At 61.5% G+C, this 52,478-nt stretch carries 58 protein-coding genes and 4 pseudogenes; 48 read left to right on the forward strand and 14 right to left on the reverse strand.

Features of this window, described 5'->3' with window-relative positions:
- Nucleotides 1-79: 79 nt before the first annotated feature.
- The 13 genes from SB786_RS31720 to SB786_RS31780 all read left to right on the forward strand — a co-directional run bounded on the left by SB786_RS31720 (nt 80) and on the right by SB786_RS31780 (nt 13,750).
- On the forward strand, nt 80-1,000 hold the full coding sequence (locus SB786_RS31720; RefSeq protein ID WP_410730960.1) for a CpaF family protein: 921 nt from the start codon (nt 80-82) through the stop codon (nt 998-1,000).
- 17 nt (nt 1,001-1,017) lie between these two features.
- On the forward strand, nt 1,018-1,398 hold the full coding sequence (locus tag SB786_RS31725) for a TrbC/VirB2 family protein (RefSeq protein WP_176091218.1): 381 nt from the start codon (nt 1,018-1,020) through the stop codon (nt 1,396-1,398).
- Nucleotides 1,391-1,702 (forward strand): VirB3 family type IV secretion system protein, encoded by a 312-nt coding sequence (locus tag SB786_RS31730; protein WP_176091217.1) that lies wholly within the window; start codon nt 1,391-1,393, stop codon nt 1,700-1,702. Before SB786_RS31725 ends, SB786_RS31730 begins: the two co-directional genes overlap by 8 nt.
- Nucleotides 1,699-4,176 (forward strand): VirB4 family type IV secretion system protein, encoded by a 2,478-nt coding sequence (locus SB786_RS31735; protein ID WP_410730915.1) that lies wholly within the window; start codon nt 1,699-1,701, stop codon nt 4,174-4,176. Before SB786_RS31730 ends, SB786_RS31735 begins: the two co-directional genes overlap by 4 nt.
- 10 nt (nt 4,177-4,186) lie before the next feature.
- Nucleotides 4,187-4,399 (forward strand): hypothetical protein, encoded by a 213-nt coding sequence (locus SB786_RS31740; RefSeq protein ID WP_410730916.1) that lies wholly within the window; start codon nt 4,187-4,189, stop codon nt 4,397-4,399.
- 11 nt (nt 4,400-4,410) lie between these two features.
- Complete coding sequence (locus SB786_RS31745; RefSeq protein ID WP_176091214.1) at nt 4,411-5,154, forward strand: DUF4141 domain-containing protein; 744 nt, start codon at nt 4,411-4,413, stop codon at nt 5,152-5,154.
- Between the two features lie 8 nt (nt 5,155-5,162).
- Complete coding sequence (locus SB786_RS31750) at nt 5,163-6,161, forward strand: type IV secretion system protein (protein ID WP_410730917.1); 999 nt, start codon at nt 5,163-5,165, stop codon at nt 6,159-6,161.
- Nucleotides 6,161-7,555: a TraI domain-containing protein gene (locus SB786_RS31755; protein ID WP_410730918.1), complete on the forward strand. Its 1,395-nt coding sequence runs from the start codon at nt 6,161-6,163 to the stop codon at nt 7,553-7,555. Before SB786_RS31750 ends, SB786_RS31755 begins: the two co-directional genes overlap by 1 nt.
- Nucleotides 7,552-9,420: a conjugative transfer system coupling protein TraD gene (gene traD / locus SB786_RS31760; protein ID WP_410730919.1), complete on the forward strand. Its 1,869-nt coding sequence runs from the start codon at nt 7,552-7,554 to the stop codon at nt 9,418-9,420. The genes SB786_RS31755 and traD overlap by 4 nt, the downstream gene beginning before the upstream one ends.
- A 10-nt stretch (nt 9,421-9,430) precedes the next feature.
- A complete protein-coding gene (locus SB786_RS31765) occupies nt 9,431-9,946 on the forward strand; it encodes a hypothetical protein (RefSeq protein WP_229083827.1) in 516 nt (171 codons plus the stop codon).
- 209 nt (nt 9,947-10,155) lie between these two features.
- Nucleotides 10,156-10,761 (forward strand): DUF4400 domain-containing protein, encoded by a 606-nt coding sequence (locus SB786_RS31770; protein WP_410730920.1) that lies wholly within the window; start codon nt 10,156-10,158, stop codon nt 10,759-10,761.
- A 356-nt stretch (nt 10,762-11,117) separates the two neighbouring features.
- Nucleotides 11,118-12,011: an ATPase gene (locus tag SB786_RS31775; protein ID WP_410730921.1), complete on the forward strand. Its 894-nt coding sequence runs from the start codon at nt 11,118-11,120 to the stop codon at nt 12,009-12,011.
- Nucleotides 12,012-12,028: 17 nt separating this feature from the next.
- A complete protein-coding gene (locus tag SB786_RS31780) occupies nt 12,029-13,750 on the forward strand; it encodes an ATP-dependent helicase (RefSeq protein ID WP_410730922.1) in 1,722 nt (573 codons plus the stop codon).
- Nucleotides 13,751-13,781: 31 nt separating this feature from the next.
- Here the strand turns inward: SB786_RS31780 and SB786_RS31785 are convergent, their stop codons facing one another.
- The 4 genes from SB786_RS31785 to SB786_RS31800 form a co-directional block, all read right to left on the reverse strand.
- Complete coding sequence (locus SB786_RS31785; RefSeq protein WP_410730923.1) at nt 13,782-13,976, reverse strand: hypothetical protein; 195 nt, start codon at nt 13,974-13,976, stop codon at nt 13,782-13,784.
- Nucleotides 13,977-14,453 (reverse strand): hypothetical protein, encoded by a 477-nt coding sequence (locus SB786_RS31790; protein ID WP_410730924.1) that lies wholly within the window; start codon nt 14,451-14,453, stop codon nt 13,977-13,979.
- On the reverse strand, nt 14,450-14,857 hold the full coding sequence (locus SB786_RS31795) for a bactofilin family protein (protein ID WP_410730925.1): 408 nt from the start codon (nt 14,855-14,857) through the stop codon (nt 14,450-14,452). The genes SB786_RS31790 and SB786_RS31795 overlap by 4 nt, the downstream gene beginning before the upstream one ends.
- A gap of 939 nt (nt 14,858-15,796) precedes the next feature.
- Complete coding sequence (locus SB786_RS31800; protein WP_212196022.1) at nt 15,797-16,405, reverse strand: AcaB family transcriptional regulator; 609 nt, start codon at nt 16,403-16,405, stop codon at nt 15,797-15,799.
- Nucleotides 16,406-17,022: 617 nt separating this feature from the next.
- On the opposite strand from SB786_RS31800, the gene SB786_RS31805 reads away from it, so the two are divergent.
- The 13 genes from SB786_RS31805 to SB786_RS31865 all read left to right on the forward strand — a co-directional run bounded on the left by SB786_RS31805 (nt 17,023) and on the right by SB786_RS31865 (nt 26,974).
- Complete coding sequence (locus tag SB786_RS31805) at nt 17,023-17,289, forward strand: hypothetical protein (RefSeq protein ID WP_046429303.1); 267 nt, start codon at nt 17,023-17,025, stop codon at nt 17,287-17,289.
- Entirely contained in the window at nt 17,286-18,560 is a 1,275-nt protein-coding gene (locus tag SB786_RS31810; protein WP_410730926.1) for a hypothetical protein, read from the forward strand. The genes SB786_RS31805 and SB786_RS31810 overlap by 4 nt, the downstream gene beginning before the upstream one ends.
- Nucleotides 18,561-18,597: 37 nt before the next feature.
- A complete protein-coding gene (locus tag SB786_RS31815; protein WP_410730961.1) occupies nt 18,598-19,035 on the forward strand; it encodes an NADAR family protein in 438 nt (145 codons plus the stop codon).
- A 77-nt stretch (nt 19,036-19,112) separates the two neighbouring features.
- Nucleotides 19,113-20,480 carry a metallophosphoesterase family protein gene (locus SB786_RS31820; RefSeq protein WP_410730927.1) on the forward strand — a complete coding sequence of 456 codons (1,368 nt, stop codon included), beginning with the start codon at nt 19,113-19,115 and terminating at the stop codon, nt 20,478-20,480.
- A 198-nt stretch (nt 20,481-20,678) separates the two neighbouring features.
- Nucleotides 20,679-21,203: a hypothetical protein gene (locus tag SB786_RS31825; protein WP_229083837.1), complete on the forward strand. Its 525-nt coding sequence runs from the start codon at nt 20,679-20,681 to the stop codon at nt 21,201-21,203.
- Entirely contained in the window at nt 21,191-23,512 is a 2,322-nt protein-coding gene (locus SB786_RS31830) for an SMC family ATPase (protein ID WP_410730928.1), read from the forward strand. Before SB786_RS31825 ends, SB786_RS31830 begins: the two co-directional genes overlap by 13 nt.
- Nucleotides 23,513-23,591: 79 nt before the next feature.
- The gene (locus SB786_RS31835) at nt 23,592-23,768 is read left to right on the forward strand and encodes a hypothetical protein (RefSeq protein WP_176091199.1); all 177 of its coding nucleotides are present in this window, start codon (nt 23,592-23,594) and stop codon (nt 23,766-23,768) included.
- A gap of 22 nt (nt 23,769-23,790) precedes the next feature.
- Nucleotides 23,791-23,988: a hypothetical protein gene (locus SB786_RS31840; RefSeq protein WP_410730929.1), complete on the forward strand. Its 198-nt coding sequence runs from the start codon at nt 23,791-23,793 to the stop codon at nt 23,986-23,988.
- Between the two features lie 61 nt (nt 23,989-24,049).
- Nucleotides 24,050-24,457 carry a hypothetical protein gene (locus SB786_RS31845; protein ID WP_410730930.1) on the forward strand — a complete coding sequence of 136 codons (408 nt, stop codon included), beginning with the start codon at nt 24,050-24,052 and terminating at the stop codon, nt 24,455-24,457.
- 76 nt (nt 24,458-24,533) lie between these two features.
- A complete protein-coding gene (locus tag SB786_RS31850; RefSeq protein ID WP_410730931.1) occupies nt 24,534-24,905 on the forward strand; it encodes a phospholipase D-like domain-containing protein in 372 nt (123 codons plus the stop codon).
- Nucleotides 24,902-25,108, forward strand: coding sequence for a phospholipase D-like domain-containing protein (locus tag SB786_RS31855; protein WP_410730932.1), 207 nt, complete (start codon nt 24,902-24,904; stop codon nt 25,106-25,108). Before SB786_RS31850 ends, SB786_RS31855 begins: the two co-directional genes overlap by 4 nt.
- Before the next feature lie 71 nt (nt 25,109-25,179).
- Nucleotides 25,180-26,559 (forward strand): hypothetical protein, encoded by a 1,380-nt coding sequence (locus SB786_RS31860; RefSeq protein ID WP_410730933.1) that lies wholly within the window; start codon nt 25,180-25,182, stop codon nt 26,557-26,559.
- Nucleotides 26,525-26,974, forward strand: a complete 450-nt coding sequence (locus SB786_RS31865; protein ID WP_410730934.1) for a hypothetical protein — start codon at nt 26,525-26,527, stop codon at nt 26,972-26,974. The genes SB786_RS31860 and SB786_RS31865 overlap by 35 nt, the downstream gene beginning before the upstream one ends.
- Nucleotides 26,975-27,658: 684 nt before the next feature.
- On the opposite strand, the gene SB786_RS31870 is transcribed toward SB786_RS31865, so the two are convergent.
- From SB786_RS31870 to SB786_RS31885, 4 genes are all read right to left on the reverse strand, one after another.
- Entirely contained in the window at nt 27,659-27,991 is a 333-nt protein-coding gene (locus SB786_RS31870; protein WP_410730935.1) for a hypothetical protein, read from the reverse strand.
- A 612-nt stretch (nt 27,992-28,603) separates the two neighbouring features.
- Complete coding sequence (locus SB786_RS31875; RefSeq protein WP_410730936.1) at nt 28,604-29,533, reverse strand: tyrosine-type recombinase/integrase; 930 nt, start codon at nt 29,531-29,533, stop codon at nt 28,604-28,606.
- Nucleotides 29,534-29,760: 227 nt separating this feature from the next.
- Nucleotides 29,761-30,135 (reverse strand): DUF2471 family protein, encoded by a 375-nt coding sequence (locus SB786_RS31880; protein WP_410730937.1) that lies wholly within the window; start codon nt 30,133-30,135, stop codon nt 29,761-29,763.
- A 91-nt stretch (nt 30,136-30,226) separates the two neighbouring features.
- Nucleotides 30,227-30,526, reverse strand: coding sequence for an H-NS family nucleoid-associated regulatory protein (locus SB786_RS31885; RefSeq protein WP_410730938.1), 300 nt, complete (start codon nt 30,524-30,526; stop codon nt 30,227-30,229).
- Nucleotides 30,527-31,157: 631 nt separating this feature from the next.
- Here SB786_RS31885 and SB786_RS31890 point away from each other — a divergent pair.
- From SB786_RS31890 to SB786_RS31900, 3 genes are read left to right on the forward strand one after another with little or no spacing between them, the layout of a single operon-like run.
- The gene (locus SB786_RS31890; RefSeq protein WP_410730939.1) at nt 31,158-33,923 is read left to right on the forward strand and encodes a type VI secretion system Vgr family protein; all 2,766 of its coding nucleotides are present in this window, start codon (nt 31,158-31,160) and stop codon (nt 33,921-33,923) included.
- A 26-nt stretch (nt 33,924-33,949) separates the two neighbouring features.
- Nucleotides 33,950-35,245: a VRR-NUC domain-containing protein gene (locus SB786_RS31895; protein WP_410730940.1), complete on the forward strand. Its 1,296-nt coding sequence runs from the start codon at nt 33,950-33,952 to the stop codon at nt 35,243-35,245.
- Between the two features lie 39 nt (nt 35,246-35,284).
- On the forward strand, nt 35,285-36,616 hold the full coding sequence (locus SB786_RS31900) for a type VI immunity family protein (protein WP_410730962.1): 1,332 nt from the start codon (nt 35,285-35,287) through the stop codon (nt 36,614-36,616).
- Nucleotides 36,617-36,651: 35 nt separating this feature from the next.
- On the opposite strand, the pseudogene SB786_RS31905 reads toward SB786_RS31900, so the two are convergent.
- Nucleotides 36,652-39,800 (reverse strand): annotated as a pseudogene (locus SB786_RS31905) (error-prone DNA polymerase).
- Nucleotides 39,801-39,806: 6 nt separating this feature from the next.
- Nucleotides 39,807-41,239: pseudogene (locus SB786_RS31910) on the reverse strand (Y-family DNA polymerase).
- 186 nt (nt 41,240-41,425) lie between these two features.
- Here SB786_RS31910 and SB786_RS31915 point away from each other — a divergent pair.
- Nucleotides 41,426-41,794 (forward strand): annotated as a pseudogene (locus SB786_RS31915) (IS110 family transposase); the annotation flags it as partial.
- A gap of 341 nt (nt 41,795-42,135) precedes the next feature.
- On the opposite strand, the pseudogene SB786_RS31920 reads toward SB786_RS31915, so the two are convergent.
- Both SB786_RS31920 and SB786_RS31925 read right to left on the reverse strand, forming a co-directional pair.
- Nucleotides 42,136-43,046, reverse strand: a pseudogene (locus SB786_RS31920) (SOS response-associated peptidase family protein).
- Between the two features lie 127 nt (nt 43,047-43,173).
- A complete protein-coding gene (locus SB786_RS31925; protein WP_410730941.1) occupies nt 43,174-43,500 on the reverse strand; it encodes an H-NS family nucleoid-associated regulatory protein in 327 nt (108 codons plus the stop codon).
- A 163-nt stretch (nt 43,501-43,663) separates the two neighbouring features.
- Here SB786_RS31925 and SB786_RS31930 point away from each other — a divergent pair, with 163 nt between their 5' ends.
- The 8 genes from SB786_RS31930 to SB786_RS31965 all read left to right on the forward strand — a co-directional run bounded on the left by SB786_RS31930 (nt 43,664) and on the right by SB786_RS31965 (nt 48,188).
- Complete coding sequence (locus SB786_RS31930) at nt 43,664-44,344, forward strand: tyrosine-type recombinase/integrase (RefSeq protein WP_410730942.1); 681 nt, start codon at nt 43,664-43,666, stop codon at nt 44,342-44,344.
- A gap of 203 nt (nt 44,345-44,547) precedes the next feature.
- Complete coding sequence (locus SB786_RS31935; protein WP_205786389.1) at nt 44,548-44,799, forward strand: AbrB/MazE/SpoVT family DNA-binding domain-containing protein; 252 nt, start codon at nt 44,548-44,550, stop codon at nt 44,797-44,799.
- Nucleotides 44,793-45,143 carry a type II toxin-antitoxin system ChpB family toxin gene (locus tag SB786_RS31940; RefSeq protein ID WP_410730943.1) on the forward strand — a complete coding sequence of 117 codons (351 nt, stop codon included), beginning with the start codon at nt 44,793-44,795 and terminating at the stop codon, nt 45,141-45,143. Before SB786_RS31935 ends, SB786_RS31940 begins: the two co-directional genes overlap by 7 nt.
- A gap of 11 nt (nt 45,144-45,154) precedes the next feature.
- On the forward strand, nt 45,155-45,448 hold the full coding sequence (locus tag SB786_RS31945; RefSeq protein ID WP_410730944.1) for a hypothetical protein: 294 nt from the start codon (nt 45,155-45,157) through the stop codon (nt 45,446-45,448).
- 530 nt (nt 45,449-45,978) lie between these two features.
- Entirely contained in the window at nt 45,979-46,281 is a 303-nt protein-coding gene (locus SB786_RS31950) for a hypothetical protein (RefSeq protein WP_410730945.1), read from the forward strand.
- 340 nt (nt 46,282-46,621) lie between these two features.
- Entirely contained in the window at nt 46,622-47,221 is a 600-nt protein-coding gene (locus SB786_RS31955) for a hypothetical protein (RefSeq protein WP_410730946.1), read from the forward strand.
- 27 nt (nt 47,222-47,248) lie between these two features.
- The gene (locus SB786_RS31960) at nt 47,249-47,515 is read left to right on the forward strand and encodes a hypothetical protein (protein WP_410730947.1); all 267 of its coding nucleotides are present in this window, start codon (nt 47,249-47,251) and stop codon (nt 47,513-47,515) included.
- 487 nt (nt 47,516-48,002) lie between these two features.
- Complete coding sequence (locus SB786_RS31965; protein ID WP_410730948.1) at nt 48,003-48,188, forward strand: hypothetical protein; 186 nt, start codon at nt 48,003-48,005, stop codon at nt 48,186-48,188.
- Between the two features lie 166 nt (nt 48,189-48,354).
- Here the strand turns inward: SB786_RS31965 and SB786_RS31970 are convergent, their stop codons facing one another.
- Nucleotides 48,355-48,720 carry a hypothetical protein gene (locus tag SB786_RS31970; protein WP_410730949.1) on the reverse strand — a complete coding sequence of 122 codons (366 nt, stop codon included), beginning with the start codon at nt 48,718-48,720 and terminating at the stop codon, nt 48,355-48,357.
- Between the two features lie 127 nt (nt 48,721-48,847).
- Between SB786_RS31970 and SB786_RS31975 the strand changes: the two genes are divergently transcribed.
- Together SB786_RS31975 and SB786_RS31980 are read left to right on the forward strand one after the other, a co-directional pair.
- A complete protein-coding gene (locus SB786_RS31975) occupies nt 48,848-49,033 on the forward strand; it encodes a hypothetical protein (protein WP_410730963.1) in 186 nt (61 codons plus the stop codon).
- 29 nt (nt 49,034-49,062) lie between these two features.
- Complete coding sequence (locus SB786_RS31980; protein WP_410730950.1) at nt 49,063-49,368, forward strand: hypothetical protein; 306 nt, start codon at nt 49,063-49,065, stop codon at nt 49,366-49,368.
- Here the strand turns inward: SB786_RS31980 and SB786_RS31985 are convergent.
- Entirely contained in the window at nt 49,365-49,787 is a 423-nt protein-coding gene (locus SB786_RS31985) for a hypothetical protein (RefSeq protein WP_410730951.1), read from the reverse strand. The two genes, SB786_RS31980 and SB786_RS31985, sit on opposite strands and share 4 nt — an antisense overlap.
- A gap of 163 nt (nt 49,788-49,950) precedes the next feature.
- Here SB786_RS31985 and SB786_RS31990 point away from each other — a divergent pair, with 163 nt between their 5' ends.
- The 8 genes from SB786_RS31990 to SB786_RS32025 all read left to right on the forward strand — a co-directional run bounded on the left by SB786_RS31990 (nt 49,951) and on the right by SB786_RS32025 (nt 52,447).
- Nucleotides 49,951-50,127: a hypothetical protein gene (locus tag SB786_RS31990; protein ID WP_410730952.1), complete on the forward strand. Its 177-nt coding sequence runs from the start codon at nt 49,951-49,953 to the stop codon at nt 50,125-50,127.
- A 41-nt stretch (nt 50,128-50,168) separates the two neighbouring features.
- Nucleotides 50,169-50,483: an H-NS histone family protein gene (locus SB786_RS31995; RefSeq protein ID WP_410730953.1), complete on the forward strand. Its 315-nt coding sequence runs from the start codon at nt 50,169-50,171 to the stop codon at nt 50,481-50,483.
- A 59-nt stretch (nt 50,484-50,542) separates the two neighbouring features.
- Nucleotides 50,543-50,713 (forward strand): hypothetical protein, encoded by a 171-nt coding sequence (locus tag SB786_RS32000; protein WP_410730954.1) that lies wholly within the window; start codon nt 50,543-50,545, stop codon nt 50,711-50,713.
- Between the two features lie 40 nt (nt 50,714-50,753).
- The gene (locus tag SB786_RS32005; RefSeq protein WP_410730955.1) at nt 50,754-50,978 is read left to right on the forward strand and encodes a hypothetical protein; all 225 of its coding nucleotides are present in this window, start codon (nt 50,754-50,756) and stop codon (nt 50,976-50,978) included.
- Between the two features lie 231 nt (nt 50,979-51,209).
- Entirely contained in the window at nt 51,210-51,485 is a 276-nt protein-coding gene (locus SB786_RS32010; protein WP_410730964.1) for a YkgJ family cysteine cluster protein, read from the forward strand.
- 18 nt (nt 51,486-51,503) lie between these two features.
- Nucleotides 51,504-51,848 (forward strand): hypothetical protein, encoded by a 345-nt coding sequence (locus SB786_RS32015; RefSeq protein ID WP_410730957.1) that lies wholly within the window; start codon nt 51,504-51,506, stop codon nt 51,846-51,848.
- A 51-nt stretch (nt 51,849-51,899) separates the two neighbouring features.
- Nucleotides 51,900-52,106, forward strand: a complete 207-nt coding sequence (locus SB786_RS32020; protein WP_410730958.1) for a hypothetical protein — start codon at nt 51,900-51,902, stop codon at nt 52,104-52,106.
- A 170-nt stretch (nt 52,107-52,276) separates the two neighbouring features.
- Nucleotides 52,277-52,447, forward strand: a complete 171-nt coding sequence (locus SB786_RS32025) for a hypothetical protein (RefSeq protein WP_410730959.1) — start codon at nt 52,277-52,279, stop codon at nt 52,445-52,447.
- Nucleotides 52,448-52,478: the final 31 nt, after the last annotated feature.

Below are 52,478 nucleotides of genomic sequence, written 5' to 3' on the forward strand. Positions count from 1 at the left end.
CAGGCAACTCGGAAATACCGCTGACGTGCCTGCATTAACTTAAACCAACCAGCCTCCACGATTCCCGGTGCGGTTCATCATGATCAATTCGGCGAACAACATCTGGGTTGAGGAGCGGGGCGTGATGCGCCGGCTCGACATCGAGTTCAACCCGATGACACTGACGGGTGCCATCCACTCGCTCGCGGCCTCGGTTGAGAAGTCGGCGCAGGCCGGTACGGCCCAGGGGATTATCAACGGCGGCCACAAGAACCTCCGGATCGCGACGGTCATGAAGCCCACGGCGATCGACGGCGACGCGCTCGCGATCCGTCGGCACCGCGAGACCAATCTGTCGATCAATGATTACGCGCGGATGGGCGCGTTCTCCCTGGTCCACGCAAAGCGGAATGTCGATCGACCGATCTTCCCACCCGGCGTCGCGGACGAAGCGCTCGCCGAGGCGTTCACCGCGATGGTCCAACAGCGCGCCAACGTACTCGTCGCCGGCGGAACCTCAACCGGCAAGACGACGTTCCTGAACGCGCTGAATGGGCTTATTCCTCGCGAGGAGCGGGTCATCACGATCGAGGACACGATGGAGTTGAAGGTCGACCTTCCGAACCGAGTCCGATTGCTGTCGAACCCTGACAAGGGCGTGACGACGCAGATCCTAGTGGCGCTGTGCCTGCGGTTCCGCCCCGACCGAATCATCGTCGGTGAAGTGCGCGGCGGCGAAGCGTATGACTTCATCCAGGCGCTGAGCACCGGCCACGACGGCGGAATGGGTTCGATTCACTCGAATGATGCGCGCGGAGGACTGACCCGCCTTGAGAGCCTCGCGATGTTGGGTATCCCGCCCGGCAGCCGCTGGGAGCTCGCCGACATGCGCAAGGCAATCGCCGAATGCTTCCACTACGTCATCCATCTTCGACGCACGGGCGAGCTCCGTCACGTGTCGGAGGTGCTGGCGATCAAAGGGTTCAAAGACGGGGACTATGTCCTCGAACGCGTTTTCTAACCACACGGGGTTTATCGATGAAGAAGCACATTCAAACGTTCTGTTCGCTGGTCCGGAAAAAGGTTCTGGATACCAGTCACTATCTGTTCGGACGGGGCCAGCGGCTCTCGACTCTTACCGCACTACTCCTGACGTTCGCCGCGCCGGCCGCGAAGGCGGTCGATCTCGGGGATCTGGGCAACGCGTCCAACTTCATCTGTTTGATTCAGGCTTACGTCAGTGGCCCGTGGCTGTACGGAATCGGCATCGTACTGATCATCGTTGGCGCGGTCATGATCTCGAACTCTGAAAGCAACTTCGGGAAGTTCCTCTCGACCATCGTTGTTGGTTTGGGCGTCGCTTCGTGTGCGATCCCGATCGTTAAAAACCAGTTGAAGATCAACTACACCTGTGCGTGAGCCGAAAAAAGTCAGCCGGTCGCTTTCGATGCCGCGCCAGATGGGGGGCGCCGATCGCGGCCTCGCGATTGCCAACGGCACACTGACGACCCTGCTCTGCTACAGCAGCATGTCGCCGCTCTATCTGGTCATCGGCGTCGTCGTGCACTGGGTTCTGCGCTGGCTGTCTTCGAGCGATCCGTGGTGGAAGGAAGTGCTGGTCGTCTACAACCGGTATCCCGACGTGCACGAGCCGTTGCCAACCGCCGATTTCGCTGCCCGATTTCGGCGCCCGTATGGATTTGATCAGGAGCTCCCTCTGTGAGTGCGAACCCGAAACGTCGAGCGATTCAGGAGATCGCGCCGTGGGCCACGATGGTGACCCCCGAAGTCATTCTGGACAAGGACGGGTCGCTGCTAACGCTGTACACGTTCGAAGGCGTGGACGCGGATAGCCCAAACTCCGACGAAATCTCGGCGGCGCGTGACAACCTCGATCACGCCTGCAAGAATTTTGATCACCGAATCACGGCGTGGTGGCGCATGTCGCATCGACGTGTCCGGGGCGAGATCGGCGGCCAGTTCGCGTCGGCGATGGATCAGCGTGTTGACGCGATCAACCAACGGAGCGTAGGGAGCGGAAAGTACTTCCGCAACACGCACTCGCTCGCGCTCGCATATACGCCCGAGACAGGGATCAACAAGCTGTTCGAGAAGGTCGCCTATCACATCACCGTGGGTGGCAAATCGGTCCCGGTTGCGTTGCTGGAGACCATCAAGGATATGGTGTTTGCGCGCAGCGCATTCGTGTTCGACATGGAGCGAATCTCGTCGGATATCAAGCGCTTCGAAGGGATTCTGGACGCCTTCAAAGGCGGTGTAGCGCGCCTCAAGATGAAGCGGCTCCAACTGCAGAACGCGCTTGCATTCCTTCATCAGATCGCCAATCCGTCGGTTCCTCCGCGTCGCGTGCGCTACCCCGTGACGATGCTCGATACGCATCTGACGGAAAGCTTCGTGACATACGGCGCCGAGCACATCATGTTCGAATCCGCCTATGGGACACGGTACGCGAAGATCATCTCGGTGAAAGAGTGGATGGGGTTCCAGGAGGCCGCGCTCGACGTCCTCGCCGACGTCGACGCCGAGTTTGACGTATGCGTCATGTTTCGATTCCTGTCGACAAGCAAAGCGCAGGCGTACATCGAGAAGATGCGCAAGTTCTACAAAGTTGCGACGTTCAGCCCAGTCAAGATCCTGAAGAGCTTTTTCTCGAAGGACGAGAAGAAGGAAAGCATGGAGAACGAGAGAGGGCGCGAGATCCTTGCCGAAGAAGCGGAAACCGCGCTTGCTCGCCTGATCGCTGACGGGCAACAGTACGGCTTCGTCAACATCTCGGTAGTGGTCTATGGGGACACGATCGACGAGTGCGACGACAACGCACGCGAGATTGTCGGCCGCATCGGAAATGCTGGTTTCGGGGTGTTGATCGAGAAGCGGAACCTGCCGGCAGCGTGGGCCTCGACGCTGCCTGGTCGATGGGATCAGCAAAAGCGACTGCAGTTCGTTGAGACACCCGTGGTCTCGGACATTGCGCCGGTCCGCGGCGTTGCGGAAGGCAGCGACGTCAACCAATGGCTCACCCAGCAGCTCGGGCGAAAGGTCGGCCCGCTCACGCTGCTTCCCACCCGCCACCGAACGTTGCAGCGCATCACGTTGCACGATCCGAGCGGGAAATCGCATACGCTGATCGTGGGCCCGATCGGCGCCGGCAAAACAATCTTTCTCAACTTTCTCGTTTCGCAAACCGGACGCTTCGCCCCGCGTCGAATCAAGTTCGACAAGAATCGCTCGACACGCATCCCCACCGTGTTCGCCGACGGCAAGTTCGTCGATGCAACGGGTAAATTCGCTGCCGCGACGCAGGTCAATCCGCTGTCGTTGTTGGTCGACCCGCGGCACTACACCTACGTGTCGGACTGGGTCCAGATGGCAATCGAGGGCGATGGCGAGGATTTCCGATGCACCCCTCAGCAGCAGCGGACGATCTACGAACGGGTTGTCACGCTCGCGCAAGGCTATGGCCCGGAGTTTTGGACGCTCTCGTTCCTGGCTACGCTGTTGCCGATTGAACTGCGCGAGCGCCTTCAGATTTGGACGAAGGGCGAGAAGAACGGGCGATTCTTCGATCACGTCGAAGACGCGTTCTCGCTGTCCGACGACCTGGCGATCGAAATGGGCGAGCTGTTCGAAAGCTATCCGGTTGCGGCCGCACTGTTCATGGATTACGCGTTCTACCGCATCTCGCAATGGCTGGATGGCAAGCGCGTCACGATCATCGAGGTCGAGGAGTGCGGCTTCTTCTTCCGGTATCCGCGCTTCTATGCGCGCCTGGAGATGTGGGCCGTGACGATTCGCGGGCTGAACGGGACGCTCGTCATGGCGACTCAATCGCTGAGCCAGCTCGAGCGTGTGCCGAACTTCGAGATCTTGAAGGAGAACATCCAGAATTTCTTCTTCCTGCCGAACCGCGACGCGCGCAACAACAAGCGTCTCTATCGCGATGTTTTCGGGCTGACCGACGACCAGATCGACATGATCAGCGATGGCATCCCGAACCGGGATTACCTGTGGGTCACGCCCGATCATTCACGGATGCTTCAGGCGAAGTTTCCGAAAGAAGCACTCGCGATCTTGCGCGCGGATGGTGCGGCGCAGCGCACGCTCGACAAGCATCTCGCAACCGGCTCGCCGACCTGGCGCGAGGACTATCTGCAAGAAATGGCGACCGTCGACTGACAGGAACACGATGAAGATCACTTCGACCTCTACCCGGCACGCGCTGTACCGCGACCTCTTCGGCCTCACTGGGGACGAAATCGGCAGGATCGCCATCGCGACGCCTGTTCGCGTTCGCTTGCCGGCGAGCCCGGGCGAATCGGCCCGCTCGTTGTTGAGGCCGCAACAAGGCGTAACCACGACGCCGTGCGCTGACCGTACGGCACTTCGTATCCTCGACTGAAAGGCCCAACGATGAAACTCCTGACGACTCTTCGCGCCGCGGGCTTCGCGGCCTCGATGTTAGTAACGCAACACGCGTCTGCTCAGTTGACGGTGTTCGACCCGACGAATTTTGCGCAGAACGTGATCACGGCGGCCAAGGCGGTGAAGGGCGAGATCTATCAGAACACCAACATTCTCTATCAGTACCAGATGATGGTGAATGATCTGCTGCAGGCCCAGAACCTGAATCCGGCTGCGTGGAAGGCAGCGTACGACCAGATTGCGGGTGACATCAACAAGGTCAAGGGTCTCGTGGGAACCCTGCAGGGGCTCTACGGGGACCTGCAGAAGGGCGGTGAATGGGTCACGCAGGTGCAGGGGTTGATTAGCAGATCGGGCAAGTCGAACGCGCAGTGGTTCTCCGATATGAACACGTTGTTCCAGCAGAACGATAAGGTCGCGCGGAACTTGTTTCAGATGGGCTCCAACATCATGCAGCACACATCCGAGATGGCGCAACGCCGACAGGAACTGCAATCGCAGCTGTCTATGTCACCGACGCAGCAGGCGACGGCCGAGATCACGACGCACTACCTCGACATCGTGACGAGCCAGAACTCGGACATCCTCCAGCTCAACGCGGCGAAAGCCCAGAAGGACGCCCAGAAGGACGCGCAACAGGCGGAAGACGACAAGGAAAAGGCCGCGGACGCCGAGAAGTTCATTTCCAAGCAACAGGCTGAACGAGCCGCCTACGGGGTCACGACGCAATGAAGCGTGGGATGGTGCGTTCGTGGTTTGTCTGTGGTCTGCTGCTCGCCGTGCTCGTGCTGCCGACGGTAGCAAGGGCCGAGTTGCAGGATTCGCTGACTCAGCTGGGGACAACCGGCTGGAGTTCGAGCTACGTGGTGGGCGAGGTCGCGAAGGGCGCGATGGCCGCAATCGAAGAGATCACAAAGCTGATGAAGGATCTCATCGATCTCGCGGTGACGCTCAGTAAGTCGCTCGACAAGGATTCGGACAAGATGGCGGGAGGCCTCGCAGTCATCACCATTATCGTGGCCTTTCTCCGTTTCGCGGCAACGAAGGACCCGATCGCGGCCTGGGGAAGCGTGTTTGAAGACCTTGCCATTCTCGGGATCTTCGCGTCCGTCTATCTTGCCTACGCTTCGTGGGCACCGGGGTTCTACAAGTGGTTCAACGACATGGCGATCGCGGTCTCCGGCACCGACGCGCAATCTCTGCCGATGGCGATGGTGAAGTCGGCGGGGGCGATATTCGACGCAATCAACGAAGCGCTGAAGGCGGAGCACTGGTGGAACTACGTCGCCTTGGTCATCAACCTCATTCCGTTGCTGGCAGCGTGGTTCATTTTGATGGTCGCGTCGCTGGTGTTTCTGTTCTACATCTCGCTCGGCACGATTCAGATGGCAGTTGCAATTGTGATGGGGAAAATCGCGTTCGCGCTCGGCATGTCGGAGTTTACGCGGGGATATTTCAAGAGTTGGCTCGATTTCACGATCGGCGCGGGCATGTACATGGTTGTCGCCGCGATTCTCCAACGGCTGATGACCACCACGCTTGCGACGACATTCGGGAACACGATCTCGAAGGGGCTGACGACGCCGTACTCGGGCTCATTGACGCTTGATCTTTCGATCTTCGTGCTGATCCTCGCTTTCGAGATTCCGAAGTTCGCCTCGATGTTCGGTGGCGGCGCCAACGCAAGCGGTGCGGCGTTCAAGAGCCTGACGAAGCTCGCGACGAAGGGCATGGTTTGATGAGCGATGCCCGACTTTTTGCACCGGTCGATCCGGCGGAGCTTGTGATCCGCAACGAGCGCCGTATCGAGCTGATCGCGCAATGCGCGAACGAGGCGTCGCGCGCGGAGTTCGATCGGAAGTGGATAGTGCTGATCCGGCGCTGCGCGGAGTGGTTCTCATCAGTTCCGTTCGGCCCGGATCTGTACCGCGAGCCTTCTGGCGCATTCCGCTGGACGGTGGAAACGGCCTTCTATGCGATGCGACTCGCGGGCGGGCTGAAGTTCGGTACGAATCTGACGTCGGAGCGCCGCCGGCGTATCGAGCCGCAGTACAACTTCGGGGTGTTTCTTGCCGCGATCTGTTCGGGGTTGGACGAGCCATACCGGCATTTCGAGGTGAAGCGAGCGTCGGACTGCCAGATTTGGAACCCGTCTGTCCACGGCGCCGTAGGGCCGTGGCTCTCGGGCGCGAGCTATCGCGTCGCGCGGCGGGCGACGGCGCTACCGGTGGAACGGATGCGTACGGGCATGTTGGCGCATGCGTTAGTCGGCACGGAATTGCTGTCCGGTCTTGATGCCGAGGTACAGGCCGAGATTTTTGGCGCGATCAATCCGACGCAGAGCCCGATCGGCGGTGTGGAATCGCTAACGCACAAGGTCGTGCGGCAGGCCATCGCGACGGCTGCAGAGTTCGACCGGAAGGCGCAACGGGCGGTGTTTGAGCCCGTGACGTTTGCGGTCCCGTCGGCGATCCATGTCGCCGCCGAACTAGAACCGAAAGTCGAGTCGGCGCCGCCGGCGGCCGCACCTGCGCCTGCGCCGGCGCCGGTACCGGCATCGGCACCGGCATCGGCACCGGCACGGGCACCGGCACCGGCATCGGCACCGGCCGAGCGTGTGACAGCGGACCCCTCGGCGGCGGCCGCCGCTGCCAGAGGTAGTGCTCCGATCGGCCCGGCATTGCCGCTCGCGGCCGACTCGGACGGCGCGAATTTGCGCACAGCGGCGGCGCCGGCAGTTCAGGTAGCACCGAAGGGCATGGATGAGCGGCAGATGGCGCTCGAGCTTCCGCCGCTGGCAGCGCCAGTCAACCCGGCAGAGATTCGACGAGATCCGGTGGCGGCGCCTGCTACGCCCGCAGCGGATCGCTTCGAAGAGATCCTGAAAGGCGCTCCGCGGATGATTTCCGACTTCTTCGCGGCGCTGCAGCAGGACGTCGCGAGCGGAAAAGCCAAGGTTCGGTGGGCTGAAAAAGGGCTCGTGGTGTCAAAGCGCACGATCGGCAGTTATGGCGTGGCGAGCGACACGCTGATCGACCATATGCGTCGACGCAACCTGCTTCTGGCCAACGAACCTGCGGAGGTCACGCTGGCGCCGCGTATCGGAGAACTGATCCAGGAGCGTGCCGAATGAGGGGCTACATCAACCACTTTCGGCCGATCTACGAGGTCCGCGGGGCATTCGGTTGGCTGATTGCACTCGTCGCCTTGCCGCTTTCGGGCATGCCGTACGGCTGGGCCTTCACTCTGTTCGCGCTCACGCTGTTTGCCTTTCGGGCGGGGCAGGTGTGGCGTGCGCTGAAGTTTCGGATGGGACTGTCGACGAAATGGCTGACCACGCTTGCCGTGCCCACGTTGCTCGCGATCCAGAACCGCATGCGGGTCGAGGTGAATGCGATGTATCTCGGCACCGGGTTCGAATGGACGCAAAAGCACTGTCAGATGGCCCATGACATTCTGCGGATGCCGACCACCGAGATTCCCGGGCTGCCGAAGTGGTTGCCCAAGACGAAGGCCGGGCGCGCGTTCGAGGAAATGATCGAGAACCTATTTGCGCCGAAGGACAGTATCCGGGACCGGACGCCGCAGGGCGCTTCGTGGATACACGGTCTGGAGCCGGCGAAAGGCCACGTGCCGTTCCACTACAAGGCAATGGGCGGCCATACGGCAGTCGGCGGCACGACGGGCTCCGGCAAGACGCGGACGTACGAAGTGATCTCGACGCAGGTCATCCACTGCGGCGACGTGCTGATCGACATCGATCCGAAGAACGACAAGGAGTGGAAGGCCCGGGCCGAGCGCGAAGCGAAGCGTACCGGCCGGAAGTTTCTTTATTTCAATCAGGCCAAGCCGTCCGAGTCGATCCGGCTCGAACCTCTCGATAGCTGGTCTCAGCCCTCCGAGATTCCGAGCCGCATCGCGCAGCTGATGGAGGAAGGGCCATTCCGGGATTTCGCGTATCTGTTCATTAGCCGATCGGTGAACGGCGAACTGTACATCGGCGACAAGCCGAACTTGCGCTCGATCCTGAAGTACGCGCAGCTCGGGATCGATCCGCTCCTCGAGAAGGCACTCAAGCGCTTCTTCATCGAAAGCGGACTGACCGACTGGGATGAGCTGGTCACGGCCGACACGATCAAGATCGCGAACAAGCCGGGATCGACGCGCGTCGACGCGATGATCTCGCTCTACCAAGCCCGGTTCGGTGCGATCGATCGGGGCCACGAAGCAATCGACGGCCTGATTGCGACGCATGTGCACGACCGCGAGCACTACATGCGGATCATCGCGTCGGCACTCCCGCTGCTGCAAATGCTCGCGACCGGGGAAACCGGGCTGATGCTTGCGCCCAAGGTCGACGACTTCGAGGACGAACGAGAGATCTGGACGATCGAAAAGGTCATCCGCCAGAAAGCGGTCCTTCACATCGGGCTCGACTCGCTGTCCAACAGCATTGTCGCGAAGGCCATCGCATCGATGATCCTGGCTGACGTGTCGGCGGTATGTGGTTCGATCTACAACTTCTACGACACCCCGCCTGAGGTCGTGCTGATCATCGACGAGATTGCCGAGGCGATCAACGAGCAGGTGATCCAGATCCTGAACAAGGGCCGCGGCGCCGGCTTCAAGGCGTTCGTGGCGTTCCAGACGCGTGCCGACCTCGAAGCCAAGCTTGGGAATGCCGCCAAAATGCTGCAGGTTTTGGGGAACCTGAACAACCAGATCATCTTACGCTTGGAAGACACCGACACCGCTGAGTGGTTCTCGAAGAAGGTGGGGGATACCGCGATTCGCAACCTGATCGTTTCGAGCAGTACGAGCAAGGCCAGCGAAGGCCACGTCGGCGAGTTCACCGGTTCGGTGACTCGGTCGCAGCAGCTGGAGGCAGTGCCGTTGATTCCGACGCGTCTGATACAAACACTTCCGAACCTGCAGTACTTCGTGCGGATCTCGGGCGGCGCGGTGTACCAGGGACGTATTCCAATTCTTACAGGCTAAACAACCAAGCATGTCTGCCGTATTCAAAAAAATCATTCGCGAGCACAAACTTTCCGCCCACCTGACCCCCGTGTTCACCTTCGCGCCCGAGCTCGAGCTTGTGTGTACTCGAGTCGCAGAGTTCGTTGGCGAGCACTTCATCGGGAAGGCGGAGCCGCTCGTCAAGGAGATGTTCGTCGACGGTCTTGCTGCATTCAAGCGCGTGCGCAAGACCGGTGATCCGCATGTCGCGTTCATGCAAGGCCTGTTCGGGTCGGCACACATGCTGTATGCGCGGCGCTTTGTCGTGCGCGATGGTGACCGCTGCCATGTCTGGTCACCGATGTTCGAGCCGGTGACGGTGTTCGAATCCCGGTTCAAGTTGGCACCGGAGATGGTGGACGAGCGGTGTCCGGAGAACATTAGCCAGAAATCGGCCGCGTTCCAGCTGGCTGCTCGCGCGCTGACCGGTGAGACCTTCAGACTCTACTTCGAGGAATACGATGTCGCTCACACATTTTCTGATTCGGACGCTGACGCGGCTTGACGACCACACCGTTAGCCGGGTGATCTCGACCGCGGCGGCGCAAGACGAGCCGACGGCGCAGGCTCCGGAGGAATTTCGGCGCGGCAGGAACGCGATGGCATATGCGCTAGCGACCTTCATTGGTCGGAGGCCTGTCCATTTTTACGTTGGGCTGTCGGGTCTAATTGCGTTGCCTATCTACCTGGTCGGCACGCTCGTCGGGGACTTCTATGGCTGGTAGCCGGTTCGTCGGGCACATCAAGATGTGGTTCTTTTTCGTGCCCCTGCTGTCCGTAGCACTCATGCCTGCGGCATCCGACCCGTCCCTGTTCGAGATTCCTGATGCAGAGGCCGGGTCTGTCGCGAGAAGCCTCGGCGAGGTTCGGTCAGCGGACGCCATTGAGGCTACGAACCGAACGTTCAAGCACTACTTCATCCAGACCGGCCTCGTGCAGGCGTCGATGGAATCGACGGGTGAATCTCAGATTGAGGACGGTGGGGTGGCAAATTTTGCTAGCCGATGGGTCCACAATTTCTGGCGGCTTGTATACCGGATGGTCTATCGGCTCATGGTGATGAAGTACTGGCTGCTGGGTGTACTGGTGTTCGGGATCGCAATGTTCATCGACGGTACGGTGCGCCGCAAGGTCAGGGCTGCGGCGGCCGGCTACGTCAGCCCGCTGTCATTCCACCTGGCCGGCCACGGGATTTTGCTGGTGTTCGGCGTGACTTTCACGGTGCTGATCGCGCCGGTTCCTCTCCTCGCACCATATTGGCTCGCGATCGCCGCGTGCCTGGGCGTGCTGCTCTGGAAGGCGTCGTCGTCGTATCAATGACCGCGGACAGCTGCGGCTTTCCGTATAGCTTTTTGCCTTTAGCCCCGCAACCGGTTGAGCGGCGCTTCGTCTACCGAGCCGAGAAAAGCCTATCGAAACAGACGACGTTTCCACCGGTTCGGTGCGACTAGCCGGGCCACAATGAATCATGGTCTACGGTCCTCGGAAAGCTCGACTCCCCGTAGAGCTTTCAGCCTTGCCCCCTCTCCCCCGGAGGGGGCTTTTTTTCGTCTGGCGCGGGGAGGGCGCTGCGAAAGCCGAGCGAAATCGTTCATGTTTCCGGTGCGTATCGCGGCATAGGCCCGCAAGAATAGACGCAAGCCGCACGTGCGGTTAGTCAACCAGAAAGGATCCACATGAGCACGATTAACGAAGAAGCGCACGTCGGCACCGATACCGCGGACGTGGCGCCGGACCATGCAGTTGCAAGCGAAATGCCGGGCAGCGGTGTGCAGGCAGCGATCGGCGGCCTGGCCGTGAACGATGTCCGGCAGACGACGGACGGCGCGGACGATGGAGATGTCGAGCGGGAACTCGACGAGATGGCGCGATCGGCCGGTATTCTCCAGCGAGAAGGCCTGATCAGCGCCGAGGAAGCGGTAACCAAGCTGGAAGAAGTCGCGCGCACGCGGACGCTGTTCCGGGATCTGCCGCCTGAGCAGCGCGCGCGGATCGTCCAGCGCCGTCGCGAGATCGGCCGCGAACTGATGAGCAAGCAGCTGTCCGGCGCTGCTGTCGTGACCGCTCGGGTCACGATGAAGCATACGCGGCTGAAGCCGCTTTTCGAACAATGGTGGCCGTATTTGAACCGGATGACGATCAACATGCAGCGCTTCGGCCGCGCGACCTACGGCGCGAACGAGCAGGGAATCGTCAGCACGTGGTTCGAGAAGCAGCTGGACCAGCTCGAAGGGTACGTGAACGAGCAGCTCGACGTGGCAAAGGGCTTTCGGGAAAAGACGGAAACGGAGATGCGCGCGCGGGGCGAGACCGTCTTCGAGCCCACCGTGACGAAGCCCTCGCTCGATATCGAGGTCGAAGCATACTCACGGTTCTCGATGCGCCTGCTTTCCGTGATCCTGAAATTTGACCAGGTGATGGATCACTTCGACTTCCTCGTCTGGAACGGCATTCGGGACCAGTCCGACGTCGACGACGAAACCGCGCGCTTCCTGCGCAAGTTCCATCCGGTCGGCCTGCGCGGCTACACGACCCACCTGAAACTGATGAACACCGTTCGCGGTAACTGATCAGGAAGGCCGGCGCCATGCTCGACGAGTTGAATCCGCAACAGCGCGAGGTGGCACTTCTGCGCCGCCACTGCCTCGCGATCGCGTGCCCGGGCGCGGGCAAGACCAAGATGAGTGCCGCGAAGGCCGCCTGGCGGCTGCAGGACCCGACCGCGATGGTGGGTGCCGTGACCTTCAGCAAGGACGCGGCCGTCGAGCTGCGCGAGCGCATCCTTGCGCTTGCGCCGCCCGATGCCAAGCGCCGCCTGATCGCCGGCACCTTCCACTCGCTCGCATACAAACAGCTTCAGCAGCCCGGTCGCGGCCGGCCGGACATTGCTTCGGACGGGGATCGTCTGGGAATGCTCGGACGGGTCCTCGCGGAGCTGGGATACGACTGGAAGGTCGAGGAGGCTGTGCCGATCGTCGAGCGGATCAAGACGAACTTTGGCCGGGCCGATGAGGGTTCGGCCGAGGCCACGCTCTACGCCGCCTACCAGGACGCGCTGGAACGCAATGGCAAGATCGACTTCCAGGATATGTTGCGCCTCGCCGTCGAGCGGATGCAGAGCGGGGACATAAAACCCTATCGGTTCACCGACCTGCTCGTCGACGAGTTTCAGGATACAGACCCCCTGCAGTTCGGTTGGGTAGAGCTGCACGCGCGTGCTGGCACACACGTCACGGTGGTCGGTGACGACGACCAGAGCATTTACGGATTCCGGGCCGCTCTGGGTTTCCGGGGCATGGAGAGCTTCGCGAGCACGTTTGAGGCCCAACGCGTGGTGCTCGGGAGCAACTATCGCTGCCGTGCGGAGATCCTGGCGGCCGCGGATCGAGTGATCCAGAACAACATCGACCGGATGCCGAAGGTCCTCCATGCGGCGCGCGGCGCCGGCGGCGTGGTCGCGGCGCGTCGGTTCGACGACGAGTATGGCGACGCGGTGGCCGCGGTTGAAGCGCTTCAGCCGAAACTGTCTGCTGGCGCGAGCTGCGCAATTCTCGCCCGTACCAACCGGATCCTCGATCCGATCGAATCCGTGTGTCGATCACACGGCGTGCCGTACTATCGGGCGTCGGGCGGGTCCGTGCTCAACAAGCCGCAGGCCGCGCTGATGTGCAATCTGCTGCAGGTTGTTGAAGGTCACAAGCAGAACGGTATCGACGCCGTCTTGGGGTACATGGGCATGAGTTCCTACGACCTCGGCGCGTTGCACAAACGGATGGGCACGGCTTTCGTCCAGCTGCAAAAGCAGGAACTGGTCGGCCTCGGGCTGCGCGAGGAGACGGCAACTGCATACCGGGCCTTCATGAAGCGGCTGGGCGAGTGGCAGGCGCTTTGCCAGCGGTCGTTTCATTCGCTCGCTCTAGAAGGAGTCTACGAGTGGATGATGACGTATGCCAAGGGCGACGTGGCGATCCGGGCGATCCAGTGCATCTACGACGTGGTGAGCCGCCTGAACGGATCGTTTACTGAGCGCATTGAGTTTTTGAAGCGGGACAACAATAAGCCGGGCGACGGCGTCCTGGTGCTGACGACGATGCACAGCTCGAAGGGGCTGGAGTACGACCACGTCTGGATCAGCCGATCGGAGGAGGGTGTGGTGCCGGACGATAAGAGCTCGGAGTCCGAGGAGCGGCGCCTGTTCTACGTCGCTATGACGCGGGCTCGCGATAGTCTCACCATTTCGTCGATCAAGAAGAATGCGGTGTCGCGGTTTGTGATCGAGTCCGGAATTGAACAGAAATCGGCCGCGTGAGGCGGCCGAATACGGGCAGAATGGAGAACCGTCAGTCGCCCCTAAATACCGACGCCAAAACGCTGGCCAATGCACCGAGAAATGCGATGCAAGCGCCGGTATAAAAGAGGCGCGCAGGAAGAATCGAAGCCAAGTGCGAGTCACTTTGGCTGATCATCACACCGGTTACACCCAGCCCCACGGCGCACGCCAGAAGCAGAAGTGTGAGGAAAAGCGAGGGTTTCATTTAGGATTCTCTGGTAGTTCGATTTGGTTTATCGGGTCGGCTGGACGTCGTATTGGCCGTGGTCGGCGAGATCGACGTCACTTCTTGCGGACCCCGCGAGCGCCGCACGCGAAAGGCGAGTTTGAAAGCGAAGATTTCGAGGCAATTCGCGATCACAGTTCCGATCTGGAGTACCAGGGACGCGAGGCTCAGATCGGTAACGAGACCGGAAATATAGAGAATTCCCCATTCGGCGAAATTGAGATCATCGAATCGGATCGGAAGAAAGCTCCATTCTCGCGTCCATATGCTAGAAATGGCACGCATCGCAAAGTATGAGGCAGTTCGGAGATAGTAGGCCATTCGCGAATTCTCGTCGCCCTGGAAAAACGGCACGAGATTCCATAGGATGTAGCCGGCAAACATCAGAACGGGGATCGACCACACGCATGCAACGGCGAACGACGTGATGCGGCGGAGCTGACGCGAGCTCTTCATTGAGCCGCCGCAGTCGATTCGAGGCGTTCCGGTGCCGCTTCACGCTCCGTCGGCGCAGCCTCGATGACAAGCTCCCGCTGCACTCGCTTGAGTTGACCATCGAGCGCAGCGTGCGGGCCGAGCCGGATGGTGCCGCAGTAGAACACGTTGCCGTTCACCCTGCCGTTGATCTCGAGGGTTTCGCGCGCGTGGACGTCGCCCTCTACGGTGCCGTCGATGCGAACGAGCTCGCCCTGTACCTGTCCTTTTACGATGCCACCGGTGCCGATGTGCAGCAGACCGGCGGTTGAGATGATGTCGCCGTTTGCGATGGCGAAGACGCTCAAGCCGTGATCGAGAATCATGGTGCCTTCGACGACCAGACCGGCCGCAAGGATCGTCACATTGATCGGTCGCGCTTTCATAGGGGCTCTCAGAACAGGGGGACGTCGCCAGCCTTGGCAGGCGTTCCGGATTTTGTGGTGTGCTCGGGCTTCGCCGCTTCGATCCGTGTCGCCGGAGCGGACGCCTCGGTGCCGGCCGTGTCCTGGCGCTGACGAGCGGGTGCGTGGTGGGCCCGACGCGGTACGGCCCTCGGCTGCGCGGCTGGCTGGACAGTCGGCGCGGATGCAGCAGGCGCTGCTGCGGCTGCGGGGACGGCCTGAGCCGGCGCGGGTGGAACGGGTGGTTGGCCAGCAGCTGGACCGGCAGCGGCATGGGCCACGCGAATCGGGGATGCAGCAGCCTTTGCCGGATCGGGCGGGGCGGCAGACGTTGATTGCTTCGTAAGTGCCGGCGAACCGAGGGCCTCCGACGCGCGGAACGCGTCGGCATCGACGCGGCGCTGGCTGGCCGCGGCACGCTCGGCCGGCTCGTCGAAGTCGGCGCTGGTGAGCGGCGGCTTCGATCCGTTCGGTGTCGAGGGCGCACCGACGTGTACAGGCGTGGTACCAGTGAGCTGCGACGTCGCCGGATCGATGTGTGCGGAGGCTTGCGGCGCATGAAGGGAGCGCCAGAGCTTCGCGGTACACACTCCTGCGACGGCGGCGCCCAGCGCCAGAGCGACGACGATGGCAGCCGGCCGGCCGATCCGCCTGCCAGTCGACACGAGTCGCGCGGACACCAGCGCTCGTGGCGATTCACGCCGGTCGGGGGCCGGGAGCGCTCGCATATGGCTATTGATGTCGATGACGACAGGTTGCGACGAGTATTGGGCGTGCAACGCCTGGATCTCTCGAATGTCCAAAATGTGCTCCGTGGTTGATCGAGACCTCGCAACGTCGTTCGAACGCGCGGCAGGCTCAGGACGAGCTTATTCACCGGACGACAATGTCAAGGTCCGGCCTAGTTGCAGGATCGATGAGTTAGTCGCGAACGGTCCCGTCGCCGTCGTACCGGTCGTTATCCGGAATGCACACGGTTCTGACGTGCAGAATCCGCCCCTCGGCGTTTTTGAGGATGTTGGCGCGGTCCTGCGGCGTGATCTTTTCGGCGAGCTGCGCCTCCATCGACGCCGTAAACAGGCGGTCGTACTGGGTCAGGCACCGCACCAGCAGACCGGCGAGCGGCCGCGTCACTTTCAGTTCGATCTGTTCGTACGGGAACGTCAGGGAGCGCGCGTTGTGTCGTTCGACCCAAGCCGTCGCTTTTCGCATCCAGTCAGCGGTGTCTCTCAGCGCGGTTTCGAGCGCCCGGACCTTGCCGCCTCGGGCAACCGAGATCTTGGCTGCGCAGAAGTTGTAGTCGCTTCGAATGAACGTGCGGGCGAAGACAGAACTGTAGTGCAGGATGGTGACCGCGTCGGAATCCGGCACGATCTTGTCGATGCGGCTGTCGCTCGTCAGGCGCTGGATCGGCTTCAATCCTGTCGACGTGGCGAGGCGAACCGCCGGGTCGGCGGTTGGTGTGTCGTTTTGCGTGGGCGTGTCAGGTTGCCCGCGCCCTTCGTGCGGTGGTTCGAGAACGGCAGACATGATTTTTTCGGGTGGTCTCTCTCATTGACAATTCTGAGCGAGCCGCTCGGGGCGCGTACCGGCAAAAGCGTGGCTGTTTTCGTGAGCTTTTCGGGGATTACGGGCCGAAATAATCGCGATACTGACTCTACTTCTCGCGTCCCTGACGCATCGACCTTGACTTCGCTGGCCGAAGTCCATCTTTTGTACAAGCCGTGCCAATGGGCATGCTCCGACTGGTTGGCAACCAGTGTGGAATTCCTTTCTGATGAGCGCCTCGCCCGCGCTCCCCATTTCAGTCATGAAACTCGTTGCTGGTCGCATTCATTTGCGCCGCGACGTCGTTCGAGCCCGGACAACGGGTGTCTCTCTCCAGGCCTCTATCTGGGTAGAACGACTGTAGTCGACTGAGCCGTGAACCTGCGTCGGAATGGCACTTCCGAAAATGGGCTGTAGCGCAGCGTGACCATGCTGTGCGAGGACGACCTAACGTCCTCTATATGAGCCGACCGGCTCCCTGAGCACCACGTCCCCGGAAGGGACGTGGTGCCGGGTCATTTATCCGAATCCACGAAGCGCGTTCCTCCACCGAGGAACGCGCTTTTTTTTCGTCGTTTTTTTCTATCCCGGAGGTCCCTGTGCTTCCCAATCGTCTCAATTCCCGGATTGCCGACGTGATCAGCCAAACGATCGCGGAGGAAAGGTCGGCTACCGACACGACGTCACCCGCCTGGCGGGAGCGTTGCGAGGTAGCGCAAGTCGCGATGTTCACCGACTCCGACCGCCGGATTTTTCTGTCCAGTATCGCTCACCGCCGAGGAGAGGCGGTTGCCAACGCGCTCGAGCAATCGGCGGACGCGTTGCGCACCCAGGCGATCTTCAAACTCGCGAGGAAACTTTCATGAATGCAGTTGTCAGTATGGTCGGCGGCCCCATACGGAGCGTCGTCGAAGAGCGGACAATGCGCCCGCCCGTGATCGGGAAGATCCGGCCCGGCATCAAGGTCCTGACGTCGGCCGCCCGGGGCAATCCGGATGCGGTTGCGCTGTACGAGGAGATGGTGGCTGCCGGCGACTCGTTCGAGACGATCGGCAAGGCGATCGAATCCCGTTGTCGGCTCAAGCATGCGCTGGCGCCGCGCAACACCGATTACTTCACCTGCCGCCGCTCGGACTTCAATAACCCGGACGTGGCCGAAGAGATTCTGCGGCTCTACGGTGAGGATCGCGGGCAGGGCGTCAGGCTCTATCGCTTCCCGGTGCTGTTCGCCTTCAACGACTGGATGCAAAACATCCCGAACGAGATGGCGGCGTGGGGCGCGAGCGGTCGCAAGTACTTCTCGCAGTACGGGCCGGACGGCCTGCGGTACTGCAAGACGTACGCGAAGGTCGAGCGCGATCCGCGGGCGCAACGGGCGGCGCGCCATTTCGGCGGTCGCGATGTGATTTTCCGTCAGGATGACGCGATCCCCGATGGCATTTGCAACCCCGAGCAATGCCCGCAGTACCAAAGCCGCCAATGCAACCTCGGTGCCCAGTTCATCTTCGCCATTCCAGATATCAAGGGACTGGGTTTGATTGAACTCCCGACAAACTCGATCTACGTCCTGCAGAAAGCATACGCGGCGATGAAGACGGTTCAACTGGCTCGAGGCACGCTGACCGGCACCCGGTTCTGGATCTCGAAGCGGGAATTCGACATCACGCGGATCAACGAGGCGGGCGAGGCGGTGCGTCAACCGCAGATGCTGACCGTGCTCGATGCGGATATCGACATCGGCGCACTGCTTGACGGTGCCGAAGACGCCCCGGCGGCGATCGAAGTCGCCGGGCCACCCACACTGCCCGATTCTGGCAGCACGGTGATTCAGCTTCACCCGTCAGAGGGCGAAAGCCCCGGCATGCGCGCTGATCAGGCTGAAGCCGGCGACGGCCCGCCCGAGTCGATGGAAGAAAAGCGCCATCGCATGCAGGACCTGCTGCAGCGCCTTCGCTTCGTTGAGGAAGACCAGCGCAAGGCGTTTCGCGTCTACGGTCACTTTCGATTCGGCCGCGGCTGGACCGACCGACCAGCTGACGTCGACAAGATGGTCGCGCGGCTGACGACGGCGCTGAACGATCCGGTTTCGCTTCAACGTGAAATCGGTGCGGCGGTCGAATCGTTGCACAACGCCTAAATGACAGCCATCTCGCCGGCCCTTCGGGGCCGGCGTCCTGAGCAATTGGCACCCTAGCCGCTTCACCTACCACGAAGTGGATTTCAATTGCGTTGAGCAGTTCATGATGTACGCCAAGGCCATGCTGTTCGACGACCATGAAGTGGCCGCGAAGATTCTGGAGACGCCTTCTCCGAAGAAGCAGAAGCAGCTTGGACGGGATGTGTCTGGTTTCGACGAAGAAATTTGGCTCAGGTGTCGCGAGTCGATTGTGTTTGTGGGATGCCGAGAGAAGTTTAGGCAGAACCCGGACCAGGGACGGGTGCTTAGCGGAACAGGCTCGACGATTCTTGTTGAAGCCAGTCGGTCCGACGACATATGGGGAGCGGGGATTGGGAAATTCGACCCGCGAATCACCGACCCTACAAAGTGGCCGGGACTGAATCTGCTCGGTAACACGCTGATGAAGGTTCGTGAGGTTCTCTTCTCAACTTAATTTCCTTGTCCGCCCCTTGTCGGCGGTCATCATTTATCGGCTGCCGTGAGGCGGCCTTTTTAATTTTGGAGGCGCAAATGAAGATCGCGCACTTTTCTGACCTGCATTACTCACCAGTCAACTTCGATGAGGCGGACCGTTGTTTCAGATATGCGGTGGGCGACGCAATCTCGCAGCGAGCTGACGTTGCGGTGATCAGTGGCGATTCGACCGATCATCGACTGGACGCACATTCGCCGGCTCTCCACGCGCTCGCGCAGCAAGTGCACCGGCTGGCCGGGGAGATGCCTGTTCTCATGCTTCAGGGCACGTTCTCGCATGAACCGCCGGGCACGCTGAGCAACTTCGCGCTGATGGGCGCGCGGTATCCGGTGGCAATCGCGGACCGTCCGTGCCAGATGGCGCTTGTCGATGGGGAGTTCTGGTTCTCACCGGGACCGGTGTTCAGCGACAAAGAGTTTCGCTATGCGATCGGCAGTGGTGCCAGCACGATATTTACGTGCCTTCCGACGATGAACAAGGCAGATTTGGCGTTGCGCGTCGGCGCGTTAGCAGCGTCGACCGACCTCGCTGATTCGCTCGCCAGCTTTCTGTCTGCGGCCGGCCGGGTCAACACCTTGGCACGTGAGGCTGGCGTTCCGACCGTCGGCGTGTCCCACGGGACCGTCAATGGGTGCGAGACCGAACACGGCGTCACGATGGCAGGGTTCGATCATGAGTTCAGCCTCGGCGCGTTGTTTTCGGCGGAATGCTCGGCGTTCATGCTTGGGCATATCCACAAGGAGCAGACGTGGGAGCGCGAAGGGCGCTTGGTGGGGTACCCGGGCTCGATCGGGCGCTTCCACTACGGCGAGCTCGGCGACAAGGGCTACCTGTCGTGGGACGTGACGGCATCCGATGCACAAGCCGTACTGATCCCGACACCATCTCGCGAAATGGTATCCGTGTCGTTCGACGGCCCGCCGGACGCCATCGAGCTCGAGGCACTCGCCGCAGCATCCGTGGGGAAGTTCGTGCGCATTCGCTGGCAGATCGACGAAGAGCATAAGCAACTGGTCGACCGCAAGGCGATCGAAGCGATGTTCTCGGCGGCCGCCGGCGTGAAGCTCGAGCCGCGCGTGCTACCTGTCATGCGAAGCCGCGCGGAAGGGATCAGCACCGCGCCGACGGTCGACGCAAAGCTGACTCGCTGGTGTGAGCTGGCGGACGTCGATGCTGTTCCGCTGGTTGATCGGCTACAGCTGCTCGAGACGGGCGAGCCGGAAGCGATCGCTCAATCCATTCTGGCGCGTCTCGCTGCGACCGGAGGACCTGTAGGTGTTCAGTCTGGCCCGCCGGAAGTTGCATCGGTGCTGTCGCTGGACACATCGGCGACGGGCAGTTCGCATACTCCACCGAGTGCCGGTGAATCGGCCTGGCTCAACGACGATCTGTTCGCGGCGTAATGCCGCTAGCCGACGGGTTGTTCTCCGTCACTTTTGAACACTAGCCGTGTTCCGATAGCCCGCGTGGCTATCGAAACGAGGTTCACCCCGCGCCGATTGGCGCATCGACGGCAGCATCGCTGGGTCCATTTTCTTTCTACCCTGACGGGGCATGTTCCCCGTCAGGGGCGCACTCCGTCTCAAGTCCGGAGTGTGCTCATGTTTGGTCTCTATCCTGCTGGTGTCCGTTGGACCCAGACCTTTACCGCGTCGACCGACGCGAAATCGCTGCAGAAGCTTCTCGTCGAACACGGCGGATGCACGGCGGCACTTTTCCATCAACCATTCGGTGTCCAGCGCGGCGCCGTCATCGCGCAACGCGATGGCCTGTTTGTGATGACCCATGTGGTCGAAGCCGACGAGGCTGAGATTGTCGTTACACCGGGCGTCGAGCTGCAGAACCTGCTGTGGTCGTTCGACTCGGGGTACTCGGGTCAATGGTCCGGTCGCGAGCTGCAGATTCTCACGGGTTGTTCCGATTGGGATTCGGTGCTCAAGCAGACGTCGGACGCGTTCCGTCGCCTCTGTGGAATGGTGGAGGCAGCGGTTGCCGGCACGTTGAGCAAGCCGGTTTCCCGGCCTGAGCCGACGCTCTCCGTCGAAGACGACGAAATCCCGTTCTTCTTTCCCGATGAATATTCGCAGCCCATCTCGCTTTCGGAGATCCAGTCATGCGACCTCTGAGACTGCTGCTTGAAGGGTTCACGGGCGTCCGGGACGGGATGAAGCGCGACAGCGTGGAACTCGATCTGGAGTCGTTGCCCAATGGGTTGATCGCGTTAACGGGGCCGAACGGCGCCGGCAAGACGACGATCATGGACAACCTGCATCCGTACCGGATCATGCCCTCGCGCGCGTCGAAGCTGTCCGTTGATGCGTTCTCGTACTGGGATCACATCTGCGGCGTGCAGGCGCGCAAGGAGTTCGAATGGGGGCACGACGGCCTGCGCTATCGGTCGACCTTCGCGTTTCGCAAGCCGGGCAAGACGGGCAAGGCGGACTATTTCCTGTTCTATCGCTCGATGGACGGGGAGTGGCGGCCGGTATCGCTTCCGGACGGCACGGTGTCGGATGGTAAGAGCGAAACCTACGATCGATGTGTTGAGGCGATCTGTGGCTCGCTTGAATCGTTCTTCACGAGCGTGTTCTCGGCGCAGAACCGTCGACCGCTCGCGTCCTACGGTGCGACCGAGATCAAGGGGCTCCTCGCGGAGCTGCTGAAGATCGATCACCTACGTGCGTTGTCGACGAAGGCTGTTGATGTCGCGAAAGCACTCGCCCGGCATCTCGTTGTGGTGCAGCAGGATCTCACCACGTTCTCTGGCAAGCGTGAGCGTGTCGAAGAGGCGCGCAAGGCCATCGCGACAGATGCAGCTGATATCGCCGCCGCACGGGACAAGCGTACGACCGCGCAAGCGGAGATTGCCACGCTGACGCAACAGCACGCCGTGCTTGTTGCCAAGCAAGGCGAGAACGTTGGCGCGGCCGCGCGCTTGGGTGAACTCGGCGCGCGGCGCGGTGAACTGCAGGTATCGCTTCAGACGTTGGAGCGGGACAAGCAGGCCGAAGAGAAGCGCTTCATGCAACGCGCAGCGGCGCTGCGCGAGACCATCGCCGGCCACACAGCTGTCGTTCGGCAAGCCGAGCTGATCCGCGGTGCCGCGGCTGCCCGTGACGAAGCCCTGCTTTGTCTCGGAAAGGCCGAAGCACTGGTCCAGCCTCTACAGCAGGCGATAGACGAGCTTGATGCGAAGCGGTTGCGCGCGGCGACTGTCGAGTCGACGCTCTCCGGGTTGGAATCGGAGGGCACGACAAAGGCAGCCCTGATTCGGAATCTGACCGAGCAATCGTCGGTGATCGGATCGGTGCCGTGCGCAGGGCTGGATATCCATGCGACATGCCCGCTGCTCGCGCAAGCGAGGAGTGCCGCGCATCAAGTGGACGTTCAAGCCGTCTCGCTGAAGGATCTTCGGACGCGCTATCGACAACACAAGTCGGAGCTGCACCAACTTGCGCCGTCTGTCGCAACGCTGTCGGTGAAGCGTACTGAGCTTCAGCGTGTGAACGCTGAAGTCTCGGCCGCACGTCAGGCGCTTCAGCGTGCGACCGAGCTTGCTGCCCGGAAGCCCTTGCTGGACGCTGCCGAGGCGGGGCTGACGAAGGCCCATGCCGAACTGGAATCGCTCGATGTAGAGCGCAGCGAGGCGATCGCCCGTCGGGAGACGGAGTCGACGCGCCTTACCGGGCTGTTGCGTGAGGTCGAAGCGGAGGTGTCGCGCCTGGCGGCGGTCGACGTGACGCAAGCGATTGCGGACGTCGATGGTCAGTTGGTCGCCCGTCGCGATCTTTGCACGGGACTGGATGCGCGGATCGAAGCATTGATCCGGAGCCAGGCGACGCGCGAAGCGACGATTGCCGTTCTCGAGCGCGAGCTGGAGGGGTTTTCGGCGACGCAAGCGCTTGCAGAGCGCATCTCCGACGAGATCGCGAAGTGGAAGCTGCTCGCGAAAGGGCTGGGGAACGACGGCGTGATCGCCTTGACGATCGATGACGCAGGCCCGGAATTGACGCAGACGGTGAATGACCTGCTGCTCGCGTGCTACGGCACGCGGTTCACGGTCGAGATCCAGACGCAGCGCACGTTGGCCAACGGTGAAACGCGCGAGGGCTTCGAAATCCTCGTGCACGACGCCGAAAGCGACAGCAGCAAGGCAGTCGGTGTGATGTCGGGTGGTCAGAAGGTGTGGATCAACGAATGCCTGACACGTGGCGTCGCCCTGTATATCGCGGGCAACGCGGATCAGCCGTACGAGACGCTCTTCAGCGACGAGTCCGATGGACCGCTCGATCCTGATCGCAAGGTGCAGTTCATGCGGATGAAGCGCGAGGTTCTGCGTCAGGGAGGGTATGCGCGGGAGTTTTTCATCTCGCAAACACCAGACCTGATTGCCGAGGCGGACGCCGTCATCGACGTGGCCGCACTCGCGAGGTAGTGCAGCACACATTTTTAACCCTGGTGGGGAACGTTCCCCACAGGGGCGTTCCTCGCCTTTTTTCTTTCCGAGGAACGCTATGAAACTGAAGTCCAAATCGGCTGCGCTGGTTCGAAGCCTGACGGTCTCGATCCGTCCGAAGCCCATTCGCATGGGTACGGAGCATGTCTACGAGCTGAACGGCTCGCGTCTGCGTGACGTGCTCGTCAACGGGCGCTGGGTAACGGTGGCGGCTACGGCCGTCGTCCCATCCTGATCCGTCGACGGAGGAACGCTCGATGAACGATTTGACGAATCTGGAGATGCTGTTGATTGCGATGCATGGTGGCGGCGAGCCGCCGGCGTCTGCGTACCGCTACGCAGTGGTCGCGCAGGCCGCCGCCGAAAGGCGGCAGCCCGTGAGAACGGACGCGGTCATCTGCAAGGATGGCCAAGTCCACACCTTTCCGGCGGGGCATCCGAAGCCCTGCATCTGAACCCCTGAACGTCGGCCCCATTCTAGAAAGAGAGCGGGGCCGCTTTTTTTGAGACCCCTGAATGCCACTTTTGAATATTGATCTGGCGCATCTCGCGTCGGACATCTTGCCGGAAGGTGCTCGCGAATCGTTTCACGCGATGTCAGTTCGGGCGCGTTTGGCCACCCTCTCCATTGTTTCGGAGGGGACGGGCAACACGTCGGTGCGCGATGTTGCACTGCACGCGCTGTCGGTGATTGACATGCCCGCGTACGTGGGGATTTCGGCGATCCGGACTGCGCTTCAAGCCAGCAGCGCGCTTCTGGGCAGTCCCGTCGATCGATTTGGCTTTCTCGTCGCAGTCGCCAGTTCGACTGTCCCGCAGAAGGAAGGATATGCCGAGTACACCAAGTGGCCGCGGAAGGAGTGCGATCGCTGGCTCCTGACCGTAACCGCACGTGATGTGGCGAAAGCACTGGCGAGCCGCTAGCTCACTCACCAGTTCGCGTCGATGACGCATCTGAAGGTCATGCTCAGGAAACGTGAGCGAGACCGATCCTTTACCTATGGAGATCATCGTGAAGAAGCAAATCGGTTGGGCGGTTCTGGTGGCATGGGTGTGCTGTTGTGTATCGATCGCCCTTACCGGGCGTGCGCACGCCCAACCCGTGCCACAGGTCGAAGTTGCGTTCTCGCCTGACGGCGGAGCTGAGAGTCTCGTGCTTCGCACGATTAGCTCTGCCCGTCAGTCGATCCGACTGCTGGCCTACTCGTTCACCGCGCCCGCGGTAACGCGCGCGCTCATCACCGCAAAGCGTCGCGGCGTTGATGTTGCGGTCCTGTCGACGCGTGCAGCAACTTCGACGAGGACCGTAGCGGCCGCGCTCGCGCTGCTCTTGGCGCGCTCGCATACGCCGGTATTCCGGTTCGCGTCGTGAGCGTCTTTCCGGCTCAACACTCGAAGTACGTCGTTGTCGACGGCGCGACCGTCGAGACCGGAAGCTATAACTACTCGCAACAGGCGCCGCGGTACAACGCCGAGAACGTTGTCGTGTTGCGCGGTGACACCCGTGTCGCGGAGGCGTACCTGAAAAACTGGGAGGCGGTGTCGGCGCGCGGCGAGTTGTATCGCGCGCCCTGATTGTTCATTCCCCTCAACCCACGCGGGATCAGCTCCCGTGTGGGGCTGTTCCTGCGCTACTGGAGCAGTACATGTTCTCTGAAATTCTGGTGAAGATCGAGTCGGCTATCGATGCGCTTGTCGCGTTGGTTCGACAGGGATACACACTATCGAACGCGATGAGCGGCGGTAAGGACTTGACCGGTACGGCGATCCTCATGCTGGAGGCGGTGCGCCGCGCCGGCGGCGACGCGTCGCGTGAGCACTTCGTGACGAGCGCGGACACGACGATCGAGAATCCGAGCATGCACTGGCACCTCCAGGCCATGCTCGACGAGATTCGGGACGCCTATATGGATGCCGCGACGCCGGTATCGGTGCACGTCGCAAAGCCGTCCCTGTCGTCCCAGTTTGTTGTCGCGACGATCGGCTGCGGGACGCTTCCCCGCACCCCGGAGAACGGGGTGAAGAACGGAAAGCGGATACGAGCCTGTGCCGCGGACTGGAAGGTCGACCCGCAGAACCGGTTCCGGGTCTCGCTCGAGCGTTCGACGGCCGCCGGTGGCAGTGGCGAAGTCGTTACCGTACTCGGCAACAGGTTCGGTGAAAGCGGCAGTCGCGCAACGGCCATGACGGCACGCAACGAGAATGCGTTGAGACCCGTCCGGAACGCGGACGGATTTCTCACATTTTCGCCGATCGCCGAGTGGTCCACCGACTGCGTATGGACGATGCTCTCACTTTTCGCAGACGATTCAGGTCGCCCGTTTCCGTCGCCCGTCTCTAGCGAGTCGATTCGGCGCCTGTCCGATCTATACCGTGCTGGAAACGAGGGGACGTGCGGGGTATTTCTCGGCGAGGGGGCGCGCGCGCCGCGTGTGGATCTCGATTCGGCTGCGCATTCTGTGTCTGGCGAACGCGATCGCTCGATGGAGTCGATGGTGAAGGAGACGGGCCACCAGCATCTGGAAGGGCTGAATCGCTTCCGGAACTATCTGGTCGCGGTGCAATGGGATCTTGGTCGCCGCGAACTCGTCGGCAGGAGGCTCAGCGAGGCCGGGTACTTGGCAGTCAGGGCGGATGTCTTGTCGTACCTGGAACGGGTCCGGTTGCTGCAGTACCTGCTGATGCTCGACGTGCTCGAGGCCGAGCGCGCCGAGCAGCATGAGGGCACATTGGCTGCTGGCGAGATACCTGACACGCCGGAAAACCGAGCGCTCTGCGACGTGCAGTTCGAGATGATCACGCCGGCGCAGCTGGTGGCGATCGATTTTTATCTTTCAATGCATCACTATGCACCGCACGCATTTCCAGCACTGTCGGTGTGGTTCGCGTGCGTCGCCTCGGTCGTCGCTTCCATGTCCCGGTCCCGACCCACTGCCGAAGGTCGATATCCCACACCACGGGTGGTTCTTCGTCGGCGCGTACGATGCCGACGTGCCCACGGATGGACTTCGCGACTATGCAGCTGAACAGTGGAATCGCGATCGCCATCCGGACCGGGCGAATCGTTATGCACGCACCAAGTCGCGCGAACAGATCGTCTATTTTGAAGAGAGTGACCAGCTCGAAGTGGACAGCGAGGCTGCTTGCGCTTTCGTGACCTGTAGCTTCGACTCTGCCTGGTACGTGAAGGCCCAGCAACACACCGGGATGGAGTCGGCCCGATTCTGTTTAAACGAAGGCATTTTGAAGCTGCCGGGCGGCATGGCCGGCAGGTATCACGAAATGGCGAAGCGCGGGCGGTACTTTGCCCATCTCGCCGAGCGACACAACCTGACGCCGGCGGAGCTAGATCGGTTCCTTGTCGACAGGGCGATTTCGAACTCTGAGCACCTCACGATGCTGAACCTGGCGCCTGTAGACCTGTTCTCACAGGCTGCCTGACGGACGGCGAACTTGCGTAAAGCCCGGCACTTCACGTGTCGGGCTTTTTTGCTTCGCTATCCGCGATTCAGGCCATAAGTGGCAGGTTGTCATTGGTACACGCGCTGATGGTAGTGAAAGTTCCAGCGATGACTTCGGTGCCGTGATGATCTGGGTTTGGATTAATAGCGGTTATGCGTAGCCGCAAAGCATGGCGAGTGAAAAAGAGCGAGCCGGCGAGATGTGCTCGATGAATAAAAAGGCTGGCCGGTGATCCGGCCAGCAAAACGGTTCTGGCGATCCGAGGTTGATATGTGCCAGAACCGTAGGCACAGGATGGCGCGAGTGAGCCGATATTCGGGGGCCGGCCAAGATCGTTGTCGATCAGCTGCTGCGGAGAGGTTTTGCTCCACTGCGCCAGGGAATTCTCTCTCCTGGATGGCAGCGCACACTCGATATATCCACCGGCCAACCACACCCACGCGTTCGAGGGCAACCCTAGACAGTCTGGACGAAAATGGGTGTTAATGTTTCGGCAATAATTTGCGGAAACGGTAGGTTGGCGTGCGGCGCAAGCAATACTCGGCGGGGCAGAGCGTGACGGCGCTCAAGTAGGCTGAGTTGTTCACCCGCTGAATCGTGCCGTGCCGGGGTTCATCAACTCAAATCGCGTTCTACCGCACCGTCTGCTGATGGCCCTACCAGTCAGTGCCGGGCTGAAGGCTGTCCCTCGCCTCCATAGCGCGCCAACCAGTATCGCGAAGCGGTCAGGCGCAGCGCATCTTGCCGCCGCTGCAAGTCGACTTCTCCTTGCTCGCTGAGTTCGTGCATCGCTTGCAACACATAGCGTCGATCCTCGTCACGCATTTCGGCGTGTAGCGCGAAGCGGGCAATAGCAGTCAATTTGGTGAAGTGCGCCGTGAGGCGCTCGAACGATTCCAGCGCACTTTGCACTGCACTTTCCAGTACAGCGATATCGCGGGGAAGCATTGCGTCGCGCGCATTGTGCGCCGTAGAGAATTTGTCATCGGTTGTCACGTTTGGCCTGCCCTCTACTTGGGGTTAAGCCCGCACCAACCGAGACGAAAGAATGGGGTGGGCGGGCACGATAACGAGGTTGGCAGACCGGCTTGGAAACCACGCACCGGCAGGCCCCGAAAGGCCTCCCCGCCACGGCCCGCCCGTAAACAGGCGTGCAGAAGCTGACGCACGACCTGCCGGGGCAGGCGTGCGGGTTTCCAAGTTGGCGGGCTGCCAAGCCCACACTACCGCTGTTTTGGTAGCCCACAGACTCTAGCATGACCTCCGCGCGACGTACAGTCGCTTCGTCCGATGAAAAGGGGGCGACGTTGCTGTTGTGGACGATCTTACCGGATGCCCCCTTATCCACCGCTAACCTAGCGGTCATGCGCGGGAAAGTCGGGTTCCGTGTCTGTATGGAGACTTGCCGCGGACAGTTGAGTCTGAGCGCTGGCGACTAGAACGAGGCCTGCCAACGCGGCGGGTGGGCGAACAAGGCGAAGGATTCGTTGCCGACTTCAGTGAGGAGCTGAACGGGGGCTTTTACACCGACCCCCCATACGCTGATCAGGGCCGGCCAAAGTGCGCGAGCAGGCACACGCTTCTCGGGATATAGAGATCGTCCGGAAGTCACGTCGCGTTGTGGGTTTGCGCTGATGGATCGAGGGTCGCGCGAATCCGGATCACTGTGCGTTGGCTTGTGAGGCCCAGCGCGTGCGTGACGTCGTCGTTGCTCTTGCCAACGAGCAACAGGCGGCGGGCGAAGGTGTTGCGTAGCGTGCGCGGGCTCATATCGGGAACGCGAATATCGACCGCGACCAGCTCGTCCCGTACGATCCGGCCGAGCATCTCGTCCGTCATTGGGCCTCCGGCGCGGGGCGATGGAAAGAGGAGTGGACTGTCGGTGGTCGCAGAGAGGTTTCGCCACCGCGCCAGCGCCGGCTCCGCGAATTCGTCGATGTTGATCCGACGTGCTTCGCGCGGACCGCGTTTCGGTATACGGAGGTGCGGCCGAGTTGGCGACAGGTCGAGGTCGGCGGCGGCCGCCTGCCGGATTTCCTGCGCGGTGATGCCGGTCGACAGCAAAAGGCCAACGATCGCGCGGTTGCGCAACGCGCGATCGTCGAGCCCGTCGATGGATCGGATCGAGGCCTGCAGTCGATGGTCGTCGTCCTCGATGAGGTAGATGGGAATCGGCTCATCCTCCGGCCACGTCTGCGTCAAGGTATAGACCGCGGCAGGATTCGTTTTCCGCACACCGATGTCGACCAGGTGTCGACCGAGCCGATCGAGGAGCTTCTGGTACCGCAGACGTGTGGTGGTGCCGGGTTTGCACCGGCGATCGAGATCGGCGAAGAACGATTCGAGGTGGTCGGGCCCGAAGGTGGCCAGCGACCGCCGCGCGGCGGTCAGGTGGCGCATGAAGCGCTCGAACATGGCTTCATGCTGGACTATCGATCGTGGGGAGAATGCGCGCCGATCGGCGCCTGCCGCTTCGGTGCGTTGCCACTGCTTGTAAGCGTCGGTCGGTGCCGACAGCCAGAGAGTCGGTTCGTCCATTTGACCTTATATACTGAATATTGGCCACCCCAAAGATAACGCGAATCTCCGATTCGCGTCCTTTGCCAACAGACGGGAAGGGTGGTCCTGTCCCGTCATTCGGACGACTTTCTGCGCACTACGTGCGCTCGAATAGCCGCCGCGTCGGCGGCCATTCGGCGTGGATTGCGCCACATCTCCGTACACGAAAGAACGCCCTTGTCGGTAGGTCATGAAACTGCAGGCGCTCAGTTCGGAACAGCAGCTGTCAACAGCCGCTCCCGGACACAGAGGTAGACGATCGGCAGCGGTGTGGCCGCCAAATTCCAGTCGACGAGGCCGCTGAAGTCGACACCGGGCAACGTTGCCGGGCTGATCCGGACGAGGGCATCGACGACTGCCGCCGCATTCCTGCTCTGGAACGCAAGATCCGAAAAGGCTTGTTCGTCGATTTCGAGCAGGACGGACCAGCTCAGGGCGCTCGCCAGTCCAGCCTTCAGATAGCGATCTGCGATCGATGTTGCGATACGGCGCAGGTCTTCCGTGGCGCGCTCTAGCGCGTGCTCAAAAAGCACGGGATCGATTCCCGGGGCAGCCGTCGCAACGGAATCTGGGTTTTCCATAGGGGGAGCGGTGTAAGGGTCACCGGCGGGCGCCTTCAGAGACACCCGCCGCGTTTAGGTACTGTAAATATATCCAGCGTCGTGGCGCAGTTCAAGCCCGGGTGGTGGCGGGCGCGATCTCAAATTGCACGCGGTCCTTGCCTGCGATCCAGGCCGGCGGACGGCCGCGTCCGCTCCACATGGCGCCGGTCTCGGGATCCCGGTACTTGGCCTGACGCCGTTGCCCCTTCTGCGTTCGACTGGCTCCGAAGATTTCCCGCACGGAAATATCGAAATCACCGACGAGACGTCGGACTTCTGCGAGCGCGGAATTTCGTTCGTCGACTTTTGCAGCGTTGATCTGAGCGTCGAGGGCATCACGTCGTGCGAGCAGAGCTTGATAAGTAGACATCGTTTCTCCTGAGTGGATTACGTAATAGGCATAAACCACGTTATCTGCTCTAGGGGGAGGTCAAGTATTCGCTAGCGCAGCACGCGGCGACGCTCATTTAGTCGACGTCACCACCAGAATCAATTGATCACAATCCAGGCACCAATAACGACACAATGCAATCAATTGTTTCTAGGAGTTGCATTATCGGAGAGCGAATCACAAGTTGAATTCGACGTTTGATACTCGAATCAAACGCTTCCTAAAATTGGTGATCGATGAATAGTCATTGCTATAGTGAGCCGAATGTGCTGAGAAGGCCGGCTGTGCGGACTCAACGCACCTCTCGCGTTCCGGCCTGCGTCTTCCGCGATCGCGGTTTGAATATTTATCGGGCGGTCCGCATGTACGATTTATGTCGGGGCTGCCCGTTAATCAATCGACGTCCTTGACATTCATTCACACTTGCGCCGACATCGTGCTATGGAGTTGCGGTAATGTCATGACGGCTTTCGCCCCGCTCATCGTCACATGTCTGATTCCAGGAGGAAAGGTCATGACAGATTTTTTCGCCCTCGCAAAACGAGTAATATCGCCGCGAGCAGTATCAGACGCTATCCGAGAGCGATGAAATATAATTGAAAGGCTACCAATGAACGTGCAGAACCTTGCTGCCGCGTTGCGCGGCGGCTTGAGTGAGCAGGATCGGTTGCTGAAGCTCGATACCCCGCTCAGGCCGAATACCCTGGTGGTGCAACGGGCCGTCGGTCGGGCGACGATCGGCCGCGACTACATCTTCACGCTTGACGTGGTGTCGTCTGACAGCACGATCGAATTGAAGAAGCTCATCGCGCAGCCCGTGACCCTCTGGATCCAGCAGGCAAGCGGCGGATATCGCCCGATCCACGGCTATGTCTATACCGCGCGTAGGCTGGGCGCCGACGGCGGTCTCACGACATACCAGATCACGCTACACGCGTGGATGCACGTGCTTAACTTCCGGCGCGACCAGCGGATCTGGATCGACAAGTCGGTCGAGGACATCGTGTCCGACGTGCTGAACCAGCATCCGGAGGCGCGTGGCCGGTTCCGCTTCATGCTGTCACAACCATTGGCGAACCGCTCGTACACGCGTCAGAGCGAAACCGACTGGAACTTCGTGCATCGCCTGCTCGAGAACGAGGGGCTCTACAGCTATTGGGACCAGGCCGACGACGGCAAGTCGCACGCCCTGGTGATCACGGACAAGCTGGACGCGCTCCCGGCGCTGTCGCCGAAAACGGTGCTGTTCTATCGATCGGGCACGCAAAGCGAGGTCGACGCGCTCACGCAGTGGTCCGGGACGCGCTCGCTGCAAAGCGTTGCGCTGACCACTCGGACCTTCGACTACAAGAATCCGTCCGCTCGTTCAAATCCAAAGGGCACGTCGGTGCCTGCCGCCGGAAACCAGGGCGCATTGCCGAGCCAGCTGGGAGTCTACGAATACACCGGCGCGTACACGTATCTGGAGCAGCAGCGAGGCGACAGGCTGTCCCGCATCCGCATGGAGGAATGGGAGTCGCACGCGAAGCGGTTCCACGGAGTTGGCGGGGTCCGTGGGCTCGATGCCGGCCGGCGTTTCGAGCTGGGCGATCACCCGGCGCACGACGGCGATAGCGTCGAACAGCGCGAGTTCGCGACGATCGCCGTGTCGTGGTGGATCGAGAACAACCTGCCTGTCACCCCCGCGTCGAATTTCCCGCACAGCCTGCACCGGGACTTGGCCGAGGCGCGTGCGAGCAGATCGGATAGCGCATCGTTCGAGGTGCCGCACGCCGACGGGTGCGTCGGCTACTTTCTCGTCGAAGTCGAAGCCCAGCGCGTGACCGTGCCATACCGTAGTCCGTTCGAGCATGAAAAGCCGAAGATGCACCTGGAGACGGCACTCGTCGTCGGGCCGTCGGGCGAGGAGGTGCACACCGACGAACTGAACCGGATCCGCATCCAGTTCGTCTGGGATCGCGTGAACCCGGGCGATCAGGGGGCATCGTGCTGGGTGCGCGTCGTACAGGCGGACACCGGTGGCGGCTATGGGAGCGTGCACATTCCGCGAATCGGCGAAGAAGTGCTTGTCGATCACGTCGGCGGCGATTGCGACCGGCCGCTCGTCATGGGCCGTGTGTATAACGGCGCGGCCAAGCCGCAATGGCACAGCGATGGAATTCTGTCGGGCTATCGATCGAAAGAATATTCGGGCGCCGGATTCAACCAGCTCGTGATGGACGATGCCACCGGGCAAAGCCGTGCCCAGCTGATGAGCAGTGCCGGCAACAGCATCCTGCACCTGGGCTATCTGATCAACCAGCAGGGCAACACGCGCGGTGCATACCTTGGCACAGGCTTCGACCTGCGCACGGATGCGTATGGTGCGGTGCGCGCGACGAGTGGCCTCTATGTGACCACGCATCCGAAATCGGCGACGAGCCAGCCGCTCGACGTGCGCGAGACGCAACAGCAACTCGTCAACGCGGAGGGCTTGCTCGAATCGATGTCAGAGCTTGCCGAGCAGCACCAGGCGGACTCGCTCAAGCCCGGCCACGACGCCATGCGCACGTTCACCGACGCGACCCAGAGCAGCGTATCCGGTGAGGCGTCGGGCGGGCGTACCGCGGGCGGGGGCACGGGGTGGGCGAACGCGTTCAAGGAGCCGGTGATGCTGTTCGGCAGTCCGGCTGGGATCGGCCTGTCGACGCAGCAATCTGCTCACTTGATCGCGGATATGCACGTGAACCTGGTGAGCGGGCAGAGCACGCACATCGCCGCCGGCAAGTCGTTGATCGCCAGCATCGCGGACAAGATCAGCCTGTTCGTTCAGAACGCGGGTATGAAGCTCTTCGCCGCGAAAGGGAAGGTCGAGATTCAGGCTCACAAAGCCGACATCGAGATCGTGGCGCAGAAGTCGGTCAAGGTGCTGTCGGCAACGGACAAGATTGAGGTTGCGGCAGAGAAGGAAGTCCTGCTGACGTCAGGTGGAGCCTACATCCGTCTGAAGGGTGGTGACATCGAGATCCATGCACCCGGCAAAATCGAGGTGAAGGGCGCTCAGCACAGCTTCAGCGGGCCGACGAGTCAGGCCTACGCGATGCCGCAGTTCAAGCCGTCGTATCAAGCGCAATACATCCTGAAGAGTCAGGTCGATGGTTCGCCGATGATGCAGCACGCATATGAGCTCAAGCTGCCGTCCGGGCGCACGGTACTCGGTCATACGAATGATCTGGGCGAGACGATCCCCGTGTTCACGCCATCAGCGCAGACCGTCAACCTGCGCGCGCTTGAACAGGAGAAGGTTGAAACCGAACCGTGGAAATTTGCGGGCGGCGGACAGCCCGACATTTATTCCGATTATGTGAAAGAAGGCGACGCGAACAGCCGCGCGTAAGCCTTCGTCGACGCAAGGAGAAGACCATGGGCGGATCACTTCAGCCGGCAGGTACCTGCGAAACCGTTCAGGAGCGTGTACCGCAGTATGCAATCTTGCCACCGGGCGCAAAAGGGTACCTTCAGGAGAAGGTCGAATTCGCACTGAAATTTCCAAGGATTGGAGCGATTCGGTTGCCTGATGGATCCACGGCCACAACTTTTCTCAAACAGATCGTCGTAACGCAAGCGATCAGGGCTGAAGAGCGGATTGCCAAGTTTTGGTGGCGCTACAAGGCAGAAGTAAATTTCGACATGTGGGAGAGCCGTCTCACCCGTGGCGGTGTGCCACCCATTCCATTTCTCAGCGACGAGGCAATGCCTCAACCCGGGGGCAGGCGTCACAGTACCAACCCGTTCCCGCCCGGTCGGAGACCTGGCGCTCTGCGTCGACCCGACGTCGTTGTGGTAGAGCGTCCGATGGATCGGTGGCCCGGCCGTGGTGTCATCGACCGCGAAGGCGGCCCTCACGTTGATAATCTGTTGCGCCTTGTGGAGATCAAGTTTCCTGGTGACGATTGGGGTCCGGGTCAGGAGGCTGACTATCAACTGATCGCCGGCGAATTCAAAGAGCGCATGTCCGTCATCGACGTCAGCGATTGCAATGGAGAACTCGAAAAGGTTCGGCAACGCGTGCTCAAAGATGTACCGATGCGAGAAACGGAGCAGCAGCAGAAGCGTGGGCGCGTGCCTATCCGGACAGTTGAGCCTATCCCTCATCCCGTCTGGTACGAGGACTGGTGGAACTGGGTCGAACGTCATGGGGAAGAAGCCGGCGAAGCGGTCGGAGAAGGCGCGGCGGCGTTGTGGGACGCGACGAAGCGTGGATATGCCTACGTTTCCGAAGAAACCAGCCGGTTCCTGCATGAACATGCGCCGTGGCTGTTCACTGCAGGCCGTTGGGTTCTCAACAAGGCAACAGAAACATGGGAGTGGTTTGACGAACAGGGCCGCAGAATCGCCGCGTATACGGCCGCACAACTGAAGGCGGGTTGGGAAGCACTCAAGCGAGAAGCGGACCTGACATGGGAAACCCTCAAGGCTATCGATTGGGGGCAGGTCGGCATGACGATTGTGAAGGCGCTGGTCGTCATCGTGATCGTGGTCGCAGCCGTCGCGATCGCAATCGTGATCGCCGAGGCATTGCTAGCGATTTTGGCGGCGCTCGTGGCCATTATTGCTGCCGGGGCTGAGGCCGTGGCGGCACTTGCTGCGCTACTCGGAATCACCGCGGCAGAAGCAGCGGCGTCGGTGGCGATTGCCCCCGCTCTGGCGGCGGGCTAACCGGTATCATATGAACCACCTCACTCAGGACAAGCAATGATGACGGATCAGAGCGCGAAACCGATTCTCACCCCCGCACAAGCGCTTTCGCGTTATCACGAACATCTGCACCTACACCTCGACGGCGAGCGGATGGGTTTGCTGCCGGGCGTAATTGGCACCGTTTTTTTTGATGGCGGCTCGCGCCCCGATGGCCGGCAAGCGATTCTCGACTGCTTCGACCGTTTCGATGCGCTTTTTGGTTCGCACTTGCGTGGTGGGAAAGACACGGACACCGGCAAGTTTTCGAAGCGAAATGCCGCGGGAGTCGAAAAAATCCGTCGGGCGATTCAGGACACACCGTCGTATCTGTCCGTTAGCGTGATTCGATCGAGCGCTACCGATCAGGACACTGCTGCGGAATACAACGTGCAAGTCCTCACGAGCATGGCGAATCCCGAGGACTACGTCTCGCCTCAAGGTTGGACTGCGCCAAAAGGGCAGGAGTCCGGATTGTCGATGCTGAAATTCAACGTCCCGATGGCTCTCGTTACGACCGCAGACGGCCTTGCTCTGTACGAGGGTTTCCTTCGCTTTGTGTGCGAGCGATTGAATGTTCAGGGCGGCTACGGCGGCCTGGCGCCAATCTTGCCGTTCAGCTACCACCGGTATATGCCACAGGAATGGGCACTGGCAGAACGCTTCAGTGGCCTGGACATCGATAGCACGGCACATTTGCTGGCGCGTGAATACGATCCATCGTCGTACGAAGGTGAGTCGACGTCTACCATGACAGCGTTCTATCCGGGGCTGCACCCGGGCGCCACGGTCGCCCGGTGGGGTTTCATCAAAGGCGTGAACTGGTACACGATCCTAGGCGAGCTGTTCATTGAGCGGCTCGGCGGCGAAGCGGAGGTGCGGAAACAGCTGAATCGTTCGGACATCCACATCGAGCGCCTGAACGCGAGCCTGCTCATTCGCGCCGGCGATTTTCCGCGCCTCGGCGCACCGGAGGAAGGTCTTCCCGAGCCGTATGTGTTTGTGAACAGTGTCCTGCGCATCTTGCGCGATCCGAAGCCGGACGCGTTGCATACGTACATTCCAGACTTACCCAGCGCCGACACAAAGAACGCGCGCGCATGGGTTGCTCGCTTCGACCTGCCGGGCGCGCAACCGATTCCGGATCCGCCGACGATCGTGCCGTCCGCGAAAAGCGATAGTCCGGGGTATGCAAGCGTGCCGGGTGGGAACGCGTGTCCGGTGGCTGGGTGGTGGCAAACGCCGGCCAAGGCCGGGAGCCGGCGATACTTTGAGGCTGGCGAGATCATGCCGGTGATCGAGGGCAGCGCGTGGGGTAAGACGCACTGGAACTGGTCGACGAACCAAGAGTAACAATTCGGTGCATCTGGCCGCCAACGCCGCGAGACTCAGCAGAACTCGCGCGCTGTCGTCGGCAGGGTTCCAAGCAGTTCGGAGCGGTCGACAAGCTTGCTCGCGATCAGGTGCCGTACCTTCCCTTCGGCCTGCCATACACCATAGTCCGCGAGCAGCGCAGCGCCGAGCGCTTCCTTCCGAAACTTCTCCAGCAGACCGGGCCAGAGGATCACGTTGACCTGGCCCGTCTCGTCTTCGAGCGTCATGAACAGTACGCCGTTCGCCGTGCCCGGCCGCTGCCGCACCGTGACCAATCCGCACGCGCGCGCGAGCTGGCCGCTGCGCAACGTCTGCAGCTGCTCGGCCGACTGTAGGCGATCGAGCGCCAGGCGTTCGCGCAACAGCGGCAGCGGATGCCGGCCTAGCGTGAAGCCCATCGCGTGATAGTCGGTGACGATCTCCTTGCCCTCCGATGCTTGCGGCAGCGCCGGCACCGCGTCGTCGCGCTCGGTGCCGCGCAGCAGATCCCGATCAGGCACGGCAGCCGCCGCGAGTCAGAGCGCGGCGCGTCGGTTGCCGCCGGCGAGTGCGCGAGGTGCGTTCGCGCGCGCGAGCACCTGCAGGTCGTGCCGATCGAGCCGAGCACGGCGCGAGGTCCGCGACGTCGACGAATGGCCGCGCAGCGCGTGCGAGCTCGATGCGGCCGGCGACGTCCTCGCGCATGCCGCGCAACAGCGAGAAGCCGAGGCGCCCGGGCGCCTCGGTCGTCGGCCCTTCGATCGCTGAATCCCACGTGCTCACGTTGACGTCGACGGGCAGCACCTCAACGCCGCGGCGCCGCGCGTCCTGCAGCAGCTGCGACGGCGCGTAAAAGCCCATGGGCTGGCTGTTGAGCAGGGCAGTAAGGAACACGGCCGGTTCGTGTCGACGCAGCCAGGCGCTCGAGTAGACGAGCAGCGCGAAACTGGCCGCGTGGCTCTCCGGAAAGCCGTACTCGCCGAAGCCTTTGATCTGCGCGAAGATCGACTCGGCAAACTCGCGATCGTAGCCGCGCTCGAGCATGCCGCTCACCAGACGTTCGTGGTAGGGTTCGAGCCCACCCTTGCGCTTCCATGCCGCCATCGCGCGGCGCAGCTGGTCGGCCTCGCCGGCGGAAAAGCCGGCCGCCAGCATCGCGACCAGCATCACCTGCTCCTGGAAGATCGGCACGCCGAGCGTGCGCGCCAACGCCTTTTCCATGCCTTCCGACGGAAACGTGACGGGCTCCAGCCCTTGGCGCCGGCGGAGAAACGGATGCACCATTCCGCCTTGCACCGGGCCGGGCCGCACGATCGCGACTTCGATCACCAGGTCGTAGAAGCACTGCGGCCGCAGGCGCGGCAGCATCGACATTTGCGCGCGCGACTCCACCTGAAACACCCCCATGCTGTCGCCGTCGCACAGCATGTCGTAGGTCGCTTTGTCCTCGGCCGGGATGTCCTGCACCTCGAACGTCTCGCCGCGCTTCTCCGAGATCATGTCGAGCGCGCGGCGCACCATCGACAGCATGCCGAGCGCGAGCACGTCGATTTTTAGGATGCCGAGTGCCTCGATGTCGTCCTTGTCCCACTGGATGATCGAGCGATCCTCCATCGCTGCGTTCTCGACGGGCACGAGCCGCGTGAGCTTGCCGCGGCTGATCACGAAGCCGCCCGAGTGCTGCGACAGATGCCGCGGGTAGCCGAGCAGCTGCGCGGCAAACGCGGCCCACTGCTGGTTCAGTGGCGCTTCGGGATCGAGGCCGGCCTCGGCAAACCGCTGCAACAGATCGGCGCGCGAGTCGAACCAGTGGTGCTGCTTCGCGACGCGATCGACGATCGCCGGATCCACGCCGAGCGCCTTTCCGGCTTCCCGCAAGGCGCTGCGCGGCCGGTACGTCGTGACGGCGGCCGTCAGCGCTGCGCGATCGCGACCGTACTTTCGGTAGATGTACTGCATGACCTCTTCGCGGCGCTGGTGCTCAAAATCGACGTCGATGTCCGGCGGCTCGTTGCGCTCCTTGCTGATGAACCGTTCGAACAGCATCGATTGTCGCGACGGGTCGACCTCAGTCACACCGAGGCAGTAGCAGACTGACGAGTTCGCGGCCGAGCCGCGGCCCTGGCACAAGATGCCTTGCTCGCGCGCGAATTGCACGATGTCGTAGACGGTCAGGAAATACGCCTCGTACTTCAGGTCGGCAGATCAGCTGCAGTTCGTGCTCGATCTGCGCCTGCACGTCGACCGGGATGCCGGCTGGGAAGCGCCGGCGCGCGCCGATGTAGGTCTGCTCGCGCAGGTATGTCGTCGGGTCGGTGCCGGCCGGCACCAGTTCGTCGGGATACTCGTATTTCAGGTCGTCGAGTGAGAACGTGCAGCGCCGCGCGACGCGCACGGTTTCCTCGAGCGCGCCGGCGGGATAGAGGTTGGCCAGCCGCAGACGCGATCGCAGGTGACGCTCCGCGTTCGGCGCGAGATCGTACCCGCACTCCGATACCGGTCGACTGACGCGAATTCGCGTCAGCAGGTCCTGCAGCGGCTTGCGCGACCGAACGTGCATGGGAGGCCAGCTGGTGGCCACCACCGGCACACCGTGGCGCGCGGCGACGCGCTCGACCACGCTGCGGTGGATGTCGTCCATCGCGCTGGCGTGCAGCGTTAGCGCGACCCATGCGCGATCCCCGAACACTCGCGCGAACCATTCGATCCGCGCATCGAGGCGCTGCTCATTGGCAGGGAAGTCTGGCGATAGGATCGCGATACAGTCGGGCAGGCCGCGCAGGTGGGTGTACGGCGCTTCCGGGTGTTCGAGATCGAGCGGCGCCAGCCGGTACGTGCCTTTCCTGCCGCGCATGCGACCGAGCGAAATGAATTCGCAGAGGTTGCCGTATCCGTCGCGGTTCATCGCGAGAGCGGTGAAGGCGAGCGCGGGCGAGCCGTCGGCGGCCGTCAGCCGGAAGTGCGAGCCGATGATCAGCGGCATGTTCGCGGCGTTCGCTTCGACGTGCGCGCGCACGACGCCGGCGAGCGAGCATTCGTCCGTGATCGCGAACGTGCTGTAGCCGAGCTGCGCCGCGCGCGCCACGTACTCCTCCGCGCGCGACGCGCCGTGCAGGAACGAAAAATCGGAGGCGACCTGAAGTTCCGCGTAGGCGGGCAGGGCGCCGAAACTGCCGGCGTCCATGACGGATCAGCCGAACAGGCCGTGCAGGAAGAAGCGCGCTTCGCTCTCGTCGCTGGCCGTCGGCCGCTCCTTGTAGATCCAGTAGCAGATGCCGTTGTCGTCCTCGGCTACGAAGTAGTCGCGCGTCACGGTCTGCCCGTCCTGCCAGCCGCCTTCGATGCGCTCGCCGGGCGATACCATGCGCAGCGGCGTGCCGTAGAACGGCCGATGCTGGCGCGTGAGCAGCGGCACCGGCTTGGCAAGCAGCCAGGCCGGGCGCGGCAGATCCGCCGGCAGCGGCGACGGCTTCGGCGCGTCGCGCATCGGCACCCATCGGGCGGCCGGCTCCGGACGGTAGTCGGCCGTGGGAGCCGGGACGAGCACGTTCTCGGCGCCGAGCCGTGCGGTCAGAAGTTCGAGCAGTCGCGCGTGATCTTGCGGCGTGCCGCCGGGGTCCGGAAAGAGCGAATCGCTCGGCGCGGCCGCTTCCTGCACGCTGCGGGCGACCAGGCGCACCGCAATTACGGGCCCGGCGAGCTCGACGTGGCCGAGCCGTTCCTTGACAAGCCGCGTGAGGTGTTCCTCGAAGCGGGTAGGAGCGCGCAGCGCGATCTCGATTTCGGTTGGCGCGATCGCGTCCCGCCCGCGCTCGTGCTCGAGCAGCAGTGCGAAGGCGGCGACGTCCAGCTGCTTTGCGGTAAGCCAGCCAGTCAGCTGCAGGATCAGCCGGCGCGCGACGAACAGCAGCGCCTCGGCGTGCTCGACGCGGTCCATCAGTTCGACGCGCGTGTCGAACGACGGCGGCATTTCGATCCAGTCGTAGGCCGCCGGCGCGGTGCCGGCGACCTGGTCGAGCCAGTCGAGCAGCTGCGGGCCGCAACGCTTTTTCAGCCCGGCGCGCGGCAAGCGCTGCAGATCGGCCAGCGTTTCGCAGCCGAGATCCTCAAACCAATTCGCGTAGCGCCGGGCGTCCGGCGCCACGACGAGCGGCACGCGCGCAAGCGCGCGGCGCAGCGATCGCACGGACAGCGCAAGGCCGCCGCGCAGGCCGCGGGCGACCATCCACTCTGCCGGACCCGACGAAGCGACCGATATCGCCGCGGTGACGCCGAACGATGCGACGACGTCGCGCACGCGCTGGCGCAGCGCGCGGATGCCGTGGAAGAGGCGCAGGCTCGCCGTCACGTCGAGCACCACCACGGCTTCCTCGGCGTCGACGACGCTCGGTGTGAACTGCAAGAGCGCATAGGCAACGCCGAGCACGAGCTCGCGCTCGCGCGCGGCGTCGCGCTCGCGGATCTGCGCGTCCGGTGCGAGGGATAGCACGCCCCCGCGGCGCATGCCGGCGACCACGCCGAGCGACGCGCGGCGCGATCGAGCGCCACGACGCAGCCGCCCTCGAGCACGACGAGCCCGCGCGCATCGTCAGGCGACGGCGCCGGCGACCGCGGCCGGAACACTTCGAGGTTGAGGTGCGGCAGATGCACGCCGATCCAAATGGTATGAACGCCTCCCACCCATTGTGCGTCCGCCGGCGGTGGGGTGTCATGGGTGCCGGGATCCATGGCGCGTGAAATCAGCGATGATGAGGTCCCCCGTGGCCCTTACAGGAGCTTCGCGATGAACCGCATTCCAGTCGGGTCGATATTGCGAAATCTGTGTTTCAGGTGCATCACCTGGACGAAGACACCGGCGCTATCATAAACAAGGCGATTAAGCGTTCGGCTTTCCTCGACTACTTCGCGAATAGAAGCCCGTGCCTTATCGGCATGGAAGCCTGCGGCGGAGCCCAGCACTGGGCGAGACGCTTGATGGAAATGGGGCATGATGTTCGGCTGATGCCCGGGCGCTTCGTGAAGGCGTTCAATATCGGCAACAAAAACGATTCGGCCGATGCGCGCGCAATCTGGCTTGCAGTGCAACAACCCGGAAAAGGCGTTGCGGTTAAAACTGAAGGGCAGCAGGCAGTTCTTGCGATGCACCGGATGCGACAGCAACTGGTGAAGATGCGCTCGACAGCGCCATTCCAGATGTACTGGAGCGTCTTGCGAACCGTCTTCCGACGATGTTGATCGAGACGTTGTACGATGCAGATCAACTCGCTCCGCGGGCTTCTGTGGCGCCGCAGTCAAAAGGACGACACCCCGTGGGCAAAGATGCAACGGCGCGCGAAGCAGTGGATACCCAAGGCTCGCATCCTTCACCCTTGGCCGGTCGTGCGGTTTGACGCCAACCACCCGAGGCAGGAGCCCGGTGCGCGAATTGCGCACGCCGGGATCTGTGCGGGGGATGCCCAGTAATGGGCATTCCTACCGCGACATATGACAGAGATAACCGCCCCTCCAACCCCCCGCGTTTACGCTGCGAGCTGGTGCTCGTAGTAAGGCCGCTCGTGGTCGGGAGGATCTCCCGCAGCTGCGCACGCCGGGAGGGATCCGGCGCTAGCCAGGCGTCGACATTCGAGGATTTCAGCGGAATCACACACCGGTCATGCCCTGCGGCCGCGACTTCGGGCGGCGGATCGTCGGTGATCGCCGCAAACGACCAGAGGTCATCGGCACCAAGAATCTCGGTGCGCGTCCACAAGCACGCGAGCTGCATCTGCTGCGGCGGTGTGGGATCGAAACGCAGGACGACGTCCTTCCCGTCTCGGTCGACATGCTCGAAAAACGTGTCGGCTAGCACGATGCCGTGCGTGAAGCCAAACACCTGGCGCCAAACCGTGGCGAGGCTCGTTTTTCTGGCGTTATAAACTCCGGGCTTCAGCTTCTCCTCCGCCTCGGTCCAGCCCGGCAGCCTGCATCGATATCGCATCGGCACGACCAGGCGTTTGCCTTCGAGCTCGATCAGCACAGGCGCATACCAACCGGGAAAGATCCGCGAATCACGCTCCTGCAGGTCCCGCCGGCGAAGATCGTCGAGCCCGCGCGTTGCCGCCTCGATCTTGTTCGCGGCGATCCGGACGTCCTCGCTGGCCTTCTTCGTGATCTTCTCAGCGAGCTTTTTCTCGGCCGCGACGAGCCGTGCTCGCTGCTCGAACAGAGCGGTCTCCAGCTTCCGCGTCCACAGGCTCCGATACGCGGCGATCGCCGCCGAGATTTCGTCGTCGACACCGGCGAACGCGGCGTCGACCGCTTTCGGGATCTTGATGTCGTCAGACGCTGCGCGCGCAAAGTAGAGGCGCCGGAACGTGTCGATGTCCATATCGGCGCCGTAGCGCCGCACGTACTCCCGGTAGTTGGCTTGGATCTTTGCGGAATAGCACATTGCCGCGCCCCTTAAGCACCCGTTCAGCGCGAGGGTACCGCAAGTTTTGAGTCGAGGCCCAACACCGTCGCGACGTTCGGCCGACCGCCGACCATTTTCGCCGCCTGATCGTCGCGGAGACGAGCCCTCAGGCGTCCTCTCCAGGCCACCACGGTTTCGCCGCACGCTCGATTAGGTAGTCGTCGAGATTCTTGCCTTCCAGCCATTTCGGTCGCGGCCCGAATCCAGACCATTGCTTACCCGAAGAGGGGTCGTAGTACTTCGCCTGCGCCCGCGATTTGCGCGATTTCCGGAAGCCTGCCGCGCGCAGCAGTTCTTCTTCGGTGATGCCGTAGAGCGCAACGCGCTCCTGGACGCCGGCCAAATACGCCTGCTTCTCGTCCTTCTTCACGTCCGCGAGTCGAATATTCAATTCGCGTAGTTGAGCCTGTAGGTCTTGTACGTCAGTCGTCACGATCGTTGTCGAGTTATTGCAATACGACGGGATGGTAACGGATATCGTTGCAGCGGCGTATTTTCCGAGCTTGCCTTGTAGGATGGTGTGTTAGCCTCGAAAAAGAGCCTCCGCGGTTTTCTCTCTGAATGATCCCGATTTCTATCCTGTTCAGAGAGCCAGCATGTCCAACACCGTAACGCGAGCGGCCGTCCTGTCGCCCGGGCAGATCCGTCATCTACTTCGAGTCACTGAGGCAACAAGCAGGCATCCAGCGCGCGATGCCGTGATCCTGCTGCTCGGCATGAGCGTCGGTATGCGAATCACCGAGGTCGCGCAATTGACGGTCGCGGATGTCATGTTTCGCAGTGGTGCGCTCCGCACCGAAGTCTCACTTCGCGCGGCGATTACCAAGGGTTGCCGCCAGCGCGCCGTGTATTTCTCGGCTCGAAAGCTGGTCGATGCGATCGAGCGGTATCTGGCATTCCGAGTCACGCGCGAACTCGGCACCACGCTCGAGAAATCTCGCTTTCGCGGTCTGATCCCTGACCTTCCGTTGATCCTGAGCCGCAAGGGATATCCGTATTCGCTGAATCGTAAGAAGCGTTTCTCGGCCGACGGACAGCTGATGGACTACTGGGCAGCGGATTCGCTTCAATCCTATGTGACGAGCCTCTACAAAGCGGCGGGTATCAAGGCTTCCAGCCACAGCGGTCGACGTACATTTGCGACCAAATTACTCGGTCGCGGCGCGACGATTGAGCAGGTCCAGCTGCTGCTCGGCCATGAATCGATTGACGACACCCGGCGCTATATTCACGTGGATCGAGAGGTGCTCAGCCGCATCTTGGAGGAGGCGATTTGACTGCTGGGGCTTTGTCCGGCTACCGCGCGAATGCCTCTGGCATTCGCCTCACCGGACCCATTCAGGATTGGCCTAGCCTCGCCGATAATTTGACGTGCACGCGCATCGCTACATCCTCGCACCGCGTATATCCAAAGTAGATACGTTTTTCTTGACGTCTCGCGGCGTTGTTTCTACAATGGATCAACATTCGGAGTGATGTCATGGAACTAAAAATTCAGAAATGGGGCAACAGTGCGGCGGTGCGACTCCCCGCCGTGTTGCTCGAGCAGATGCACGCCTCGGTCGGCGGCTCCCTGAACGCCGACGTGCGCCCGGACGGCGTATTGCTGACCCCCGCGCGCCGCAAGTATGCCCTGGACGAGCTGGTCGCTCAGTGTGATGCGAAAGCGCCTTTCCCGGCGGACATGGCTGCATGGGGTGAGGTCAAGCCGGTAGGTCGTGAAGCATGGTGAAGCGGGTCAAGTTCGATCGGGGCGACATCGTGCGCGTGAGCCTGAACCCGACCATCGGGCGCGAGCAGCAGGGCGATTTCCGTCCCGCGCTTGTGCTGTCTCCCGCCGCATTCAATGCCTTGGGGGTGGCGCTCGTCGCGCCGATCACGCAGGGCGGGGAGTTTGCGCGCTTCGCAGGATTCGCCGTGCCGCTCTCCGGCTCGGGCACCGAGACGCAGGGCGTGGCCTTGGTGAACATGGTCCGGATGCTCGATCTGGACGCGCGTGGCGCACGCAAGATCGAGCGGGCTCCGGCCGAGGTAGTCGAAGATGCGCTGGCTCGGCTGCAAACGATAATCGAGTAGGAAAAACTGAAGTGAGTTCAGACTCGAAGAAATTGGCGGCCTTTCTTCTCAACGTTGCGTCGGCGGTTGCAGCTTTCACTGCTGCTTCATTGTGGTATCTGTCCACGCGAGTTGAAGTTGAGCACGTCGATCCACCTGCCGACGAGAATGGGTTTATCGGCGGCAGTCTCTCGATCCAGGGCAACAATGGCAAGCTCGTTGATCCGTTCGCCACGGGCATGAAGCAAGCGCGGTGGAATCGCTGGGCAGCTGCAGCGGCGAGCGTCGCGGCGGTCTGTCAAGGCTTCGCGACAATTTTGACCTGACAGATCGGAAAGCGGGGGAAAATTATGAATCGGAAACTAGGGCTGATGGTCGCGGGGGGCTCCATTTGCGCATTGGCAATCGCTCGACCTTCTCCCCGGGCTACCGAGGAGTGGCGCTGCGAGCTCCGGGAGCCACCACCAAGCACTTCCCGGTTCGTCTACGACGTCGCGCTCGACGATCCTCTTACCGCGCGCATTGAAGTCAGCCCATCTAAGCTCGGGGCGAACGCGCAGGATGATGCGGAGGCCGGATCCTCGCGAGCAGTCATCCTCCAGAACAGTGAGGACGGGCTCGTTTTGGCATCAGGCGGCACAGGCCCGACTGCATATGGCCGCGCTGCCTACGGCTCTCTTCTTGTGTTAAATCGCAAAGCCCGTGACGCGGTACAGAGCTACGTATTGGCTGGCGAAAAAGCGGGCTTCGGCAACCCACCGCGATTGGGCAATTGTACGCGCCGCTAATCGGAAAATTCGCCGGCGCGGCCGGGACAGGAAAACGTCGGCCTCGCCGGCATTGAGGGAACAGCGAAATGACTTTGCCAATCGAGAGTGTAATCAACGCATCGGTTCGCTGCCTGAAATGCGGAGCGCAGGGCGTTGGCACGTGTAACTGTGGGCGGCTGTTCGATGCGGAGCGTCGCGGCGAGGTGATCGCAGGCGAAATGGTCGAAGCCCTGCTCGCAGATGGTCAATCACGCGGGCACGCCCCAGTATTCGCGAAGCGCTTCGGTGCACGGCTCGCCGGAGACATCGACGGTATGGACATCGAGACGCGATTGGCATATGCCGAGGGGCTCATGCGATGCCTGCATGAAATCTTCAACGACGACTAGACGGAAAAAGATGGGCCACCAGACTAACGCTCAGGCGCCGACGGCTGAAGAGATCGAGGCTTTAGCGCGCGCACGTGAACCGCACGTATGGGCGCTCGATCCGCCCGACTTCTCGTCGGCGCGGTATCGACAGGCGTCGATGGAACATGCGGAGGATGCTCTTCTCGAGCAGCGTGGCCTGCCCCCTGTCAGGACGTACGAGTAAAGGAAAACAGCGGCATGGCACTGAGGAAGCTGGTGAATCACGCGATATCGGGCAAGCGGGCGTCAAGACCCGCCGATGTCGTCCGACTCGAGGCACTGAGGCACCGCGCGCCCAAATAGCAAAGGCACGAGAGACATGAGTTCTTTCCATCGCACCGATTGGCTCGCCGTGGCCTCGCCGATCGTAACGCTGCTGATCGTGGCATGCGGATACGTTGTTAGTTACATGCAAGAAAAGGGCAAAAACCGCGCGACATCGCAAGACATCGGCAAACTGACTCGCACCGTCGAAGATATCAAGACTGAGAATGCCGAGCGGTTGGCGGCGATATCTCATCAGAATGCGATACTGATCGAACAGTTGAAGGCAACGCACGAGCTGCGGTTTGCAGCGGTAGATCGGCGTTTGCAGGCACATCAAGAGGCTTTCTCTCGATGGCGGAAGCTGATCGCGAACATTCACAAAGAAGATATCGGGCCTGTGGCCGTCGAATGTCAGGCATGGTGGAACGACAACGCGCTGTACTTGGAGCCGGAAGTTCGTAACGCGTTCAATAGGGCCTATTTCGCTGCACTAGACCATCGCGCCCTGCTGGAGAGCGGCAGAGGAACGGGTACTGACCGCAAACCAATCGAGGACAACATGCACCTCGTCCTAACCTTGGGTGACGTGATAATGCGTGCAGTTGCCCTGCCGAGTTTGACGGAGCAGGAGACCAAGACGGCTGGTGCATAAATGCCTCGGAAACTTAGGAGCGAAACGATGATCACCTCCGTCCGACGCTTTGCTCGTAATCCTCGGTCACAAATTGGATTCCAGAGCGTGAATCGAGCGAGTACTGACGCGTTCAACGCGTTGGAACAGTGGAAGAGCATGTCTGCCGATCGCGACTATACGATCACAGCCGAGACTGATGATGTCTTGACAGCAGCGCTATCGATGGTCGCACGCGATCTTAGCGCTGGCGTCGACCTAGACAAGCAGTGCGAGCGGCACGGCGTCTCTCATGATCTTGTTGGTCAAGAATAGGAAGGCGGAATGACCCTTGGAGCGATCTCGATCCGCTGCCCGCACTGCGGCCGCCTTGCGTTGTGCAGCGCGAGCAAGGGGATGTGGTGCAGTCACTGCAAAAACGGCACTGTACGATAGAAAAATTGGCCGATTCGCGATTGCCCGGCGAGCTAGGCAACCGTGAATCGACTCAGGTCGCTATCGCGGCCGTTCCCACTGGTGGAGCAAAGACTGAAGGAAAGCGGGAAGATCTACGGCTGCGACGCCCCAAGAAGTCGCTTGGCGCTGGCGAGAGGAACACGGGTATGTCGGACGTGGTGGGGTAGTTGTCTTGTTCGACGGCAGCGTGCAAAGCTGGGTCAATGAGTTGCGAGACCCCGAACACTGGCAACCGGGTTGCGTTTCAGTCGATGAACGAGGACGGACCTGGACGGCTTTGAGCGGTGATGATCGAAATGGCGCCCGAACTTGTGTGCCGACGATCGCCTGCAAATAGGAAAACACGATGCGCGCGAAAGATCGCTTACTGGCGAAATACCCGGATGCGGTAGTCATCCGCGAAGACGGCACGTTTAGCGACGGCCAGGTCCGATACAAGGTGCTGCTGAAACCGAACGGCCGCAAGGTGATCGGTTACGGCAAGCGCGAATCGTGGGCGTGGGCAGAAGCCTGCCGCACGCTCGACATCTAACGGGAAAAAGGGAACGCGAACATTCGCGGCGCACAGTAATGCGGCTTGATCCTTGCCGCTTGATACAAGCGGCAACAGTCAGGCACTAACGACGCGGAAAATTGAGCACGGCCCATCGGGTGGCTCATTCGATGAGCCAGTGGCGCGCGAATAATGCACGGGCAAGTCAACGAAAAAAGGAGCCGCTATGGCTGGTGATAGCAGTGTGCATCAACAAGATGCTGAGGACATGGGGCAGAGCCTCGATTCCTTTGACCTTCGTGACAGCGGCGCGCAGACCGTACCGGGCGAGTGCGTAGGCGCTCGAGCCGAGCATACGATGGAACCGGAATGGCGTGGCCGTAGCTTTGACCACATGCGTTGCCGGTGGTGCGGCAAACGCGAACCGGTTTGATGCTGCAACCAAGGAAAACGCAAAATGGCTACTTTGTTGGAGTGCTTGCGGTCGCTGCCTGGTGACATGACGATGCGGGATCTCGCGGCTGTACGTGATGAAGTCGCGACTGTGGCTGATCATATCGAACGAGTCCATTGCGACGAATGCGGTTACGAGGTCCGCAAGGAATCACGCAACTATGGGCGAAACGAGCTGACGGCAGTGGGTCTCATCGGCGGTCCCGCGATGTATCGCGAGACTCGATAGAAAGAAGAGGAACGTGATGGTGTTCGATACGATGAAGCGGGAATTGCGCGAGCTGTTGGACCTCGTTCGGCGAACGACCGAATGGGAGACGTCGGTCGCGTGTGGCAAGGTGAATCTCGCCGACGTTCCGGCTGACGCTCGCTCGGCACACCATGCGCGTGTGGGGCGAATTGTTGAACTGAGCGCGAAGTACGACTTGTAACGAAACGCGCACGACCGAGGAGCAACGGATTGGAAAAGGCAGGAATTGAGCCGGTTGAAGCCCACGAATTGCGTGCGATGCTCGATAAACGGCATGGCGATCTCGCAATGCACTGGTGTGACCAATTTGCATTAGGTTGCTGGCTCTACTACACCGGGCACGCACGGGCCGGTCGCAAAATCGTTGGCGAGGTGCTTTCGACGGTACGCGCACGAGGGAATCAACGGTATCTTGACTCAGTAGCCGACGAAGCTGCTCGTTCGCCGGCCGCACTCGCGCTAAGCGCGTGGCCACACGAGGAGTTGGTCTCGTTGTTCGACGGCACCGAAATCTAGGACAACACCATGTCGAGGAATGCACATAAGGAAGTGGCATGCGCAGCCTGACGCAGAATATCGGGACCAAATTGCTCGTGGTTTTGATTGGATCGATGCCGGTCCTCGCGCGTGCCATGCCGTTTGAGACTGTTAGCGCAGGGGGATAGTTGTGGCTTATTGCGGCTCTTGGCGTTGGGCTTGCGATTCTTTGGAGCGCAGTAGCCGCACTCCACTGGCTTCTCCACCTTCTCGAGGCCCGCGAAGAAGCTGACGCAGCGATTTCGCGTGCTCGATCCGCTGATAGACGCGGCCGAAAGCAGTAGTACGATAGACGACGGAAAACGAGGCAGTTCACTATGGCGATGATCGACGACGCGCGACACTACCGCGAAGATGAATGTCTTGTTGGTAGAGGTGGCGTAGTGGTGTTCTTCCAAGGCGAGGTCCAGGGCTGGGTGAACGAGCTGCGCAACCCTGAGCACTGGCAGCCTGGCTGCGTTGCCATCGACGAGCAAGGGCTTAGTTGGACCGCCATTGCCGGAAGCGAGTACGACGGGGCACTTATGTGGCTCCCCAACCATTCCGTCTAGGAAAACGACCATGCCGGATCTCACTCTTGCCGACGCGCTGCGCCTTGCGATCAACGTTCTGCGTGACTCGGCCGAGTCGCGCAAGATGCCCTCGGGTGTCGATCTGGACAACGCGGTGGCCGAGCTGCACGCGATTGCTGCTGATGTGCTGGATGATTCACTTGAGCAACTGCGCGGGCACGAATAGGAAAACGCCGGCCGGCGCCGGCAACGAGGAATAGCGAAAACATGGACTCAAAACCGACGGGTTACGTAGCTCTAATTGCGCAACGAGAGGCACTGGATGCGCAAATCAATGCCGCTCGCGAAGCCGAACGTGAAGCGGCGATCGGACAGATCAAGGAACTGATGAAGGAATTCGATCTCAGCGTTCTGGATCTGCAAGAGAAAGCGCATAAGCGCAAACCAAGGAGCATGTCGACGGCTCCGATGTACCGCGACCCGGCAACAGGTAGAACCTGGTCTGGCCGTGGTCGGCAACCAGCGTGGCTCGGTAACGATCCTGCAGCGTTCCTAATCCAGCCGGACCTGCCCGCCATCTGAGTAGGGTAGCCGCCCGTCGACTATTGATAGGAAAACAGGCTATGAGGGGAGCAACTTCAGTGCCGGTCATCGTTGACGAAGAGACCGTCGATGTATGGGTAATGCAGGTCGGCAAGTCGTGGCGCGCACACGCCACGTTCCGTGGTCGCGAGATCAACGGAAGCGGTTCGTCGCAGTCGAGCGCGGTGAGCGATTGGCGCGACCGGGCGAACTACGCGGCGAACGAATAAGATTGAAAAATGGGGGAGGGCCATGTCGAAGGAAAAGCTTATGAGCGAAATTCTGACCGATGCCGAACGCGCAGCGATCCGCGCCGTTGCGGCCAAGGATAAGACGCAGCTTGATGCGGCGCGCGCAGCGTTTCATCGTGCCGTTGTAAAGCACGGTAGCGGTGCGTGCGTCGAGTTGCGGTTCATGTCCGAGGTGCTCGCTCCAGTTCCGGATTTGCTACTGCGAGCGCAGTATCGCGCGGCCGTGCTCGAACAACCGCTTTGAATAGGAAAACGCCGGCGGGGCCGGTACGAGGAAAACAATGAGCAATCAAAGTCAAGACTCAAAAGATCTTGAGCGCGAGCTGAAGGCTGTGCTCCGGGCGATCGAATCTGCAAAAGTATCCGTAGCTAACGAACTCGGAAAGGGCGGTGCCTGCCGTATGCTCACAGTCAGTTGCAAGACGCGGAGCACAAGCTCAAACGTGCGTTACGCAATTTGAAGTAGGAAAACATGATGTCCTTCGATTGCCAATCCTGCGGTGGCTGCTGTGCATACTCGCACACGTGGCCAGAGTTCCTCGAAGAGGACACGTGTGACGGCATTCCCGAGGAGATGTGCGATTGTGAGACCGGCCGAATGAAGTGCGACGGCGATCGTTGCGTCGCTCTCGTCGGCAAAGTCGGCGAGCAGGTTTCGTGCTCGATCTATGAGCATCGCCCGGGTGTGTGCCGGGAGTTTATGCCTGGCTCGGATGGCTGCCACCAGGTTCGGACGTTTTTCAAGCTGTAGGACAGAGCAGGGAAACAAATGAATAAAGTTGATTTCATCACCACGCTGAAAGTTGCACAAGACGCCGGTTGCCAGTTCGTCGTCGGCGTACCGGTGCTTGGCGGGAGCTCGACCGTGCAGTTGACGCCAGAGCAGGCGTATCAGCTCACGACGGACAAGCAAGCACTGTTCGCAGAGCTAACGGCACTGACCAAGCCCGAGTACATCGAGTGGTATGAATCTCAAGGTTCGGTTTACTGCTCGGCCCGAACGAAGCAAGGTAAGCCGTGCCGGAATTTCATTGTCGGCGCGACATTGTTAGAGCCGGGAGAGTGGAAGGCGCAGCGCGCGGCAGGCGGCTACTGCGCGGCGCACGGAGCATAGGAAAACGCCGGTCTGCCGGTATCAAAGAAAAGGGGAATTCGGACTATGAGCTTGAAAGATGAACTGGGCGTCGCGCCCGGCAATGAGTTGCGCCACGTGGGCTCGCGCACGAAAGGGACGATGGGGCAGACCGAGATTGACGAGTACGAAGAGATCACCCCCGAGGGCAAGGTTATCGCCCGGTACACAGTCACCGAGCATACGAACCTGCGCGGCCTCGATACGAAACGCTCCATCGAAAAGGAGGCTGTCGCTTAATCGATCGGAGAACATGATGAACCTCGGAGCGATCACAATCCGCTGCCCGCATTGCGGACGCCCGGCACTATGCAGCGCGAGCAAAGGGATGTGGTGCGGTCTCTGCAAGAACGACACAGGCTCGGCCTGATACCTCAACCGAGAACTGAACTAGGGAAACAGGGGGGGCAATGGGCAAGCGGAAGCTGGTGCGATGGTTCGTCGACTGGACAGATAGCTGGAATCACGAGTTTCACGAGGCGATCGAAGCGAAAATCCATGGCGAGTACAAAAAGATGTTTCCCGATGGTGCTGCCGGACCTATCCGTGATTTCGTGGGCGAGGCATATCATGCGGAGTAAAAGTCATGGATATGCCGATGAAGAAGAAAAG

It is taken from the genome of Burkholderia sp. SIMBA_062 (assembly GCF_046534765.1).
Taxonomy (GTDB): Bacteria; Pseudomonadota; Gammaproteobacteria; order Burkholderiales; family Burkholderiaceae; genus Burkholderia; species Burkholderia ambifaria.

Excerpts from the sequence above, each read along its gene's own strand:
- SB786_RS32015 (WP_410730957.1), top strand. The coding sequence starts at position 51,504 with ATGAATAAAGTTGATTTCATCACCACGCTGAAAGTTGCACAAGACGCC.
- SB786_RS31935 (WP_205786389.1), top strand. The coding sequence starts at position 44,548 with ATGGAACTAAAAATTCAGAAATGGGGCAACAGTGCGGCGGTGCGACTC.
- SB786_RS31940 (WP_410730943.1), top strand. The coding sequence starts at position 44,793 with ATGGTGAAGCGGGTCAAGTTCGATCGGGGCGACATCGTGCGCGTGAGC.
- SB786_RS31725 (WP_176091218.1), top strand. The coding sequence starts at position 1,018 with ATGAAGAAGCACATTCAAACGTTCTGTTCGCTGGTCCGGAAAAAGGTT.
- SB786_RS31975 (WP_410730963.1), top strand. The coding sequence starts at position 48,848 with ATGGTGTTCGATACGATGAAGCGGGAATTGCGCGAGCTGTTGGACCTC.
- SB786_RS31950 (WP_410730945.1), top strand. The coding sequence starts at position 45,979 with ATGACTTTGCCAATCGAGAGTGTAATCAACGCATCGGTTCGCTGCCTG.
- SB786_RS31780 (WP_410730922.1), top strand. The coding sequence starts at position 12,029 with ATGCTCGACGAGTTGAATCCGCAACAGCGCGAGGTGGCACTTCTGCGC.
- SB786_RS31775 (WP_410730921.1), top strand. The coding sequence starts at position 11,118 with ATGAGCACGATTAACGAAGAAGCGCACGTCGGCACCGATACCGCGGAC.
- SB786_RS32005 (WP_410730955.1), top strand. The coding sequence starts at position 50,754 with ATGAGCGAAATTCTGACCGATGCCGAACGCGCAGCGATCCGCGCCGTT.
- SB786_RS31860 (WP_410730933.1), top strand. The coding sequence starts at position 25,180 with ATGTTCTCTGAAATTCTGGTGAAGATCGAGTCGGCTATCGATGCGCTT.
- SB786_RS31745 (WP_176091214.1), top strand. The coding sequence starts at position 4,411 with ATGAAACTCCTGACGACTCTTCGCGCCGCGGGCTTCGCGGCCTCGATG.
- SB786_RS31765 (WP_229083827.1), top strand. The coding sequence starts at position 9,431 with ATGTCTGCCGTATTCAAAAAAATCATTCGCGAGCACAAACTTTCCGCC.
- SB786_RS31755 (WP_410730918.1), top strand. The coding sequence starts at position 6,161 with ATGAGCGATGCCCGACTTTTTGCACCGGTCGATCCGGCGGAGCTTGTG.
- SB786_RS31990 (WP_410730952.1), top strand. The coding sequence starts at position 49,951 with ATGCCGGATCTCACTCTTGCCGACGCGCTGCGCCTTGCGATCAACGTT.
- SB786_RS31970 (WP_410730949.1), bottom strand. The coding sequence starts at position 48,720 with ATGGACTCGTTCGATATGATCAGCCACAGTCGCGACTTCATCACGTAC.
- SB786_RS31795 (WP_410730925.1), bottom strand. The coding sequence starts at position 14,857 with ATGAAAGCGCGACCGATCAATGTGACGATCCTTGCGGCCGGTCTGGTC.
- SB786_RS31900 (WP_410730962.1), top strand. The coding sequence starts at position 35,285 with ATGACGGATCAGAGCGCGAAACCGATTCTCACCCCCGCACAAGCGCTT.
- SB786_RS31835 (WP_176091199.1), top strand. The coding sequence starts at position 23,592 with ATGAAACTGAAGTCCAAATCGGCTGCGCTGGTTCGAAGCCTGACGGTC.
- SB786_RS31720 (WP_410730960.1), top strand. The coding sequence starts at position 80 with ATGATCAATTCGGCGAACAACATCTGGGTTGAGGAGCGGGGCGTGATG.
- SB786_RS31960 (WP_410730947.1), top strand. The coding sequence starts at position 47,249 with ATGATCACCTCCGTCCGACGCTTTGCTCGTAATCCTCGGTCACAAATT.
- SB786_RS31955 (WP_410730946.1), top strand. The coding sequence starts at position 46,622 with ATGAGTTCTTTCCATCGCACCGATTGGCTCGCCGTGGCCTCGCCGATC.
- SB786_RS31830 (WP_410730928.1), top strand. The coding sequence starts at position 21,191 with ATGCGACCTCTGAGACTGCTGCTTGAAGGGTTCACGGGCGTCCGGGAC.
- SB786_RS31890 (WP_410730939.1), top strand. The coding sequence starts at position 31,158 with ATGAACGTGCAGAACCTTGCTGCCGCGTTGCGCGGCGGCTTGAGTGAG.
- SB786_RS31930 (WP_410730942.1), top strand. The coding sequence starts at position 43,664 with ATGTCCAACACCGTAACGCGAGCGGCCGTCCTGTCGCCCGGGCAGATC.
- SB786_RS31850 (WP_410730931.1), top strand. The coding sequence starts at position 24,534 with ATGGAGATCATCGTGAAGAAGCAAATCGGTTGGGCGGTTCTGGTGGCA.
- SB786_RS32010 (WP_410730964.1), top strand. The coding sequence starts at position 51,210 with ATGTCCTTCGATTGCCAATCCTGCGGTGGCTGCTGTGCATACTCGCAC.
- SB786_RS31740 (WP_410730916.1), top strand. The coding sequence starts at position 4,187 with ATGAAGATCACTTCGACCTCTACCCGGCACGCGCTGTACCGCGACCTC.
- SB786_RS31825 (WP_229083837.1), top strand. The coding sequence starts at position 20,679 with ATGTTTGGTCTCTATCCTGCTGGTGTCCGTTGGACCCAGACCTTTACC.
- SB786_RS32025 (WP_410730959.1), top strand. The coding sequence starts at position 52,277 with ATGGGCAAGCGGAAGCTGGTGCGATGGTTCGTCGACTGGACAGATAGC.
- SB786_RS31885 (WP_410730938.1), bottom strand. The coding sequence starts at position 30,526 with ATGTCTACTTATCAAGCTCTGCTCGCACGACGTGATGCCCTCGACGCT.
- SB786_RS31895 (WP_410730940.1), top strand. The coding sequence starts at position 33,950 with ATGGGCGGATCACTTCAGCCGGCAGGTACCTGCGAAACCGTTCAGGAG.
- SB786_RS31875 (WP_410730936.1), bottom strand. The coding sequence starts at position 29,533 with ATGGACGAACCGACTCTCTGGCTGTCGGCACCGACCGACGCTTACAAG.
- SB786_RS31800 (WP_212196022.1), bottom strand. The coding sequence starts at position 16,405 with ATGTCTGCCGTTCTCGAACCACCGCACGAAGGGCGCGGGCAACCTGAC.
- SB786_RS31750 (WP_410730917.1), top strand. The coding sequence starts at position 5,163 with ATGGTGCGTTCGTGGTTTGTCTGTGGTCTGCTGCTCGCCGTGCTCGTG.
- SB786_RS31880 (WP_410730937.1), bottom strand. The coding sequence starts at position 30,135 with ATGGAAAACCCAGATTCCGTTGCGACGGCTGCCCCGGGAATCGATCCC.
- SB786_RS31790 (WP_410730924.1), bottom strand. The coding sequence starts at position 14,453 with ATGAAGAGCTCGCGTCAGCTCCGCCGCATCACGTCGTTCGCCGTTGCA.
- SB786_RS31770 (WP_410730920.1), top strand. The coding sequence starts at position 10,156 with ATGGCTGGTAGCCGGTTCGTCGGGCACATCAAGATGTGGTTCTTTTTC.
- SB786_RS31995 (WP_410730953.1), top strand. The coding sequence starts at position 50,169 with ATGGACTCAAAACCGACGGGTTACGTAGCTCTAATTGCGCAACGAGAG.
- SB786_RS31840 (WP_410730929.1), top strand. The coding sequence starts at position 23,791 with ATGAACGATTTGACGAATCTGGAGATGCTGTTGATTGCGATGCATGGT.
- SB786_RS31820 (WP_410730927.1), top strand. The coding sequence starts at position 19,113 with ATGAAGATCGCGCACTTTTCTGACCTGCATTACTCACCAGTCAACTTC.
- traD (WP_410730919.1), top strand. The coding sequence starts at position 7,552 with ATGAGGGGCTACATCAACCACTTTCGGCCGATCTACGAGGTCCGCGGG.
- SB786_RS31845 (WP_410730930.1), top strand. The coding sequence starts at position 24,050 with ATGCCACTTTTGAATATTGATCTGGCGCATCTCGCGTCGGACATCTTG.
- SB786_RS31785 (WP_410730923.1), bottom strand. The coding sequence starts at position 13,976 with ATGAAACCCTCGCTTTTCCTCACACTTCTGCTTCTGGCGTGCGCCGTG.
- SB786_RS31810 (WP_410730926.1), top strand. The coding sequence starts at position 17,286 with ATGAATGCAGTTGTCAGTATGGTCGGCGGCCCCATACGGAGCGTCGTC.
- SB786_RS31965 (WP_410730948.1), top strand. The coding sequence starts at position 48,003 with ATGCGCGCGAAAGATCGCTTACTGGCGAAATACCCGGATGCGGTAGTC.